Annotated in this window: 59 protein-coding genes and 1 tRNA gene (1 of these 60 cut by a window edge); 31 read left to right on the forward strand and 29 right to left on the reverse strand. The window is 49.9% G+C overall.

Features of this window, described 5'->3' with window-relative positions; genetic code table 11:
- Positions 1-939: 939 nt before the first annotated feature.
- The gene (locus tag PsB1_RS04960; protein ID WP_284359471.1) at positions 940-1593 is read right to left on the reverse strand and encodes a hypothetical protein; all 654 of its coding nucleotides are present in this window, start codon (positions 1591-1593) and stop codon (positions 940-942) included.
- Positions 1594-1770: 177 nt separating this feature from the next.
- On the opposite strand from PsB1_RS04960, the gene PsB1_RS04965 reads away from it, so the two are divergent.
- The 4 genes from PsB1_RS04965 to PsB1_RS04980 all read left to right on the forward strand — a co-directional run bounded on the left by PsB1_RS04965 (position 1771) and on the right by PsB1_RS04980 (position 3575).
- Positions 1771-1914 carry a hypothetical protein gene (locus PsB1_RS04965; protein ID WP_284359472.1) on the forward strand — a complete coding sequence of 48 codons (144 nt, stop codon included), beginning with the start codon at positions 1771-1773 and terminating at the stop codon, positions 1912-1914.
- A 241-nt stretch (positions 1915-2155) separates the two neighbouring features.
- Positions 2156-2455 carry a hypothetical protein gene (locus PsB1_RS04970; protein WP_284359474.1) on the forward strand — a complete coding sequence of 100 codons (300 nt, stop codon included), beginning with the start codon at positions 2156-2158 and terminating at the stop codon, positions 2453-2455.
- Between the two features lie 674 nt (positions 2456-3129).
- Entirely contained in the window at positions 3130-3363 is a 234-nt protein-coding gene (locus PsB1_RS04975; protein WP_284359475.1) for a hypothetical protein, read from the forward strand.
- A 65-nt stretch (positions 3364-3428) separates the two neighbouring features.
- The gene (locus PsB1_RS04980; protein WP_284359476.1) at positions 3429-3575 is read left to right on the forward strand and encodes a hypothetical protein; all 147 of its coding nucleotides are present in this window, start codon (positions 3429-3431) and stop codon (positions 3573-3575) included.
- A 160-nt stretch (positions 3576-3735) separates the two neighbouring features.
- Here the strand turns inward: PsB1_RS04980 and PsB1_RS04985 are convergent, their stop codons facing one another.
- From PsB1_RS04985 to PsB1_RS04995, 3 genes are all read right to left on the reverse strand, one after another.
- On the reverse strand, positions 3736-4209 hold the full coding sequence (locus PsB1_RS04985) for a hypothetical protein (RefSeq protein ID WP_284359478.1): 474 nt from the start codon (positions 4207-4209) through the stop codon (positions 3736-3738).
- 137 nt (positions 4210-4346) lie between these two features.
- Positions 4347-4901 (reverse strand): DUF3833 domain-containing protein, encoded by a 555-nt coding sequence (locus tag PsB1_RS04990; RefSeq protein WP_284359479.1) that lies wholly within the window; start codon positions 4899-4901, stop codon positions 4347-4349.
- Between the two features lie 82 nt (positions 4902-4983).
- Positions 4984-5682 (reverse strand): pirin family protein, encoded by a 699-nt coding sequence (locus tag PsB1_RS04995; protein ID WP_284359480.1) that lies wholly within the window; start codon positions 5680-5682, stop codon positions 4984-4986.
- A 189-nt stretch (positions 5683-5871) separates the two neighbouring features.
- Here PsB1_RS04995 and PsB1_RS05000 point away from each other — a divergent pair, with 189 nt between their 5' ends.
- A complete protein-coding gene (locus PsB1_RS05000; protein WP_284359481.1) occupies positions 5872-8247 on the forward strand; it encodes a TonB-dependent receptor in 2376 nt (791 codons plus the stop codon).
- 28 nt (positions 8248-8275) lie between these two features.
- On the opposite strand, the gene PsB1_RS05005 is transcribed toward PsB1_RS05000, so the two are convergent.
- The 4 genes from PsB1_RS05005 to PsB1_RS05020 all read right to left on the reverse strand — a co-directional run bounded on the left by PsB1_RS05005 (position 8276) and on the right by PsB1_RS05020 (position 13222).
- The gene (locus PsB1_RS05005) at positions 8276-9106 is read right to left on the reverse strand and encodes an META domain-containing protein (RefSeq protein WP_284359483.1); all 831 of its coding nucleotides are present in this window, start codon (positions 9104-9106) and stop codon (positions 8276-8278) included.
- Complete coding sequence (locus tag PsB1_RS05010) at positions 9091-10026, reverse strand: SDR family NAD(P)-dependent oxidoreductase (protein WP_284359484.1); 936 nt, start codon at positions 10024-10026, stop codon at positions 9091-9093. Before PsB1_RS05010 ends, PsB1_RS05005 begins: the two co-directional genes overlap by 16 nt.
- A gap of 24 nt (positions 10027-10050) precedes the next feature.
- Positions 10051-11319, reverse strand: a complete 1269-nt coding sequence (locus tag PsB1_RS05015; protein WP_284359485.1) for an MFS transporter — start codon at positions 11317-11319, stop codon at positions 10051-10053.
- A 91-nt stretch (positions 11320-11410) separates the two neighbouring features.
- Entirely contained in the window at positions 11411-13222 is a 1812-nt protein-coding gene (locus tag PsB1_RS05020; protein ID WP_284359486.1) for an aminopeptidase P family protein, read from the reverse strand.
- A gap of 167 nt (positions 13223-13389) precedes the next feature.
- On the opposite strand from PsB1_RS05020, the gene PsB1_RS05025 reads away from it, so the two are divergent.
- Positions 13390-14538, forward strand: coding sequence for a hypothetical protein (locus tag PsB1_RS05025; RefSeq protein ID WP_284359487.1), 1149 nt, complete (start codon positions 13390-13392; stop codon positions 14536-14538).
- On the opposite strand, the gene PsB1_RS05030 is transcribed toward PsB1_RS05025, so the two are convergent.
- On the reverse strand, positions 14523-15383 hold the full coding sequence (locus PsB1_RS05030) for a 50S ribosomal protein L11 methyltransferase (protein ID WP_284359488.1): 861 nt from the start codon (positions 15381-15383) through the stop codon (positions 14523-14525). The two genes, PsB1_RS05025 and PsB1_RS05030, sit on opposite strands and share 16 nt — an antisense overlap.
- A 130-nt stretch (positions 15384-15513) precedes the next feature.
- On the opposite strand from PsB1_RS05030, the gene serS reads away from it, so the two are divergent.
- Positions 15514-16800, forward strand: coding sequence for a serine--tRNA ligase (gene serS, locus PsB1_RS05035; protein WP_284359489.1), 1287 nt, complete (start codon positions 15514-15516; stop codon positions 16798-16800).
- On the opposite strand, the gene PsB1_RS05040 is transcribed toward serS, so the two are convergent.
- Positions 16788-17210 (reverse strand): DUF1801 domain-containing protein, encoded by a 423-nt coding sequence (locus tag PsB1_RS05040; RefSeq protein WP_284359490.1) that lies wholly within the window; start codon positions 17208-17210, stop codon positions 16788-16790. The two genes, serS and PsB1_RS05040, sit on opposite strands and share 13 nt — an antisense overlap.
- Before the next feature lie 85 nt (positions 17211-17295).
- Here PsB1_RS05040 and PsB1_RS05045 point away from each other — a divergent pair, with 85 nt between their 5' ends.
- The 4 genes from PsB1_RS05045 to PsB1_RS05060 all read left to right on the forward strand — a co-directional run bounded on the left by PsB1_RS05045 (position 17296) and on the right by PsB1_RS05060 (position 20602).
- The gene (locus PsB1_RS05045) at positions 17296-17709 is read left to right on the forward strand and encodes a hypothetical protein (protein WP_284359491.1); all 414 of its coding nucleotides are present in this window, start codon (positions 17296-17298) and stop codon (positions 17707-17709) included.
- A gap of 100 nt (positions 17710-17809) precedes the next feature.
- A complete protein-coding gene (locus PsB1_RS05050; protein ID WP_284359492.1) occupies positions 17810-19096 on the forward strand; it encodes a cytochrome P450 in 1287 nt (428 codons plus the stop codon).
- A gap of 2 nt (positions 19097-19098) precedes the next feature.
- Entirely contained in the window at positions 19099-19728 is a 630-nt protein-coding gene (locus PsB1_RS05055) for a hypothetical protein (protein ID WP_284359493.1), read from the forward strand.
- Between the two features lie 7 nt (positions 19729-19735).
- Entirely contained in the window at positions 19736-20602 is an 867-nt protein-coding gene (locus tag PsB1_RS05060) for an S-methyl-5'-thioadenosine phosphorylase (RefSeq protein WP_284359494.1), read from the forward strand.
- Between the two features lie 20 nt (positions 20603-20622).
- On the opposite strand, the gene PsB1_RS05065 is transcribed toward PsB1_RS05060, so the two are convergent.
- From PsB1_RS05065 to PsB1_RS05075, 3 genes are read right to left on the reverse strand one after another with little or no spacing between them, the layout of a single operon-like run.
- Complete coding sequence (locus PsB1_RS05065; RefSeq protein ID WP_284359497.1) at positions 20623-21399, reverse strand: NUDIX hydrolase; 777 nt, start codon at positions 21397-21399, stop codon at positions 20623-20625.
- Positions 21399-22367 (reverse strand): homoserine kinase, encoded by a 969-nt coding sequence (thrB, locus tag PsB1_RS05070; RefSeq protein WP_284359499.1) that lies wholly within the window; start codon positions 22365-22367, stop codon positions 21399-21401. Before thrB ends, PsB1_RS05065 begins: the two co-directional genes overlap by 1 nt.
- A gap of 6 nt (positions 22368-22373) precedes the next feature.
- Entirely contained in the window at positions 22374-22688 is a 315-nt protein-coding gene (locus PsB1_RS05075; protein WP_284359501.1) for a hypothetical protein, read from the reverse strand.
- 225 nt (positions 22689-22913) lie between these two features.
- Between PsB1_RS05075 and PsB1_RS05080 the strand changes: the two genes are divergently transcribed.
- Positions 22914-23195 carry an SEL1-like repeat protein gene (locus tag PsB1_RS05080; protein ID WP_284359502.1) on the forward strand — a complete coding sequence of 94 codons (282 nt, stop codon included), beginning with the start codon at positions 22914-22916 and terminating at the stop codon, positions 23193-23195.
- A 162-nt stretch (positions 23196-23357) separates the two neighbouring features.
- Positions 23358-23448 (forward strand) — tRNA-Ser (locus PsB1_RS05085).
- A 167-nt stretch (positions 23449-23615) separates the two neighbouring features.
- On the opposite strand, the gene PsB1_RS05090 is transcribed toward PsB1_RS05085, so the two are convergent.
- Positions 23616-24704 (reverse strand): DUF2793 domain-containing protein, encoded by a 1089-nt coding sequence (locus PsB1_RS05090; protein WP_284359506.1) that lies wholly within the window; start codon positions 24702-24704, stop codon positions 23616-23618.
- A 517-nt stretch (positions 24705-25221) separates the two neighbouring features.
- On the opposite strand from PsB1_RS05090, the gene PsB1_RS05095 reads away from it, so the two are divergent.
- The 4 genes from PsB1_RS05095 (at position 25222) to PsB1_RS05110 (ending at position 27814) form a co-directional block, all read left to right on the forward strand.
- The gene (locus PsB1_RS05095) at positions 25222-25773 is read left to right on the forward strand and encodes a YbhB/YbcL family Raf kinase inhibitor-like protein (protein ID WP_284359507.1); all 552 of its coding nucleotides are present in this window, start codon (positions 25222-25224) and stop codon (positions 25771-25773) included.
- A 397-nt stretch (positions 25774-26170) separates the two neighbouring features.
- Positions 26171-26650, forward strand: coding sequence for a hypothetical protein (locus PsB1_RS05100; protein ID WP_284359509.1), 480 nt, complete (start codon positions 26171-26173; stop codon positions 26648-26650).
- 5 nt (positions 26651-26655) lie between these two features.
- Positions 26656-27219: a hypothetical protein gene (locus tag PsB1_RS05105; protein ID WP_284359510.1), complete on the forward strand. Its 564-nt coding sequence runs from the start codon at positions 26656-26658 to the stop codon at positions 27217-27219.
- 289 nt (positions 27220-27508) lie between these two features.
- On the forward strand, positions 27509-27814 hold the full coding sequence (locus PsB1_RS05110) for a PRC-barrel domain-containing protein (RefSeq protein ID WP_284359695.1): 306 nt from the start codon (positions 27509-27511) through the stop codon (positions 27812-27814).
- Positions 27815-27993: 179 nt separating this feature from the next.
- On the opposite strand, the gene PsB1_RS05115 is transcribed toward PsB1_RS05110, so the two are convergent.
- Positions 27994-29364 (reverse strand): globin-coupled sensor protein, encoded by a 1371-nt coding sequence (locus tag PsB1_RS05115; protein ID WP_284359511.1) that lies wholly within the window; start codon positions 29362-29364, stop codon positions 27994-27996.
- Between the two features lie 477 nt (positions 29365-29841).
- Here PsB1_RS05115 and PsB1_RS05120 point away from each other — a divergent pair, with 477 nt between their 5' ends.
- Complete coding sequence (locus tag PsB1_RS05120; protein ID WP_284359512.1) at positions 29842-30477, forward strand: isochorismatase family protein; 636 nt, start codon at positions 29842-29844, stop codon at positions 30475-30477.
- An 84-nt stretch (positions 30478-30561) separates the two neighbouring features.
- On the opposite strand, the gene PsB1_RS05125 is transcribed toward PsB1_RS05120, so the two are convergent.
- The 6 genes from PsB1_RS05125 to PsB1_RS05150 form a co-directional block, all read right to left on the reverse strand.
- Positions 30562-31773: a CaiB/BaiF CoA transferase family protein gene (locus PsB1_RS05125; RefSeq protein WP_284359513.1), complete on the reverse strand. Its 1212-nt coding sequence runs from the start codon at positions 31771-31773 to the stop codon at positions 30562-30564.
- Positions 31770-33656: a hydantoinase B/oxoprolinase family protein gene (locus PsB1_RS05130; protein WP_284359515.1), complete on the reverse strand. Its 1887-nt coding sequence runs from the start codon at positions 33654-33656 to the stop codon at positions 31770-31772. Before PsB1_RS05130 ends, PsB1_RS05125 begins: the two co-directional genes overlap by 4 nt.
- A gap of 44 nt (positions 33657-33700) precedes the next feature.
- The gene (locus tag PsB1_RS05135) at positions 33701-35752 is read right to left on the reverse strand and encodes a hydantoinase/oxoprolinase family protein (protein ID WP_284359517.1); all 2052 of its coding nucleotides are present in this window, start codon (positions 35750-35752) and stop codon (positions 33701-33703) included.
- Between the two features lie 17 nt (positions 35753-35769).
- The gene (locus PsB1_RS05140; RefSeq protein WP_284359518.1) at positions 35770-36681 is read right to left on the reverse strand and encodes a hydroxymethylglutaryl-CoA lyase; all 912 of its coding nucleotides are present in this window, start codon (positions 36679-36681) and stop codon (positions 35770-35772) included.
- A 213-nt stretch (positions 36682-36894) separates the two neighbouring features.
- Positions 36895-39216 carry a TonB-dependent receptor gene (locus tag PsB1_RS05145; RefSeq protein ID WP_284359520.1) on the reverse strand — a complete coding sequence of 774 codons (2322 nt, stop codon included), beginning with the start codon at positions 39214-39216 and terminating at the stop codon, positions 36895-36897.
- A gap of 758 nt (positions 39217-39974) precedes the next feature.
- Entirely contained in the window at positions 39975-40643 is a 669-nt protein-coding gene (locus PsB1_RS05150) for a GntR family transcriptional regulator (protein WP_284359522.1), read from the reverse strand.
- A 324-nt stretch (positions 40644-40967) separates the two neighbouring features.
- Here PsB1_RS05150 and PsB1_RS05155 point away from each other — a divergent pair, with 324 nt between their 5' ends.
- The 3 genes from PsB1_RS05155 to PsB1_RS05165 all read left to right on the forward strand — a co-directional run bounded on the left by PsB1_RS05155 (position 40968) and on the right by PsB1_RS05165 (position 42643).
- Positions 40968-41519 (forward strand): cytochrome b, encoded by a 552-nt coding sequence (locus PsB1_RS05155; protein WP_284359523.1) that lies wholly within the window; start codon positions 40968-40970, stop codon positions 41517-41519.
- 351 nt (positions 41520-41870) lie between these two features.
- Complete coding sequence (locus PsB1_RS05160) at positions 41871-42029, forward strand: hypothetical protein (RefSeq protein ID WP_284359524.1); 159 nt, start codon at positions 41871-41873, stop codon at positions 42027-42029.
- Positions 42030-42109: 80 nt separating this feature from the next.
- On the forward strand, positions 42110-42643 hold the full coding sequence (locus PsB1_RS05165; RefSeq protein ID WP_284359526.1) for a COG4705 family protein: 534 nt from the start codon (positions 42110-42112) through the stop codon (positions 42641-42643).
- Here PsB1_RS05165 and PsB1_RS05170 read toward each other — a convergent pair.
- Genes PsB1_RS05170 through grxC form a run of 3 tightly spaced genes read right to left on the reverse strand, consistent with a single transcriptional unit; the run spans position 42640 to position 44185 of the window.
- Positions 42640-43113: a DUF1178 family protein gene (locus tag PsB1_RS05170; RefSeq protein ID WP_284359527.1), complete on the reverse strand. Its 474-nt coding sequence runs from the start codon at positions 43111-43113 to the stop codon at positions 42640-42642. The two genes, PsB1_RS05165 and PsB1_RS05170, sit on opposite strands and share 4 nt — an antisense overlap.
- Positions 43110-43931 carry a carbon-nitrogen hydrolase family protein gene (locus PsB1_RS05175; RefSeq protein ID WP_284359696.1) on the reverse strand — a complete coding sequence of 274 codons (822 nt, stop codon included), beginning with the start codon at positions 43929-43931 and terminating at the stop codon, positions 43110-43112. Before PsB1_RS05175 ends, PsB1_RS05170 begins: the two co-directional genes overlap by 4 nt.
- Positions 43931-44185: a glutaredoxin 3 gene (grxC, locus tag PsB1_RS05180; protein WP_284359529.1), complete on the reverse strand. Its 255-nt coding sequence runs from the start codon at positions 44183-44185 to the stop codon at positions 43931-43933. The genes PsB1_RS05175 and grxC overlap by 1 nt, the downstream gene beginning before the upstream one ends.
- 71 nt (positions 44186-44256) lie before the next feature.
- Here grxC and PsB1_RS05185 point away from each other — a divergent pair, with 71 nt between their 5' ends.
- Complete coding sequence (locus PsB1_RS05185) at positions 44257-44793, forward strand: DUF1003 domain-containing protein (protein ID WP_284359531.1); 537 nt, start codon at positions 44257-44259, stop codon at positions 44791-44793.
- Between the two features lie 10 nt (positions 44794-44803).
- Entirely contained in the window at positions 44804-45376 is a 573-nt protein-coding gene (gene rsmD, locus PsB1_RS05190) for a 16S rRNA (guanine(966)-N(2))-methyltransferase RsmD (protein ID WP_284359533.1), read from the forward strand.
- On the opposite strand, the gene PsB1_RS05195 is transcribed toward rsmD, so the two are convergent.
- Positions 45373-46116 carry a DnaJ C-terminal domain-containing protein gene (locus PsB1_RS05195; protein ID WP_284359535.1) on the reverse strand — a complete coding sequence of 248 codons (744 nt, stop codon included), beginning with the start codon at positions 46114-46116 and terminating at the stop codon, positions 45373-45375. The two genes, rsmD and PsB1_RS05195, sit on opposite strands and share 4 nt — an antisense overlap.
- A gap of 132 nt (positions 46117-46248) precedes the next feature.
- Here PsB1_RS05195 and pdxH point away from each other — a divergent pair, with 132 nt between their 5' ends.
- The 5 genes from pdxH to PsB1_RS05220 all read left to right on the forward strand — a co-directional run bounded on the left by pdxH (position 46249) and on the right by PsB1_RS05220 (position 51064).
- Positions 46249-46917: a pyridoxamine 5'-phosphate oxidase gene (gene pdxH / locus PsB1_RS05200; RefSeq protein WP_284359536.1), complete on the forward strand. Its 669-nt coding sequence runs from the start codon at positions 46249-46251 to the stop codon at positions 46915-46917.
- 39 nt (positions 46918-46956) lie between these two features.
- Positions 46957-47817, forward strand: coding sequence for an SDR family oxidoreductase (locus PsB1_RS05205; RefSeq protein ID WP_284359538.1), 861 nt, complete (start codon positions 46957-46959; stop codon positions 47815-47817).
- Between the two features lie 151 nt (positions 47818-47968).
- Positions 47969-49603: a long-chain-fatty-acid--CoA ligase gene (locus PsB1_RS05210; RefSeq protein WP_284359697.1), complete on the forward strand. Its 1635-nt coding sequence runs from the start codon at positions 47969-47971 to the stop codon at positions 49601-49603.
- A 114-nt stretch (positions 49604-49717) separates the two neighbouring features.
- The gene (locus PsB1_RS05215) at positions 49718-50530 is read left to right on the forward strand and encodes a DUF1499 domain-containing protein (RefSeq protein ID WP_284359540.1); all 813 of its coding nucleotides are present in this window, start codon (positions 49718-49720) and stop codon (positions 50528-50530) included.
- Positions 50531-50656: 126 nt separating this feature from the next.
- Positions 50657-51064, forward strand: coding sequence for a hypothetical protein (locus PsB1_RS05220; RefSeq protein ID WP_284359542.1), 408 nt, complete (start codon positions 50657-50659; stop codon positions 51062-51064).
- A gap of 60 nt (positions 51065-51124) precedes the next feature.
- Here PsB1_RS05220 and PsB1_RS05225 read toward each other — a convergent pair whose 3' ends face one another.
- The 3 genes from PsB1_RS05225 to PsB1_RS05235 form a co-directional block, all read right to left on the reverse strand.
- Positions 51125-52024, reverse strand: coding sequence for an MBL fold metallo-hydrolase (locus tag PsB1_RS05225; protein WP_284359543.1), 900 nt, complete (start codon positions 52022-52024; stop codon positions 51125-51127).
- A gap of 230 nt (positions 52025-52254) precedes the next feature.
- Entirely contained in the window at positions 52255-52494 is a 240-nt protein-coding gene (locus PsB1_RS05230) for a hypothetical protein (RefSeq protein ID WP_284359545.1), read from the reverse strand.
- Positions 52495-53142: 648 nt separating this feature from the next.
- Positions 53143-53568 (reverse strand): protein tyrosine phosphatase family protein, encoded by a 426-nt coding sequence (locus tag PsB1_RS05235; RefSeq protein ID WP_284359546.1) that lies wholly within the window; start codon positions 53566-53568, stop codon positions 53143-53145.
- Positions 53569-53783: 215 nt separating this feature from the next.
- Between PsB1_RS05235 and PsB1_RS05240 the strand changes: the two genes are divergently transcribed.
- Both PsB1_RS05240 and PsB1_RS05245 read left to right on the forward strand, forming a co-directional pair.
- Entirely contained in the window at positions 53784-54713 is a 930-nt protein-coding gene (locus PsB1_RS05240) for an ABC transporter permease (RefSeq protein WP_284359548.1), read from the forward strand.
- Entirely contained in the window at positions 54710-55612 is a 903-nt protein-coding gene (locus tag PsB1_RS05245; RefSeq protein WP_284359549.1) for an ABC transporter permease, read from the forward strand. The genes PsB1_RS05240 and PsB1_RS05245 overlap by 4 nt, the downstream gene beginning before the upstream one ends.
- Before the next feature lie 17 nt (positions 55613-55629).
- Here the strand turns inward: PsB1_RS05245 and PsB1_RS05250 are convergent, their stop codons facing one another.
- On the reverse strand, positions 55630-56154 hold the full coding sequence (locus tag PsB1_RS05250) for a hypothetical protein (protein ID WP_284359551.1): 525 nt from the start codon (positions 56152-56154) through the stop codon (positions 55630-55632).
- 162 nt (positions 56155-56316) lie between these two features.
- Between PsB1_RS05250 and PsB1_RS05255 the strand changes: the two genes are divergently transcribed.
- Positions 56317-56326, forward strand: partial view of a peptide ABC transporter substrate-binding protein gene (locus PsB1_RS05255; protein ID WP_284359554.1) — the 5' end (the start) only. Its footprint extends 1637 nt past the window's final position; 10 of the gene's 1647 nt are visible here — the first part of the coding sequence; the start codon lies at positions 56317-56319; the stop codon falls past the right edge of the window.

A 56326-nucleotide genomic window follows, 5' to 3' on the forward strand; every position in this document is an offset into this window, starting at 1 on the left:
AGGTTGCACATTATTGGGTGTAACCAAGGCTGTGGCAGGGCCAGCAAGCAAAAGACCAGTTCCAATCGCCGCCAAAGCAACTGAATTAGCAAATTGTTTCCGTAAACTAATCATAATAATACCCCCTTAGTGATGATAGCCGGTCAAGATTACATAGCTGGATCGCTTGAAAATCATTTGGACATTTTATGTTTATGTCCATTATGTGTCGGTTGCATATGTAACCAATAATTCTAAGAATTTTATTTTGTCAAGCGCTTGTTGCGCCTATGATACTTTGAACACCACCCATGATCGATCCTTGCAAAATATCAGATTTATAATGACTTTTCCCATATCAGCTAAGAATAATACTTTTCCCATCTTTATGACACTTTGGCCTCGCTCGTGTCCTTTAGACTGACGTCACCGGCTGAGATTGCCAAAAATGAGTTGGATATTCCTAATTGCACACCAATTGCACACCAATTGTGCGCCGATTGCGTCATGAAGGCATCCCTTATTCTAATATCTACACCAGTCCTGCAAGAGAGTGTCGATAATCATTCGCTTGCGATAGGTCGTGCCAGAGGTGGGGGTGCGTAGACTTAGGGTCATCGGGCAGGCTTTAGGTCAAGGACTTGGAACGGTTCAAGGGCGCGCTTTGCTTGCCTTGAAGCCGTGCCCGATGATGCCTGCGCAGGATTGGGTGTCAAGAGGTGCAATCGGCTATGCCGACGCGCCAAGCGCGCCTCTTGACACCCCAGCCTGCGCGCAAAAAATCGAATACGGCCTTTGTGCAGGCAGAGCATGGCGTAAAGGCTGTCCTAGGCGAGATCACCATGAATGATCACCCCCCCTTGGGGGTGTCCATGTCTGCGGCTCGGGGGGGGGACGCGCCAACGTATCACTTGGCCCGAAATATCGGTGTCAAACGTTACACTGCGGGGCCGCCCGTCATTATCTGTTCATTAGCCAAGCTTTGGGGTCAGTTCCAAGACGAAGCTCAAGCCTATAATTCATTGTGTTAACTGGCGGGGGATTATCGGTAAGCCATTGATTTGGAGCAATATAGATAGCAAAGGTAACCGCTCCTCTGCCACCTTGTGAAAGCGGAAGTGCACCCGCAGAAGAACAAAGGCTGCGAGTACTCATATCAAAAATTGGATTGATGAGGGCCGTTACTTTATCGAGTGGAACTGTTTCGCTGTGGAGTAAATCCAGATACTCCAGAGTGCCGCACTTTAATGGCGGATTTGGAAGAACGCGTGGCTTAAAGCCAGCAGCATCCAGCCAAGCCTGGATACGCTTACCCTCCCGAATGGCATCGTTGAAGCTAATCTCGCCATTGTTTAAATAGAATATGACGTTATTGCCCCGATCATAGCTATAGTCAGGCGGTGTAACATCCAAAATATTAAAGATCGTATTGGTGCGAATGACATCTTGAAAACGGATACTGGCATTGGTTTCCCCATCCCGAATGACAACAGTATCAAAATCTGGTCCTTGATAGCCCCCGGTCTCGTTAAATAATTCCTTTGCAGGTTTTTCACCATTAATTAGATAACTGACTTCATTATTCTTTACCGTAAACTCAAGTTCTTGTTTCATTAGGGTGGTTCCAATATCGCAACTACATAAGCACCAAGCAGCAGCTATGATCAAGATCTTAGCGCGTTGGCAAATCCATAAGTCGACCTTTGAACAATGCTCCTAAACTATTGGCGTATTTAGTGATGTTACCACTTGGCGCAGAACTCGATAAGATGTTTTATCGGCTTGCCCCTCTTGGCTGCCACCCTTTGGAAAAAGGCGCGCAGCGGGCCTGTCGGAGATTTTGGTGGCTATCAAGCCATTAAGCGCGATCCCAAAACGGGTGTGTATGAAGTGGCAACCGAAAGCCGCAAGGATGGTGTGGCCTTGGCTTATTAGGGGGGGGACGAAAACTTGGAAAAGGGCGGTCCATGGGACTGGATAATGCTAGGTAAAGCGTCAATGATCTTAAATGACTTGGAAGGGAGGGGTTTGCTGCTCATTAAAACGTGACTTCTAACGTTTGTTTCACAACTTGAATTATTCCTCTAAGCTATGTCAATTTAATTTTTGTCCATTAGGGAAGCTTGAGGCATTGGGACCGTCAAGCAATATAGTTTCCGGACAAGGAGATTGGATCATGCGTACATTGACAGTAGAAGAAGCTGATTTTGTAAGTGGTGGCTGGTTGCATGTGATGCCAGGTGAATCGTGGGGTGACCCACAAAGTCTAAGTGCTGCATCCAACGCCAATTGTGCCGGAACGGCGGGACTTACTGGCGTTACAGCTGGAATGGGAGTCGCCGCTATTGCGATAGCAACTACGCCAGTTGGGATGGCTGTTGCGACGGTTGGGACATTTCTTGGGCTATTTTTTGGCTCGGTGGCCACGGCCGGTGCCTGTATGCCTGAACCCAAAAGCGAGAAAAAAGCCAAATAGGACAATATGACAATATGAGAAATTGAATTTTTTTGTTTTTTTACCTTCTGCAAAACTCGGTCGGGAAGCGAAAAGCAAATTTGAACCTAGGGTTGTCTATGAGTTTAATGCATCTAATTCATGGGCAACCCAAATTCAGTACTTTATATCATCTTGGTTCAAAACCATTAAGTGATGCAAAAGAGAAAAGTTTACAGAAACACGGTATTTGAATCTTCAACAATCAAACCGGGAACAAGTTAATGCAATTTAATGGATCAGTTGACTTGATGGATTGGGTGACCAATTATTCTGTGTATCTGGCCATTTTTTTAAGCGCCGTCCAGGTCATTTTCGGTGGCTATATAGCAGGCAGCAATAAAGTAAAATTGAAGGTAAAGGTATTTTATAGTGTATTGCTAATTCTATATGGCATTTTAGTGTTTGTACTCCTCTTTGAACTGAAATTTTGGCTATGTTTTTTTATGTTCGTTGTTCTATATTTGACTTTGTATTTGGTCTGGAGGCCCAACAAACAATCAGAGATTTGAGCGGTTCAACAGGACAGTAACAGGAAATAACCTAGATTAAAGTCCGCAATTTAATGAATGTGTGACGTTGCTGTTTTAGCGATGCTCGTCAAAGTTCCGCCCACAATTATTGAAGTTTACGTGTCCATCAGACCCCCACTATTCATGAGTACATTGACAGTAGAAGAGCTGGAATATCTGAGTGGGAGTCTGGGGCCTGTGGCCATTGTTGCGGTTAGGGCTGGCGCTGGCGCAGTGCTAGGTGCCGCGGCAGCGGCTGTTAACGAGGCTAATGAAGACGGCCAATCTTTTTCTGATGCAGGCAAAATAGCCGGAGCAGCAGGTATGGGTGCTGTAGCTGGTGCTGTCGGTGGCTTGTTTAAGGTCAAAGGTTGGTAGCACTATTTGGTTACCGGTCAAACAGGTTGCCATTGTTTAGCCCCCAACCATCCCTAGGAAGGAAAATGATCTTAATTGCCCTAGCCTGCTGCCTGGCCGATGTCGTGACGACCTATATTGGCATGAAGTTGATCGGCCATGGCGTCGAAAGCAATGGATGGGTCGTTAAATTGGCAAGGCGGTTTGGCTTGCCCTGGGCGTGTGGCTTATAGCTCTGTCTTGAAGGATTGATCGTCTATCTTAGTTCTTTGTTTGGGTTTGAAGCTGCGACTGCTGCGGTTTTTGGCACGGCAGCCGCTTGGAACACCTTCGTCATTCTTCGGTTTCAGTGCCGCAAAGACAAAAAAACCTAGATGTTGTTGCGCGTAGCCCTCAACCCGGCACCGCTTTGGCGAGTTTTCTGGCAAAGCTTGAAATGGCGCGATCGGTGTCAGACCATGTCCAGCTTCCTTGCGCCCAAGCTATATCGCCGTTCCATGTATGATCGGCTTGGCCGATCAGATTGCCCGCACCATCATAGGCCTTACCCGAGATATCAGCGCCGCCAATGCCAAAGCTTTGCATCGATAAGCCAGGGCGATCCCCCATTTGTTTTTGAGTAGGACGATTGGCGGTTAGGTCGTTGATGACAACCTCAACGCGGGCTGCCCTTGTGCCGAGTTTGTCTTTTAAGTTGCGGTCTATCAAGTCAAAAATGACAGACTTTTCGCGAACACCATAAGTCTCTGTCATCTTTTTTTCCGCCTTCTCGCTATATGAAACACTGACTTGCAAAGGGTCCGCCGCAGCCACTGAGCCCAAGCATAAGCCTAAGACTAAGATAACTATGGATAATAGTTTCATCATATACTCTCCTCTTGAAAAGCTTGCTGAAGATGATTGTAGCATGTAGGCACCCGTTGATTAAGTTGAAATGACCATTTGACCATCCTTTTATCAGCACTTTAAATCAGAGACGTTAGGGTGCCAGGTCGGATCAATATTTAGATCTTGGGTCTTTGAAACACGATGGTGGCTTCGCCAAACACTATCCCGAATTTTTTGACTTTAGCGCGATTGATCAAAACCCCATCGCTTTGCAGCCACATGCGATCATCAAAGGTCACCACAACAGGGCGATTGTCGATTTTAAGTTCAACATCATAGACCCACGCCAATTGATTACCCTGCACAAGGCCACGGGCGACTCCGCGCACATCGCCTGCACGACCTTCATAAGTAGTCGGGCCCGTTTTCTTGATCTTCCAGACGCGGCTTTCTTTAGCGCCGTCGGCATAGTCAAATTGTTCGTCAAGGGTCAGGACAGAGCCATCCCATTGACCGGTGATGTCCACCTTAAACTGACGGATCAAGGTGCCGCTACGGTCCTGAAATACGCCCCAAGCAGTGGTTTTACCCTGGAAATAATCTTCCAGCACAAGGTTTTGCGGGGCCTTTGCGGTGGGCGGCGAGGCGGTGGTGGCGCAGCCCGCCAAGCCAAAACTAAGGGCAGCGAACGATGCGCCAATGGCGGTTGCTTTACTAAGGGCTTTGAACATGAGTGATCCCCTTTCAAAGACGATACGCGCAAGACCGGGTAGCGGTTCATGGCCATCACAGTCACACGCGATCCATTTTAGCTTAAGGTGCGTCAACCAACACCAATTCGGCGTCCACCACCGCTTGGATCGTCAAGATCGGCTCATCCTTAATGGCCGCCCCATCGCGTTCATAAAGATCAATCCCATTGAGCGTGACAACACCCTTTGCCGCCGCAAGATAGGCGTGCCGGCCAGCGTCAAGCGCGTAGGAGACTGTTTCACCCGCACGCAAGCTTGCTCCCATTACCCGGGCCTTTTGGCGAATGGGCAGGGCTTGGCTATCCTCGCTAAAGCCCGAAGCCAACGTCACAAACTGGCCAGAGCGGTCGCCTTTTGGAAACTTTGCAGCCCCCCACGAAGGTGGCGCACCCTGGGCCTCTGGCAAAATCCAGATCTGATACAATTGGGTCTTAGTGGTTTCCTTATTGTATTCGGCGTGGGTGATGCCATTGCCGGCACTCATTACTTGGACGTCACCAGCTTCTGTGCGCCCAACATTGCCCAGACTATCTTGGTGCGTGATGGCCCCTTCGCGCACATAAGTGATGATTTCCATATCTGCATGGCTATGGGGATCAAAGCCGGTGCCGGGCTCAATCTCATCATCATTCCAGACCCGGATGGTGCCCCACTGGGTGCGCTTTAAGTCGTGGTACTGGCCGAAGGAAAAATGATAGCGGGCATTAAGCCAGTCGTTTTTAAACCGGCCAAGGCTGTTGAATTCGCGTTTTTCGATCATGTTTTGCCTCTTAGCCCTATAGATAGGTGCGCGATCTAAACGCACAATGGGCATGCCAGTTCACTTTTACCAGTGTGTCGCCACACTGTCATCGAAAGGAGAAAATACCGACACAAATCGCTGAAGTTTCTGTCACCATACCATGATAGCGCCTCGATCAATTCAAACACATCCAAGGTGCATCCTCCCATGCTTCAAAATAAATCCACGGCTACCAAGCTGCTCCTTCGCTCAACGGCACTCGCAGGCTTTCTCGTCGCCGCTGCGACCCCTGCTCTGGCGCAATCTATTAACCCAACACGTGAGCTCGAGGTCCAAAGTGACGTGATTATTGTTACAGCCCAAAAGCGCGAGCAGCGGCTGTTGGACGTTCCTTTGGCGATCACCGCTTATAGTGGGTCAACGCTGGATCGCTTGGGGATCGAGCAATTTGACGATTTGGCGCTTTATGTACCGGGCCTAGAAATCCAAGAGCAAAGCCCCAATAATCCGGGCTTTGTGATCCGCGGTATTACATCTGACGACGGCTCAGCGACGGCGGAGGCGCGAGTTTCTGTCTTTCAAGATGGCATAGCGATCTCGCGGTCGCGGGGATCCTATGTTGAGCTGCACGACATGGAACGGATCGAAGTGGTTAAAGGACCGCAATCGACCTTGTTTGGTCGTGGCGCACTCATTGGCGCCATCAGCTTAATCCAGCGCAAAGCCGACCCTATAGGAGGTATCTACGGCGATGCGAGCGTTGGGTTTGGGGATTTGAATTATCGCGTCGCTCGCCTTGCAGTAAACTTGCCGATAGTGAAAGATACGCTGGCCGTGCGGCTGTCAGGCATCGTGAAGCAACGCGATGGCTATGTCAAAAATGCATCGGGCGGACCAGCTTTTATGAGCCAGGATGTGAGCGCTTGGCGGGCGTCGGCCGCTTGGGCGGTCAATGATCGATTGCGCTTTGACCTCATTTATAACTGGCAACAAGATCAACCAACTGGAACCTCGTTTAAGTCCAGAGCCTATGCCCCTCCAGGTGGCGATACGCTGCCATGGACGGCAGCGGGCTTGTCTAAATTTACCGATCCGCTCGGCAGTCAGTTTGAAGGTGGGCGCGACCTAGGATTGGATCGGACCGTGCAAGGCGCGACGTTGCTTTCGGCCTATGATTTAGATGACCATTGGACCTTAAACAGCATTACGGGCTGGCGCTCGTTTGAATCGCTGGAGGTATTTGATCCCGACGGCTTGGCCTCTCAGGTGCTTCTATTTGCAGAAGATGCTCAAGGTGATCAGTTCAGCCAAGAGTTTCGCCTCAACTTCGATGATGGCGGGCGATTAACTGGTTTTGGCGGCCTTGGGTATTTTGAAGAGAGCGGCTTCCAGCGTGTGCCATTGCAATATGACGAACGCGGGACCTTGGCGCTCTTTGCTGCTTTGACAAGTGGTCGTCCGGTTACGGCGCTATTCTCGCCTGCCACTTTCCCAAATTTCCCATCCAATGCAGTTTTGGGTGCAATATTGACCACACCGACCCGACTACCATTTAAACCGATCCATCAAGAAGAATTCCAAAACTGGGGCAAAACCCGGGCTGTCGATTTGTTTGCGGACATGACCTATAGCGTCAATGAACGCTTGGAAGTCTCCGCCGGTGTGCGCGCCACCAATGAGGCCAAGACCTCAAGCTATCGCGGCCGCTTGATTAACGGGCCTTCAACAATTACGGGCGGCGGCTTGTTTGCTAACCTGACCCCTGGGACAGAACCTGCTTCTAATGATGATAGTTATGACGGTTTCACCTGGCGCGCTGTGGCGCGCTATGATTTGAACAAGGACTGGAATAGCTATTTGAGTGTGGCACGCGGGCGGCGCAGTGAAGTGCTCAATTATAATACGGGTCGGCGCGCCTTTGAGACCATCCCGGCAGAGATCGCTACGTCAGCAGAATGGGGCCTGAAAGGGGTCGCCTTTGATGGGCGGATGCAGCTTGAGGCGGCTCTCTTCCATTATATCTACGAAAACTTCCAAACTTCAGTCCGCGATGGCGTTGCTATCCGACCCATCAATGCTGGCAACGCTACCACGACTGGTTTTGAAGCGACTGTCCAAGTCGATTTGATCAAAAAGCATTTGCGCGGGCTGATCACTTTCAGTCAGGCCAAGGGACGCTTTGATGATACCGATAGCGAAGGACGCCCGCAGGTATTTGCTGGCAATAGCTTCCGACTGTCACCCGACCAAACCGGCTCACTGGCTTTGATCGCCGATTTTGACGGGTCTTGGGGCGCAATCTCGGTCACGCCGAGCTACACCTTCCAAAGCAAAGTCTATTTCGACAATGACAATCGCGCCGACAAATCCCAAGACGGCTACGGCCTCTTTAACCTGCGAGCCCGCTATACTTTGCCCAACAAACTGGCCGGATCAGAATGGGCTTTTGAAGTATTTGGGAATAATTTGGCGGATGAAAACTATATCATTGACGCGGGTAATACGGGCGATGTGTTTGGTATCCCGACCTTTATTGCCGGGCCGCCGCGTACTGTTGGCGCCCAAGTTGTGGTGCGCTTCTAGGGCTCGAAGGACAGTGGGGCCATCAGGATTATCGAGCGATCGCAAAGACCAATACTGTTCCCCCTTGCGAGGCGCTTAAGGTCATAGTTGAATCACTTAATGCCATCACATCCACACGGGCGAGGGCTTGGAGATATGTTGTCTCCAACTCCATAGGGTCACCAGTGATTGCAATACAGGCACGTTGCGAGATGGTTAAAACAATTATTTTGGACTTGCCTGCCTGGCGGGTATGGAAACCGCTAAAGTGATTGCATCCAGAATATCCAGAAAGGGTGTTTTGTTGAAAGGCCAAAGTAGGTTTTGGACTATCCTTGCTGATCTCAACACCATTCATACGCGTGAGGACCCAGGTGTGCCCATAAAGGCTAAGTCCCTGATCAGCACGCGGGCTAGTTACGGTTAAGCGCATCAAAATCTTATTATGATTGCCTAGCAGGCGCACCTCGTCCCCCAAGGCTTCAAGACGGCGGGTGGCTTTGAGGGATGATAAGGTCAGGTTATCGAGCTTTGCCAACTGGCCCAAACAGTTTGCTTCTACGTTTGTTGCAACATTCAAGCGCGTGGTACCATTGGCACCGTGAATCAGCCTACCTGAAAAAGCCCGGCAGCCCGAAAATCCAGCAATCCGATTTTGATCCAAAAAGCTGATGCGGGGCCTCTGGGCTTGTTGGAACCTGCTCAGCTCTGCGCCATCAAGCTGTTGAGCGACGAATTCACCATCTAGGCTAAGGACCGGGGCAGGTGCACCTTTAGGAGGGGCGTTGACTTCTTGTGCTTGCGTTCCCCCCCCCCATAGGCTGATAGCAAGGCTTGCCGCTATCATGCGATGCAAAACGCCAATTAAATTGGGTCCCATGTAAAAACACCATTTGTGGCTTCTAAACCGGTGAACCCACCTGCCAAAGCGGGCATACCATGCTCGATCAGTGTTTCTGGTGTCCATCCATCAATCCTCGAAACCGAGCGAACAGGCCGTGGTTGGTCAAAGATGACCAACTCATTGCCGCGCACGCCAAATATCTGGCCACTGATATGGCTGGCTTGGGATGAACACAAGCTGACTGCAACAATTGCAACTTGGTCGGCACGCATTTTGGTGCGAAAGCGCTCTACCCGTTGGGCGCTGGCATCATCCTTAACCGGTATCGTGGCAATCATGCGCGTCCAAGCAAAAGGCGCGATCACATTGGCGCGCACATTTTTCAGGGCCCCTTCCATTGCGATAATCCGCGAAAGGCCCACAACCCCCATTTTTGCCGCCGCATAATTGGCTTGCCCGATATTGCCAATGAGCCCAGAGGTAGAGGAAAAGAGCACATAGGCCCCATCCTGCTGCTCCCGAAACAATTCAATACTGGCGCGCGTCACATTAAAAGCTCCGCGCACATGCACATCGATCACTATGTCCCAATCGGCTTCAGACATTTTATGAAACATGCCGTCACGCACTATACCAGCCGGGTTGATGATGGCATCCAGGCCGCCAAAACAATCCTTGGCCTGTTCAATCATGCCTTGGACGCTTTTGAAATCAGTGACGGAGTCTGTATTGACCACAGCCTCACCCCCTAAAGCCTTGATCTCATCAACGACGCTTTGGGCAGGCCCAATTGAACCTTCATCGCCACCTGTGACCGAGCCCCCCAGATCATTGACAACAAGCTTGGCTCCGACTCTTGCTGCGTGCAAAGAACATGCGCGGCCAATGCCATTGCCGCCACCCGTAATCAAAATGACTTTGCCGTCGAGTATGCCCATGACATTTCTTTCTATCATTGTGTCTGCTTAACCTATTCAAGATCAGGGGTTTATTTTTTGACCCTCTGGCGCTGCATCCTCAAACCGATCGGCTATGGCTAAGGGCTTAAAGAGGCGCATCCAAGCGCCAGCGATCAAGATGGCTCCAATTCCCCCGGCAACTACCGCTGTAACAGGGCCCAATAAGCGCGCCGCGACCCCGGATTGAAACTCACCCATCTCGTTGGATGCGGAGATAAAGACATAGCTGATCGCTGAAACCCTGCCGCGCATCGCATCAGGGGTTGCCAATTGCACCAAGCTTGAGCGGACATAAACTGAAATCATGTCGGCCGCGCCAGCAATCACCAAACAAGCTACCGATAACCATAAGTTAATAGATAGGCCAAAACCCAAGGTTGCAAAACCAAATACAAACACCGCCCCAAACATCCAACGACCGACTTGGCGCTTAATGGGCACAATGGCAAGGATTATGGAGACAAGGCCTGCCCCCACCGCACTGGCAGAGCGTAAAACCCCCAAAGCTGTTGGACCCGCTTGTAATATATCGCGGGCAAAAACCGGCAACAGTGCGGTAGCACCAGCCAGTAAAACAACCGCCAAATCAAGACTGAGAGCGCCCAACACAATCTTATTGTCGCGTACATAAAGCAGTCCTTCTTTGATCATCGCCAAAGTACGGCCACTATCTAGTTTTTCCTGGGCTGGGGCTTTGGTCAAAAAGGCTAATAGCCATCCCCCACAAAAGAGTGCGAAGGAGACGCTATAAGGTATTGCAGGCCCAAAATGGAATAAGAGGCCGCCCAAGGCTGGCCCGATGATGGAACCCCCTTGGAAGCTTAATGACATAAGCGCGATGGCTTGAGGTAATGCGTCGCGTGGGACGAGATTTGAGACCATGGCAGAACTGGCTGCTGGTAAAAACGCATTCAACATGCCGGTCACAATCGCAACACCAAAAATTGCCATAATCATGGAAGCAGGCGCGTAATGCGATGCTATCACCAGCGCAGCCGCAATCCCAACCTTTAGCGCTATACAGCCCAAAATGATCAAGCGGCGGTCAAATCTATCTGCTGCCTGCCCCCCTAGCAGGGACAAAATCAATAGAGGCAGAAACTGTGAGAGGCCAATCAGGCCCAGAAGAAATGCGCCTTGCTCGATGCTGTCGCCGCGGGCGCGGGCCATGTCATAGACTTGCCAGCCCATCGCGGTGATCTGGATTTGTGTACCCAATGTCCACAACACTCGTGCCGACCAATATCGGGCGAAGGAGGGATGCGCGAAGGGGGCAAAGGTTGTTCTCACGCCGTTGTGATGGGGCAGTGAAAGGTCTGGGTCAATGCAAGCCCTGCATTTGAAACATCATGAATTGCGACTGCGCGCAGAGATGTGATGATTAAAGGGGTGCCGTTGCAGCCTCAAGCCAAGCCCGAACATCCTTGTCTAGTTGGGGGCCAATTTCAGCAAGAACCCGCGCGTGATACTGATTGAGCCAAGTAAGCTCTTGTGGACTTAACATCGACACTTCGATCAGCCGTCGATCGATCGGGGCTAAGGTTAAGGTTTCAAAGCCGAGCATGGGCCGTTCCCCACCGGCAATTGGCGCAGCATTGGTTACAAATTGCAAGTTTTCAACGCGAATGCCATAGCCATCAATTTTGTAAAAGCCAGGCTCATTGGAAACAATCATTCCCGGCTCAAGTGCCACATGATTGGGGATTTTTGCAATCCGGTGTGGCCCTTCATGCACGCCCAAATAAGCGCCAACGCCATGACCAGTCCCGTGATCATAATCAAACCCACCTTCCCACAAGGATAGCCGTGCCAAGGCATCTAATGCCGATCCGGTGGTGCCTGGGGGGAAACGCACGCGAGACAAAGCGATATGGCCTTTGAGGACACGGGTAAAGCGATCCTTCATTTCAGCACTGGGAACACCCACAGCAATCGTACGCGTGACATCGGTGGTGCCATCCAGATATTGCCCCCCTGAATCCAATAAAAATAAATTATCTTGATCCACAGGGCGATTGCTTTCAACCGTTACCCGATAATGTGGGAAAGCACCATTGGGGCCTGCCCCGGAAATAGAGTCAAAGGAAAGATCCTGCAAAGCACCAGTCGCGATCCGGAATCCTTCAATAGCTTTACAGACATCAATCTCGGTGAGATGGCCTTTAGGGGCTTGATGATCAAACCAATGCAAGAAATTCGCTAAAGCCACACCATCGCGTGTATGGGCGCGCTTGGCACCCGCAATCTCAACAGGGTTTTTAAGCGCGCGTGGTAAGATCGTTGGATCAGCGCCGCGCACGACTTGAGCACCGGCTGCATCAAGAATATCAAACACATGAGCAGAGGTTATGGCGGGATCAACTAAGACCCGTTTGCCCTTGGTGCCTTGTAAGGTGTAGGCAAAGACTTCTTCATCATAGAGAGAAACCTCATTGCCCAAGAAGCCGCGCAGCGCTGGGGTTACTTTTTCCGGCTTTACAAACAATTGAGCTGTACCGTCTTGCAGCAATACCGCGCTGCCCAGCACAAGAGGTGTTCGGGTCACATCTTTGCCGCGAATGTTAAATAGCCAAGCTAAGGCAGCGGGTGAAGTTAACACACAGAGTTCAAGACCGTCACTGGCCATTTTTTCACCGATGCGCGAACGTTTGGAAGCGCTGGTTTCGCCAGAAAAAGCCAGAGGATAGGGTATGATTTCCGTAGTGGGCTCCTTTGGGCGATCTTGCCACGCCCGATCGATGGGATTGACTGAAAGCGCAATCAATTCAACGCCTGCTTGGCTCGCGGATGTTTTTAATCGCGACAAAGCATCTGGGGCGATCAAGCGCGGGTCATAGCCAATTTTAGTCCCTTCTGATGCTTCTGCTCGAAGCCAATAGGCTGGGCCTTGTTCAATTAGGTCACGTTGAAGAAACAATTCAGCGGCGGTTTGATTGCGTGCTTGTTGAGAATAGCGCCCGTCAGTAAACAAAAAAGCTTGATCTTTTAGAATAATGGCTGCACCTGCAGAACCTGTAAAGCCTGTAGCCCAAGCTAAGCGTTCGCCACAATCTGGCAAATACTCATTTTGCCACTCATCCTCATGGGGGACAAAAATGCCATCAAGTCCTAAATGCTCTAACTGAGCTCGGATCAGGGGAAGGGCTTTGCGACCTTGGTCAGCACCTCCGCGTACATCATATGTTTGATACATCCTATCAATTTAGGTATAAGATGGTACCGACGCAAGCCAACCCAAGGAGCTTGTGAGCGGTTAGGGACATTGATTGACTTTCCCGCCAATCTAAACAAATTGGAAATGACTATTCCATAAAAAAATAGATTAACTCAGACATTGATACAGGTGATTAATTGACAACGATGCGCGGCCTACGAAATCTTGAGTTTTTGTATCGGACCGCCTCCACCAGTCGCGTATTGAATCTCAACCAAGTCTATCAAGAAAGTCGAGAAGAAAAAGATTATGACAGGCTGCCTTTCTTCTCTGACCCCCTATTAAATCGCGCCATCTATATCAAACATCGGTTGCGTGCTGATGAAGCCTATTTAATGCCACACACCAATCTTGTGGCGACTAAAATTATTTTCCCATTTGACTCCAATACATTAAAGGCTGGTGGTCAGTCTATTTTCATCGGGCAAACCGGCTATCAGCACACATTGTGGGATATGGTGGGCGGAGAGAGTGCGCATGGCGAAGATGACATGATGCGCTTATCGATCATCGATCAATTGCCCTCTTTGGATCCGTTTTTGCTGAAAGAGACCATGAGTCGTCATGGCTTTGAGGTTGCAGATTGTTATTTTGCGATGTCACCAGCAGATATAGAGCGTATCAGGACTTTTGCAGGCGAACAGATCCGTCAGCTGATTTCACTGGCGTTGAGTGGAAGTGATGCTGAAATGTCGACAAGTATAAAGCGTATGGTGGATGCAATCCTGACCAAGGACAATGAAGGACGTTTGGATCCTTTACGTGTGACATTGGGACTTGATGGCCACCAATTTGAAGAAAGCATTTTCAGCTGGAAAGGCTTTTTATATTATAAATGGCAATTCAGCAGTAATATGAGCAAGCTCAATAAGATGGCTTCGGCGATCGATCGGGTGACCATGGATGGGGTGCTTGATCGCCAATTGGCAGCAGCCATCAAAACACAAAAAATCGAGTTAAAAAAAGCCATCAGCAAAGCAGCTCGAAGCTGCGTTGCGATCCTTACCCTTTATGATGACGCATTTAAGGACTTGGTTGAGCATGGGAATGCGGCGGCATTTCGCAAATTTCTTCTGGAAGCTCCGCTATTATTCGTCAAATTAGGGTATAGCATGGGGGTTATGTCCCATATTACGAGCTTCTGGGATTTTCGTTTCCCAAATCCCACACGGCTTTACATGCAAGCTTCCGAATATCTCGATTTGCTCACAGAGTTCCTTGTCAGTTTAACCGAAACAAATTCCGATGAACTCATGCAAAGATTGCCGTCTCCCCACACTCAGTTCAATGGCTGAACATAGGTCAAAGTGGACCAATTTTCCTTACGATAGCGATGTTCGAGGATAAGTCCACGTCCATGATAGGCGCGGCGAATGGCAGGCTCTTGATAGGTCAAAAGCCCCGATACAACCAATCGCCCACCCGGCTTGAGCATGACTGCCAAATCAGGCGATAGACGAACCAGCGGCTTCATCAAAATATTGGCAAAAATCAAATCAAACGGGCCTTGCGAGCGGATTAAAGCGCGTCGAACCCCATTGGCCACATAGGTTCTTATTTTTGATCCTACCCGATTTCGTTTGGCATTAAGGCCCGCAATATAATTGGCGCGGGGATCAATTTCGGTTCCAACAACCACTTGGCTTCCCGTTTTTGCCGCTGCAATGGCCAAGATGGCCGAACCCGTCCCGACATCAAGTACGCGCTTTGGACTTTTCCCGCGCACCAAGAGACGATCCAAGGCCAGAAGGCAGCCCGACGTGGTGCCATGGTGTCCGGTTCCAAAGGCTTCGCCTGCATCAATGATGATTTCGATTCTACCATTTTTGGCTTTGCCTGCGTCATGACTTCCCACCACCAGAAACCGTCCTGCGGGAACGGGGGGAAGACCTTCCAATGACATCTTAACCCAGTCCGCATCTTCTAGCGGCGCAATGCGCGCATCTAAATCAGGCTCTGCGATAGCTAAGGCCCCAACGCCCGCCTGCGCGCCCTCCAAGCTATAGGCATAGGCTTCGAGTTTGAATTGACGTCGTTCCAACTCCCACCACCCAACCGCACCAAAGCCGCCAAGCGTATCAAGGAGTTTTGATGCCGTCTCAATTGTGGCGCGTGGCCCGGTGGCGAGGATGAGATACATCGCGGCGGGATAAAACCCGATGGCCTTTTTGTCGAGTTACTCCGGCAGTTGCTTGCGCGCCTGCGCGCGCACTCTTTCAGCAGACCACAACGCGCGCTATCAGGGCCGCAGATTAACCCAGAGCGCCGCTATGCACGACCTTAAAGCCCTTCGTGAGAATCCAACTGAATATGACGCGGGCTGGGCCCTGCGCGGCCTGGATGCGCAAACCCCAGCGATCTTGGCTTTGGATGGTCAATTGCGTGCTGCCATGACCAAGCGCATGGCAGCCGAAGCGCTTCGTAATGCGGCGTCTAAAGCTATTGGTGCGGCTAAAGCTCAAAAGAATGAGGCAGAAGCAACTAGGCTTATGGCAGAGGTTGCCCAAGCCAAAGCCGATATGGAGACCGCGAGCCAAATTGAGGAGCAGGCGCAAGCTCAGTTGGACGGCATTGTCCATGCGCTTCCAAATTTACCAGCCACAGATGTGCCGCACGGCGAAGATGAAACCCACAATGTCGTGCAAAAAGAATGGGGCCAGCGGCGTCAGTTTCAGTTTGTTCCAAAAGATCATGTAGCGCTCGGTGAAGCTTTGGGCGGCATGGATTTTGAGGGTGCGACGCGACTTTCAGGTGCGCGCTTTGTGGTTCTCAAGGGGCAGTTGGCGCGTTTAGAGCGCGCCTTGGGCCAGTTTATGCTGGACCATCATGTCGAAAAAAACGGCTATCAAGAAATCAATGCCCCAGTTTTGGTTCGCGCACCTGCACTGTTTGGCACTAGCCAATTGCCTAAGTTTGAAGAGGATTTATTCAAAACCACCAATGGGCATTATTTGATTCCAACCTCAGAAGTGTCTTTGACCAATCTGGTGGGTCAGCAAATCTTAGACGAAGAGGCCTTACCTATTCGCATGACAGCTTTGTCCCCCTGCTTTCGCTCCGAGGCAGGCAGTGCTGGGCGCGACACCCGCGGCATGATCCGCCAGCACCAATTCTGGAAAGTAGAGCTTGTATCCATTGTCACGCCTGAAACCTCCCGGACCGAACATGAGCGGATGACAACCTGTGCAGAGGGCATTCTTGAAGCGCTGAATTTGCCCTATCGGCGGATGCTCTTATGCACTGGCGACATGGGATTTTCTTCGAAACGGACCTATGATTTAGAAGTATGGCTGCCTGGGCAAAATGATGGTGCAGGTGCCTATCGTGAAATCTCTTCTTGCTCTAATTGCGGTGACTTCCAAGCCCGCCGTATGGATGCGCGCACCCGTGCTAAAGGGGATAAAGCAACGCGGTTTGTGCACACACTCAATGGTTCTGGCCTTGCAGTTGGGCGCACATTGGTGGCTGTGTTGGAGAATTATCAAGAAGAAGATGGTCGCATCATGGTTCCAGAAGTGTTACGGCCCTATATGGGGGGCATTACTCAAATAGGATAGGTTTGCGCCATATAGCGCCAACTGGCGGAAATTAGATCTTCAAGAATTTGCAGATCAATATCGCTCAACTTGTTGATATAAAGGCAGCCTTTGCCTTTCGTGTGCTTTCCTAGGCGCAAAAGCAGGGCTTCACTGTCCACACCCTCAAGCTTGACATAACAAACCAGTTTTGCCTTTCGCGGAGAGAATGCAACCCGCGGTGCCGAGCCTGAATGACCGCTTTCATAGCGATAATGGTAAGACCCAAACCCAAGGATGGACGACCCCCAAAGTGTGGCGGGCTGTCCTGTGACTTTGGTAAAAAGTTTAGTTAATTCAATTCCATCATCGCGCCGCGTCGACGGCTCGATCTGCTCTAAAAAGCTATCAACCGAAGCGGGTTCAGGTTTGGTCTTGTTCGCTTTGGCCATGCCGCCCATTCCCTTATCGAAATTCCATTATCCAACACTATTCAGATCGGCTAAACAAGGTCATCAAGAATTTGAGGTAAAACCCATGTATGATGCATCATATTATGTTTCGACCATCACATTAGTTTTGGGCGTAGGCCTTGGCATAAAAGGCATGTTTGATCCCATGTGGGCTGCGCAATTGGTTCGCTTGCAGCCCGCAAACGACCAAGCGGAGGGATTTGGGGAGTTTCGCTCGACCTTTGGCGGCATGTTCCTTGGGTTGCACCTTGGAGCCCTCACTTTTCTTGTGTTCTGGGGAGGCATGGCGGGTGTTGCGGCTTGTAGCATCCTAGCGGCTGGTTGGTTGTTCACAGCGTTAGGGCGTACCATCTCTTATTGCTTTGACACCCATACCAAGCATGTGCATGTGCTACGCTCCATAGCTATTGAGATCGGTGCAGGTTTGGCCATTGCAGCTTGGCCTATTTCTTATTCTTTGAAAAACGCACCATTTTAAACATTCCAAATTGGAAGGTCAGCGATCGATGAAAGGCCGAACAGCTTAAATGTGATCCTAAGTTAGATGCTCCGCTAGATCCAGTCAGGGATTTTGTTACATGTCGCCCATTCCTTTTTTACCCGAAGAGTTATCTCGGGCTATCGTTAGCCCTAAAACCTATGCGGATCAGCGCGCTTTAGACCAAATCTTGGCCCAGATTCGGGCAAATTATCCTTTAGCTAAAACACAATTAGATGAGTTTCTGCCGTTTTGGTTTGTGTCCAAGCATGCTGATATCTTGGAAATCAGCCGCCAGAATGACCTATTTTTGAGTGGGGAATTACCTACCACCCTCACCACTAAGTCGGTAGAGGCCAAGGTTCGCAAGCAAACGGGTGGATCGCCGCATTTGATCCGGACATTGGTACAAATGGATGCCCCTGAACATCCAAAATTTAGGGTGATGACCCAAGCTTGGTTTATGCCACAGAATTTGCGGAAGCTGGAAGATCAAATTCGCATAATTGCCCGCTATTATATCGATAAAATGGCGGAATTGAACGGCCGCTGTGATTTTCTAGCCGATATTGCGCTTTTTTTTCCGTTGCGTGTGATCATGGAAATTTTGGGTGTACCTGAAGCCGATGAACCGCGCATGTTAAAGCTGACCCAAGAATTATTTGGTGCACAAGATCCTGAGATGAACCGATCGGGTGGCAAAATTGTTGATGAACAAAAAGCCTTGGCCGACATCCAAGCTGTGCTGATGGACTTCTTTATGTACTTCAATCAAATCACGCAGGCACGCCGCGCTAATCCAAACGAAGATGTCGCAACTGTGATTGCCAATGCTAAAATAGATGGCGAACCCATTGGGGCCTTTGAAGCGGTTAGCTATTATACCATCATTGCAACAGCGGGTCATGATACCACCTCATCCTCAACCGCGGCAGGCCTATTTGGCTTGATTGAGAACCCAGATCAATTGGCTGCCGTCAAGGCTGACCCGACCATGATTACGGGCTTAGTTGATGAATCGATTCGGTGGGCTACACCCGTTAAACATTTTATGCGTTCTGCGACCCAAGACTATGAACTACGCGGGCAAACGATCAAGAAGGGCGATTGGCTAATGTTGTCCTACCCTTCTGGCAATCGCGATGAAGAAGTGTTTGTTGAGCCGTATCGCTTTAATTTAAATCGCACACCGAACCAGCATTTATCCTTTGGCTATGGCGCACATTTGTGCCTTGGTCAGCACTTGGCTAAAATGGAAATGCGGATATTCTGGGAAGAATTATTGCCGCGCCTTAAATGGGTCAAATTTGACGGCATACCCAAATTGACGGAAGCCAATTTTGTGGGCGGACTAAAGAATATGCCGATTATCTATGAGATGAACTAGTGATGCGATTTGCAGCTTTTACCTTTTTGCTGATAACCTTACTTGGATGGCCTATTGCCAGTTTTGCGCAATCCCAAGAGACGCCCAAGATCCCTGAAATCACCGTCAATTTGGGTCGGGCGATAACTGACCCTGGCGTCTCAGCTCCTTTAAACAAGCTTGAGCTGGATGTGCCCCAAAGTATTGTGCCTCATGCTGCCCAACCTGTGGCACCTGCGCCAGTGCTTGAACTAACTCAGCCAGGTCAACCCTTAACAAAAGCCCAAATTGCCAAAGAAATTGCGCCAAATTTTGATGTTGCAAAGGATTATGTACGTTTGGTGAAATGCTATGGAACCGCTGATTTCTTGGGGGCCATTACACGCATTCAGGCCAGTCGTCCGGGCGCACCCCCACAAGTCATTGGCGTTGCTCGAGAGATTATGGCATTAAGGGACGCTATGCAACCTATGGTTTTAGCGGTTTCAACGGTGCGTGGCGAACCGCGCTTTCGCGCCGATTATGATGGTGTTGCCCGTGCAGGCCAGCGGGATTTAGCAGCTTCCAAAAACCCTAATGCGACCATGCAAGGCCGCCTTGCCCTTTTAGAATCTTGTCGCCGTGATGTCATGCGGTGGCGCGCTCGAAGATAGGTACAAGATGTCTGATTGGGTTTTAGGGGTTATTGGCGGATCAGGGCTTTATGATATTCCGGGCCTGAATGGGGTTTGGCGCGCAATTGAAAGCCCATGGGGGCAAGCATCTGACCAAATCTTTGATGGCGAACTTGACGGACAGCGTGTGGTCTTTTTGCCAAGGCACGGTCGTGGGCATGCAATCGCGCCTTCTGATATCAATGGGCGGGCCAATATCGACGTGCTTAAGCGGGCAGGGGTCACCGATGTCTTGTCCATATCGGCGGTGGGATCACTAAAGGCCGAACTGCCACCGGGTCACTTTGTTGTGGTTGATCAATACATCGACCGCACCTTTGCCCGTGCCAAAAGTTTTTTTGGTAAAGGCCTTGTCGCGCATGTTTCGGTTGCACACCCCACTTGTCCGCGTTTGCGTGCGCTTGCAGGCGAAGCCGCACGCCGAATTGGGGCGCAAGTCACCGAAGGTGGGACATATGTTGTCATGGAGGGGCCACAATTTTCGACTTTGGCCGAAAGCCAGCTTTATCGCTCTTGGGGTTGTAGTGTGATCGGCATGACCAATATGCCAGAGGCCAAACTCGCCCGTGAAGCAGAGCTACCTTATGCTTCCATATGTATGGTCACCGATTATGATTGTTGGAATGAAGGTCATGGCGCGGTTGAAGTGTCGGCCATTATAGAAGTTATGCACGCCAACTCAGCCAAGGCAAAGCATTTAGTTGCAGAGCTTGCTAGGGCTATAAAGACTATCCCGCGTACGCCATCCCCGATTGATACCTGTTTGGATTTTGCAGTGATTACAGAGCCAGAAGCGCGTGACTTGGAGCTTGTTAAAAAACTGTCAGCCATTGCTGGGCGGGTATTAAACTAGGCCGGGAACACGTGTTGCACCTATCCCCGTAAAGCACTTTCCAGCCGCTCTTGCGTCACCGGATAGCCCAAGTCGTCCCTGATTTTGAGAACGCCATCTTCAATGATCGGCTGCACAATGCCTTGTGGGCGGGCGGCTGCATCGGTGAGTGCCCGGTCAGTCGTGGGAGAAAGTGCTAAAAGCTCAAGATTACGTACAGTTGGAAAAATGATCTTGCGCTTACCTTCAGCCAATTCCTGTAAGGCTGCCTTTGGCTTAATCCAAAGAAGTTCAACAGCTTCAGTTCCGTCTTGGCAGCCTATTTGGTCGGCAGGCACGCGGGCTAGATAAAAACGGGTATCAAAACGTTTATGAAGCGCGGGCGGGGGGATCCAGCGTGCAAAAGGGGTGAGATTGTTGCCCGTCAGCCTTAAGCCTTGGTCGCGAACCAAGGGCAAAAATAAGCTCGCATCGCGGTCAATTTTGTGGCGCATCAGCTTTAAGTCTTGCACCTTGGGGCCGATCAAAGCGCCATCTAAGTGCGCCAATAAAACGCCGGTCTCCTCAAACGTCTCGCGGATAGCAGCGATGCGGGCTGCCCGCTCATCTGGGGATAAGCCATCCAATCCGTCGGCATGATCTAACCAGCCTTCCTCAAAATCTGCCACTTCTACCTTGCCCCCGGGCCACACCAATGCTCCGCCCGCAAAACCGATATTGGCGTGACGCTCCACCATCAACACTTCCAAGCCATCTGCGACATCGCGCACCAAAAGTAAGGTTGATGCCGGATATAAAGGATCTTGAGCCCCGGTCATTATTCTGGTGCGCCATAATCAGCGGCACTGCGCGCATTGCGATGGAACGCCAGTCTAGCTGCATAATCGCGTGGGTCTTTTTTGCGCACCAATGCCCCGTCCATCGGTGTCACCCAATCCACCAGACGGGTCAAAAAGAAGCGTAATGCCGCTCCGCGCGCCAAGAGGGGTAAAGCGTTGCGCTCAGACTGGCTCAAGGGGCGAACGGTTTCATAGCCCATGATCAAGGCACGCCCTTTAACTAAGTCAAACTCGCGCCCATTGGCTTCAAAACACCAAGCATTGAGCATCACCGCCAAATCGTAGGCTAAGAAGTCTTCACAAGCGAAATAAAAGTCGATCAGTCCGTTAACGCGATCACCTAAGAATAAGACATTGTCGGGGAATAGATCAGCATGAATGATTCCACGCGGCAAATCCCTAGGCCAATTGGCCGCAAACTCTTTCAAGTCCTGATCAATAGAAGGGGCAATACCGGGCTCCAAGTCTTCGGAATGAGCCGCCCGCCCGGCCCATAATTCCGACCAATTGTGTGGCCCTAAATCATTGGGGCGCTTTTGTGGGTAGTCTGCCAAAGCAAGATGAAGCTGTGCCAAGGCGGCGCCCGCCGCGCGGGTTTGCGATGAGGGTGGGTGTTGGGAAGAAACTCCGTCCAGGAAAGTGCATAAAGATGTCGGTTTCCCCCGGATCATTTGAACCATTTCCCCATCTTGGGTCCGGATAGGCCGTGCCGCAGGCAAACCAGCATTCGCCGCAGTCTCAGTCAGGCCCAAGTAAAAAGGCAAGTCGTCTAACACCACAGACTTCTCATAAATCGTCAATATGAAGCGGCCTTGACGGACTTCAATCAGAAAATTAGAGTTTTGAATCCCCTCAGCAATGCCCTTGAAATTACGTAACCCATCAAGGCCCCATGCATTCAATAAAGTGGCAAGTTCTTCATCAGTGGGTTCAGTATAAACAGCCATATTCAGCTATCGCACCTTTGACGCCAGTCTGACAATCCAGCCTCCAGCCTGTACAGGCATAGCGCGTTTCGCATTTCCCACACGGATAGCGTCGCGCAGCAGACGACCCACCGGCTGAAACAAGGGTTGCGGGGTCTCTCCTGTTGGCGGGTCAAATCGAAACCAAAGTCGCTTCTCTTCCGCCCCTTGATGGGCAAACAAGGCAGCCTCAACCAGAGCCAGCGCTTCCATCACGCCTTTACCGTTTAGATCAATCATATGGGCGACATCGATATTTTGGGTGGTTAGGGCGCTTGCATCTTCAGTTTCAAAAAAAGGCACTGTTCCACCTCAAGCCAGAATTCATAACCAAAAAGTTAAGACCAAGTTGTACAATCAAGATATTGTTTACGCAAAAGGTAGCAAAATTCACTTTCTAGCAAGGTTTTAGGAAGATTCAGTTTACCATCTCCCCTCACAGTAGCATTCTGAGCGTTCAAGAGCTCAGGGCGTGTTTATAAATGATTGGTTCAGAATGTAGCCAACACGGGTAAAGGAAGAGTACACATGGCTTATGATATGAGCGATACTTCGCAGGTCAAAAGGACCACAGAAGCTGGGACCATGGATCCCAATGCCAATTTGTTTGCGCTGGGCCTTTCCTACGCAACAGGGGTTGGTGCCGATTTGGATTATGTTGAAGCGCACAAATGGTTTAACATTGCCGCCATGCGCGGCGATGATGAAGCTAAACTTCGGCGTCAGGAATTGACTGCGATGATGACGCAATCACAAATCTCCGCGGCTCAACGTGCGGCACGTGAATGGTTGCAACGCACCGCCAACTAATTAGGCTTAGCCTACCCGTTGCGGCAGAACCTCTCGTGTCCAATAGGCCCGGTTTTCAGTCTTGATCAACGTAGCCCGATATTGCAAGAATCAGGGTGTGCAGCGCCACTGAACTCCTGCTCTTGCTCTGCGCCTATGCCTCAGGCTATCACTCCGCGGTGCGGAGACGTGGCCGAGAGGCTGAAGGCACTCGTTTGCTAAATGAGCGTGCTCCAAAAGGGCACCGAGGGTTCGAATCCCTCCGTCTCCGCCATTATTTTCATATAGAAACAAGGTATTAACTGGATCAGAGTGTGACTATTGCCAATTAAGGAGCCAATTCTGGGCAAATTGAAGGCTTTCTAATTCAAAGAATTATCCAATTCTTCATGATTGTTGGCTCAAAATCACGTTGATTAATGCTGCTAGACAAACCTTGATCTACACAGCACCATTTGTTGTTGTCCAGCGCCAAGTTGCGCCATCACTCCATGCAATGCCGCCGGGCGAGCCATCTATATGGATCAATGCCCCTTTCCCAGCAAAACCAGCATTAGGCAATGAGTTTTGAACATATGTGTTAAGTTTTATTGGGTTTGCTAATATGATACGCCCACCCGGCGATGCACTTATGTAGATTGAGTGATTAACCCCCGGAATATTATTACCTATTTCCATACGAAAACTAATATTTGTTGGATTTGTTAATCGATCAACGTCCCATGTAAAGCCTAAGCGAGGATATTGTGGTACATTGTTAACCACGATAGGCTTTGGTGTTAAATGCAAGCCGCGCCAAAACGCATCGACCCTATCGCTCTGGTAGCTGCCAAGGGGGCCAATCTCAAAGAATTCATCGTCGGACTTTGTTAAAGTAACTCTATCATTAATATGGTTTAGGATTAATGCGTTTATCAGTTTGAGTGTATTGCCGTCATATCCAATTGATAATCCTTCTTTCCATGCCCCGCCGGGGGTAGCCAGTTCAATTTTATACGTATCACTATCGACATAGCCTGATCGAACCTTAGCTCCGTTGAGGGTTTCATGCAGGATCAACGAGCTTTTGTTGGCATTAAGCCTATTAAGACTTGCATATACCGAACCAGCATATGTGCCTGTTTCTCCTGCCTGAAGGCTTAATCCCCGACCAATGGCTTTTATTGACCAATCAGATGTATCCGACCCACCAATTGCCAACAGGCCTAGGCTGGTTCTCAGTGGAACCCAGTCGTTGGACAAACGAAGTAGAACCAAATTTTCTTCCACAACGGTGAGTATTGTCCCAGCTGGGCAAATAACATATTGCCATACCCCAGCATCGAATGTCGCAATTGATCCAATTGGAAAACCATTCCAAGCCCCCGTTCCCGCTGCGTTGAGCAGAAAACAATCACCATTCTCTGTGGAATTGGCTGGGGGTGAGCTGCGCCTTGATAACACACAAGCTCCCAATAAGGTGTCTATCTTTTTTAGGGCAGAATTGAGCGTTACATGTTTGTCAGCCTGACTTGCAACCAGCCACTCCATCTTTGTTCTTGGGGAAGTTTCCATGTTAGTCACAGTCTCCTTTGCCTAGCTCTTCAGTTTAGCAAAGAGATGTCAGAAGGGGGATTAATGTTAGTCCTATCCCTGTAATAGTGGCGTGGCTCTAGGATGATTAATCCTTGGTTGCCTGAACGAATGATGGTGTTTAAGATCAGTTTGGCGCTCAAGCTTGGCTGGCTTAGTAAGATGGATGGCGGAAAAATCAGTCGCATAAGCCAAACTGATATCGTCTGGCGGCGCGATCGTAAAAGGAAAATCATTGCCAGCCCTGTCTGGTTAATGGCAATTCCTAGGCACCTTGTCCAAGTTGAGTGAAGTTTTGGGTCTAATCAAGCATCAATAATTGCATGACCCACTCATGATGAGTGGAAGAAGTATTTTGGGTTAGATCCAAACAGATACCCCATTAAGGTAAGTTTCTAGAAATGAAAGCATCTGTCATCATCATTGCATCCTTGCTTGGGATACTCAATATGAGCTAACAGGAAAGGGAGTAGACATGCTTTTGAAACACATCTCCATAGTTACAACATTTGCCGTCGCTGCTGTTGCCAGCTCCGCTTGGGCAGAAGAGTTTAGGCTCTCAAGCACTTCCATTGCCGAAGGGGCAAAACTTAGCCCAACTCAAGTCTTTGAGGGATTTGGCTGCCATGGTGGCAATCAGTCGCCGCAATTGACGTGGACGAACGCACCTGTGGGAACCAAAAGTTATGCCATAACCGCTTATGACCCTGATGCGCCAACGGGTTCGGGTTGGTGGCATTGGAATGTTGTGAACATTCCGGCCAGTGTGACAGAACTACCGACTGACGCCAGCAGAAAGGGCGCGTTGCCGAAAGGCGCGATGGAAATCCGCAACGACTATGGCGTGTCTGGGTTCGGCGGTGCATGCCCCCCACCGGGCGAAATGCACCGCTATATCTTCACCGTACACGCGCTTGGCATTGACAAGCTCGATCTACCTAAGGAGGCAAGCAATGCTTTGGCTGGCTTTATGATCCGCGCGAACTCAATCGGCAAGGCCAGCATTACCGCCGTCTATAACCGCTAAACAAATTGAAGAACATTAACTACAGCTTGTGCGGTGCATTCTTGCATTGAATGCACCGCCCTATTGCGAAGGCGCTAACCTTTTTGGCAAGGCCAAGCGAGCGTTGACTTGACGGTCTACCATTCTTTGGGTTCAATCAGAGACTGTAAGAGTTTAAGTTATGCGTTCTTAGGATCACTACAAATAGGGGGATAGAAGGAAGCGTTTAATAGTCTGGATCCTTGCGGCCCTAGCGTCTTTGTCGACGGTAAGTGTCGCTGCTGCCAAGTCATTTGTTGATTCGACGTTGGGCGATGTAAAGGCTGAGGAGCGAGTCGTTGTGCCAAACCCACAGCCAGTCCAGCTGCTATTCCAGTTCAAGACGGCAGGCAACTTGAACGCACAGGCAACGAAATTTTTGAAAGAGCAAGTCTCAGCCCAAATCCGCACGAGCGGGGCTTTCTCTGAAGTCTCCGAAGCGCCCGTGAACGGTGGGGCGGTTATGCAGGTCTCGATCGACAATCTGATCGCGCAAGGGGCTGTCGGCCAAGGAATTAGCGCAGGGCTGACCTTTGGTCTGGCTGGTCAATTGGTGGCAGACAATTACGAAGCCAAACTTGAATATGTTTCAGGGCCTACCGCCACAGCTGTAACCACCACAACTCGGCACCGGCTTTTGACGGTTATCGGCCTTCATGCGGACCCCGAGAATGCTGTTCGGGTTCGAAATGCTAACGAAGGGATCAAAATGATCGTGCGCCAGATTCTCGACCGATTAGTAACAGACCTGACCCGGGATCCGAGGTTCGGCGCGTCTGCTCCAGCTGCGCCCTCAAGTGATCCAGCGCCGCTGACGCCGGCAGAGACAACAGAACCTGCGCTCGCACCCGCAGAGTGATCAAAATGAAAAGACTTCTAACTCAGGTGGCTCTAGTAGTGACGCTTGCGGTGGCAGGATGTGCTACGCCTGCAGCTCAACTGCCACCGACGCTTGATACTTTGCAGGCCTTTCGAACCGCGACTTTTCCATCGATGTCACTGGGAACATTTGAACTGGCACCAGGCCTGCCACCAGGGATGGATCGTGGATTGATGGTTCGCGCTGAGTCCTTGCGGCCTCCAAACGGTCTCTCGTTTGCTCAGTTTCTCAAAGACACAATGGAAGTGGAAATGACAGCCGCGGGCCGATTCGACCCCGCGTCCTCAGTCGTGATCTCTGGCCAACTTACAGTCAGCGAAGTCACTACGATGTCTACGCCAAATGGCGCACTGGGTGCCCGTTTTCGTGTGCACCGCAATGGTGTCGAAGTCTTTAACAAGGAATTGGTCGTGCGCGACAGCTGGGAGTTTCAATTCATCGGCGCAATTGCGATACCCGAGGCGCAAGCGCGCTATACCGCACTTTATTCCAAGTTGGTGCGATCTTTAGTGAACGACGCGGATTTTCGATTGGCTGTCTCTCCTTAATAGAAGGAACTACGCGCCCTCGTCGTTCGTAAGGCCCATCGGCCATTCAAGTTAGGAGCACATACCTCTCGTGGGTATTGTGAAGGTACTGATGGTTGGCCTGTGGGCTCCAAGCAGGGAGTCTGCACTTGAAAGTGTCCACAGACCCGTGCCCCATGCACAAGCTCACCGCCTCCGCTTGGAACCCAAACACCCCCCAAGCGTTTGATTGGTTCCCCCAGATTGATTGGAACCCATCATGACTGAAGAGAATATAGATGAAATTGTCTAACAGACCGATGCGCTCCGGATTTCCAGCACTAAGGTTGTAGGTGTGGGCGTTTATCGGCCGTCGGGTGAGCGGATTGGTACGATCAAGCATAGCATGATCAATAAGCGCACTGGCCAAGTAGCTTATGCTGTGATGAATTTCGGCGGCTTCATGGGCATGGGCGAGGATGGTTATCTGATTGCTTGGAGTCTTTTGACCTTTCGCGAATTGCCAGATGGCTATGTTGTTGACCTATTAGATAAAGGATTGGCCAATGGCCCTGATCACACACTAGACCTATCGGATGCTAAAGTGCACACATGGTCCGATGGCGCGGCGAGTTAGGGGGCGAACATGGGCGAAGAACCCCCTATTGTCAAAACGGGCGACGAAGCGCGTTAAGGTGTTCGCGTTAAAGGCATGACCATTGTTTAGGCCTTGTCCCTGCTTGCTGCCATCGTTTTGGTTGCCGTCATTGCCATGCTGGCTGCACCCTAACCCCGACGGGTTAGGTGTAGACCCGGTTAGGCGGCCCGAACGCGTTGTAAGAAGTCCCTCACTTCTTGTTTCATCCTGTCGGCTTGTTGGCCAAGTTCACGTGCAGCGCCAAGGCTTTGGTTTGCGGCGGCACCTGTCTCATTGGCACCTTGTTGAACCATTTGGATCGCGTTACTGACCTCTGCCGTAGCGCCGGCAACATCGGTGGTATTGCGGCTGATTTCCCGCACGGCAGCCATTTGTTGTTCAACTGCGGCTGCAATGGAAGACGAGATCTCGTTGATGGCATTGATCGTGCCGCTGATGTCAGCAATGTCCCCAACAGCACGTTCAGTGACTTCTTGCACGCCTGTAATTTGTGCCGAGATTTCATCTGTGGCTCGCGCTGTTTGGCTCGCTAGATTTTTCACTTCAGAAGCAACAACAGCAAAGCCACGTCCAGCCTCTCCAGCTCTTGCAGCTTCAATGGTGGCATTGAGTGCTAATAGATTTGTTTGACCCGCAATCTGAGATATCAAGCCAACAACTTGACCGATCCGCGAGGCCGCCTCTGACAGAGCTGCTACGGTTGCGTTGGTGGCCATGGCTTTGGCCTCAGCATCACGGGCAACATTTGCAGCTTGGGATACTTGTTGAGCGATCTCACTGATTGAAGATGCCATCTCTTCGGCAGCGGCTGCTACGGTTTGGACATTGCCAGCCGACTGCTCGGCTGTATTGGCCACAGCGGATGAATGACCAGATGTTAAGCTGGCAGTGTTGGCGAGTGTTTCAGAGGTTGCCTCCAACTCTGTTGCAGCCGATGCGACGGTTTCCACGACTTGAGATACGGAGAGTTCAAACGAATTGGCCAGTTCGTCGAGTGCAGTTTTGCGCGACTTTTCAGCGCTTTCCATATAGACTTCGACCGCAAAATCGAGGTCTAGTAAAACGGCTTGCATCACGGCTTTGGCAAAGCGCGTTGCGGGTTTGTCTGGGTTAGTTGCACCCAAAAACCTACCCCCTTTGACACCCTTACCCCCTAAGGCTAGGCGAGCAGTGGCTTCTTCTGCGATCCGTGCAGATAAGAGCGAATAGCCTCCGATGAACCAAGTAGGTGCTAGGCCAAGCCGCGCATGAATGCCCCAAATTTTGCGGACAGATGCTTCGTAGTCAGCAGCAAAATCTGCTTTGGCGATCAGCATCCAATGATCGAGCTGTTTCTCGCGGACATGGGCAATAACTGAGCCGTTGAATACTGCGCTAACATCGGGCCAACCGTTCATATGGTTATAAAATTCGTCCAGCAACCCCGGCATGATCTCAGGGAGCAAGGGTATTAATTCTCGTAAAGTCGAGCGCGTATGTTGATCGATATTTTGAAACCGAATTCGTTCATTGATACTCACGCTTTCCATAGAATTCTCCCACGCCACACACTTGCGCAACCAATCAATGACAGTTACCCCCTAATGAAGATTTAAAAAGATCAGAAATTCTCAAATTATACTGCAAAATAGATTGATTTTGTACCTGAGATGCAACCTTCAGACAAAAATGTCTTAAATGATTATAGATTTTTTATTATGCAAATATATGAATCTATGAGATTTGTTTATTTTTTGTCTTGGATTGATGTGGACAAGATAATTGTTGCCTCAATAGACAATTTTGGTCTGTGATTGTGTGATTAAGATGCAGAGGTGTGATGCCAAGGCCATGTTGGGGTAGCTAGCGAAAAATGCGACAGTTGCGAAAGGTGCTAGCACAATTGCAAGAACCGTGTCTATTTTACGTTGAAAAGACGCAATCACTGATCTTTCCTTCCACAAGTTCTGTGGATGACAGCATGCGCAGAATGTATTAAGATCACTTTTTAGTCACTAGGGCAATCGATGACTGAATCAAGTCTAGATCTAGATTATAACCAAGCAGGGTTTGGTGGTCGATTGGCATGGGGTGAAAGACCAGCCCTTGTTTTAGTGGACCCAGTATTGGCTTATATCAACCCTGAAAGCCCGCTTTATGCTGGGCAAAGTGCCCAAGATGCCCTAACCGCGATGATCACTTTGCGCAGCCTTGCACATAGGCTTGCAATTCCTGTCGTACTCACCGGTGTCAGATTTCAAAGAGGTGGGATAGATGGTGGGCTGTTTTTTAAAAAAGTGCCAGCATTAAAATTGTTTGAAACCGACAGTCCAATGGCTGCTTTTCCAGAAGCCTTATCACCAGCCCCAAGCGATATCATAATTATGAAAAATTATGCATCAGCTTTTTTTGCTACGTCGCTGGCTTCAACTTTGAATGCGCTAAAGGTCGATAGTGTGTTCATTGGCGGTTTCTCAACTTCGGGTTGTGTTCGTGCAACCGCTCTTGACGCCATGCAGTGTGGATTTGCACCCTTTGTGGTCAGACAAGCCTGCGCAGATCGCGACCCGCGCCCACACGAGGCCAATTTGTTTGATCTTCAAGCCAAATATGCTGAAGTTATCGAATTGGACGTGGCTTTGGCTCAGTTGCAATCGCGCTGATGGCATCAAGCCATGCTAATGTACCACACGCGCCAGAGCATATGCCTAATACAATCATGTTCACCTTGGATTGAGGCACATCCCTTAGATCGCATTGACCGCTTTTAGAGCTTCAATTTTAGTATCATCATAGCCCAATATGTTTTGGAGCACTTCTAGCGTGTGTGCACCCATATCAGGCCCCGTCCATCTTACATTGCCTGGTGTTTCGGATAATTTGGGGAATACATTTTGCATTTTAAACCCCCCTAAGACTGGATGTTCGACCTCAATGATAGCTTGACGCGCGGCAAAATGTTCGTCTTGCAGCATCTCAGGTGCACGATAGATCCGCCCGCACGGTACGCCCCCTTGTTCGCAAATGTCTTCTAAGGATTGGGATGTTTGGGTTCGCGTCCAAGCAGAAATTAGCTCATCCAGCTCACCTTGGTGCTCCCCCCGGGCAATATGGGTTGCATAACGGGGGTCATGGGCGAGTTCAGGTCGGCCCATAAGTTCAGCCAAACGGCACCAGACCGTATCTTGATTGGCTGCAATGATTAACATTCCATCGCTGGCAGGATAGATGTTGGATGGTGCAATTTTAGGCAAAATTGAACCCGCTCTCTCCCGAATATAATTGCCAAATTGAAAGTCTGGGATCAGGCTTTCCATCATGGCAAAGCAACTTTCATAAATGGCCGCATCAACCATTTGCCCACGCCCTGTTTTCCGACGATGCTCTAAGGCAGCCAGCGCACCAATGGTCGCGAAGGTTGCTGCCAATGTGTCACCAATGGAGATTCCAGCCCGTGACGGCATACGGTCAGCTTCACCCATCACATAACGTAATCCGCCCATAGCTTCGCCAACACTGGCATAACCAGCCTTATGGCTAGACGGGCCGGTCTGACCATAGCCAGAAACGCGGATCATGATGATACCGGGATTAATCGCCGATAAAGTATCGTAGCCAATGCCCCATTTTTCCATGGTACCGGGTCGAAAATTCTCAAGGACAAAATCGGCATCTGCCACCAGATCTTTAAGTATCTGCTGGCCTTCAGGTTTACGCATATTCGCGACAATGCACTTTTTATTCCGAGCAACAATGGGAAACCAAAGGCCTTGTCCCTTTGGCTTGATTGGACCCCAATCCCGCATCGGGTCACCTTGATCTGGGGGTTCAATTTTAATGACTTCGGCCCCTAGATCGCCCAAGAGCTGACCACAGAAAGGCCCTGCCAGTAACACACCCAATTCAATCACACGCAAACCCTTGAGTGGGCCAGTGGCTTCGGGACTACTCTTGCTCATTGTGCGGCGATCTTATCACGATTACGCGCCCGCCAAACAGGCTGAACAGGGGCAGGAAGGCCTGTATCTGCCAAACAGCTGACACGAAGTTGATCCAATCCTGGGCCAAACTCAAAGACCTGTAGCGGTCTACGCTTTGATTTCAATGTTTGCCGCAATTGATGAGTTGCAGCTTGATCAACGCTGCCTTCATGATCACATATTACACCATAGGCGCGCGCGCCATCTACGGAGATGAGACCACCACGCACTTCAAGCCCAACAAGTTCTGGGTCACGCTCAAGTGCATCTCCCCAACCACCGCCCCCCCAAGTGACATAATGCAATTCATCCCCTTTCTCGACGATAACGCGATCCATTTTGGATCCCAGTGGGATGTTTTGACCATTAGCCTTAACCAACCTTTTCCAAGATCTTGCACCTGGTTGTCCACCATTGACGCCCCAAGGGGGAACAAACCAGCGATCATCATGGATTGAAATGGTGCCGTTTTCTAAGAAATGATAGACCATATTAATGCCATTACCACCTCGATTCAGGCCTGCACCACCTGAATCAATAGCGCATTCATACTTCTCAATGCGCAAGGGGAAGTAGCGCTCCAAAAATTCATTGGGTACATTGGTGAAGCCTGGCCATAAGGAGTGGCCATCCGCACCATCTCCTAAGAAACGACCAGGAATACCGCCGAAACCGATTTGGAACAATTGAAACCACTCCCCATCGGGATGAAAACCAGAATACATTAAATGCGGGCTGGAAGAAAAACCCGCTGCGCATAAAAAGTCAGGTTGTTTTTGGCCCAATAGGGCACCCAGGACATCAAAGATACGCCCCAGCGCATGGGTGCGACAGGACAAAGCGGCCGGGAATTTGGGTTTCAGCAAAGAACCTTCTGGAATTCGTACATCAACTAGATCATAAAAACCGTCATTGAACAAAATTTGGGGGTCAAAGACCATGATCATATAGATGCCGAAAAACATCTTGAACATGTTTTCATTGAGATAAAAATTAATGCTCGAATCCGATTGGGGATCTGTTCCTTCAAAATCCAAAATGACACGATCGCCTTCCCGCCACATGCTGCATTTGATTTTGAATGGCCCAGCACCCTTGCCATCATCGCAAATGTAATCTTCAAAAAAGACAGGCTCCTCTCCAATAGCCTGGCCGATCAGAAATTGCATTGCACGCCGATTGCGGTCCAAAAGATGGTTCATAGCAGAATTGACTTGATCGTCACCAAAGCGCTCGCACATTTCAATTAATCGCCGTGCAGCTACCCGGCAAGCTGCTACAATCGCAATGAGATCAGCACGATACCACTCAGGCATTCGACTTTGGTGGGTTGCAATTCTCAAAATATCCTCTTGCAAAACTCCCTTTCGATAGAGTTTAACGGGTGGGAGGCGCATACCTTCCTCAAAGATAGATGAAGCATCCGTTGGTAAGGATCCTGGTACTTTACCCCCGACATCGGTCATGTGACCAAACATCGCCCCCCAAGCTACCAGGCGGCCATCATGATGGATTGGCATAATCACAAGTTGGTCTGAGGTATGGCTAATCGCCCCATCGCATGAATAGGGGTCGTTCAATAAGATGACATCGCCTTCTTCAATTTCGCCATCATATCTGGTCAAAAAACCTTGCAAGAACGAGCCAAATTGGCCGACTACCATTCGGCCCTTTGGGTCTGCAATCATAGGAAAAGCATCGCCTTGCTCCCGGATACCAGGTGACAGAGCCGTGCGAAATAACGTCGCATCCATTTCGACACGCGCATTACGTAAAGCATTTTCAATTATATCCAGCGAAACAGGATCAACTGGAGTTGGGATGAAGGGGCGAGGTTTGGTTTCAAGGATGGTTGCGGGCATGGCAGGTTCCTCATATGGTCTGCGTTAAGAGAAGGCTTTTGATGCTAAGCGGGATTGATCAAAATATTGCCAAGTTTATCGACTTTAGCAACGCAACCAGGCAAAACGAGAGCGGTGGAATCCATTTCAGTAATGATAGCTGGGCCCGTCAATTGATCGCCAGCTCTAAGCTTCGCGCGATCATAGATCGCCCCATCCTGCCAACCCCCATCAACCCACATTTTATGATCGGCGACCCGGGCGGCACTTGGATCTCCATTTCCCTGTGCAATCGGTGCTGTAGGCAGTTCAAGGGCTTTACCCAGTGCGACACAGCGCAAATTCACTAATTCATGTTCGGTTTCCATATTGAAAGTGAATAGCCTGCGATGTTCCTCATCAAAGGCAGAAGCCAATTTTTGAATGCCCCCGGATTTGAAATCAGCCAAAACAACTGGCATGGGCACTTCAAAGCCTTGGCCATAATAGCGAACATCAATCTCAAACTTAAGGCTGATTTCCCCCTGTGGAATACCATCTGTTTCTAAAGCAGATTTGGCTTGATCGGCCATTTCAGACAAAGTCCGATACACTTCTGCATCGCTGGTTTGCGATCGTCGTTTGGAGAAACTTCGTGCTGTCTCGGCACGAGAGCGGGTTGTTGCATCCCCGGCCGCGCATAAGACTCCTGGGCTGATTGGGACAATAACAGGCCATGAACCCATTAATTTGGCAACTGCATTTGAATGCAAAGACCCAGCACCACCAAAACCCATCAAGGCAAATTCGCGCGGATCATATCCTTGTTGCACAGAGATCATACGCAGAGCACCAAACATATTTTCATTGACAATATCAATAATTCCACGAGCAGCTTCCATTAAATCAACGCCCATCGCATCGGCTATTTTCTGGACAGCAGCAATGGCCGCGGCCTTATCCAATTTCATCCGCCCGCCCAGCAATACTTCGGGTAGATAGCCAAGAACTAAATTTGCGTCTGACACCGTTGCTTCGCTTCCACCCCGACCATAACAGGCAGGTCCTGGCATTGCACCAGCCGACTGAGGTCCAACCCTCAGGGCTTTAGTCAGTTCTGGTACATGGGCGATTGAACCCCCACCAGCACCAACTGTGCGGACATCTAAGGAAGAAGCGCGAACCGACAGATGAGCAACTTCGGTAGTGCGTTGTAGGCGCGGCTCTCCATGTTCGATCAGTGCAACATCTGTGGAAGTTCCTCCCACGTCCAAAGTCAAAATATTTTTGAAGCCAGCATTTCTGGCCACAAAAATTGCACCCGCAACGCCCCCTGCAGGCCCTGACATTAACAAATTGACTGGCTTCAACTCAGCTGCCTGCGCACTCATTAATCCACCATCCGAGCGCAGCAGTGACACATGGCCATGCATCCCCATTTTTGACAATTCTGTCTTGAGGTTGCGTACATATTTGCCCACAACCGGGCGCATAGCTGAGTTGGCGACCGTTGTCAGCGTTCGCTCATATTCATACATTTCTGGTAATATTTCATGGCTTAAGGAAATAGGCATCTGTGTACCAAACACTTCAACCGCTATTTCTCCGACACGTTTTTCGTGGGTGCCGTTGAGATAAGAATTCATCAAACAGATGGTTAATGCATGGACACCGCGGGCCTTGAGCTTGGCAAGTTCAGCACGGATATTCGCCTCGTCTAGGGGACGAACTTCTTGGCCTTGGGCGTCTATACGGCCCCTGATCTCAACTGTGTTTTCCAAAAGTGCCATCGGCGTTGGCTTGGGCCAGATGATCCAAGCGGCCAACCCACCTGGTACATAAGAGCGCGCAACCTGCATGATGTGGCGATAGCCCTCGGTCACGATTAATCCAACAACCCCGCCCTTACCCTCTAACACAGCATTGGTCGCCACCGTGGTCCCATGCAAAAACACATGGATATCGCTTGGGGAAATTCCGGCCGCTTCACAGATTTGCTTTGTCCCCTCAACCACTGCAATCGAAGGATCATGAGGCGTTGACGGAGTTTTACCCCGCCAAGTCTGCCCGTTGGCTTCATGAAACAATAGAAAGTCTGTAAATGTTCCCCCCACATCAACGCCTAGACGATAGGTCATGCATTCCTCCTCAAATGTTATGCTGTTAACGGCTCTTGCGCTGGAAAGTTTCCAGCACGACTGACCATGGCAGGTAAGGTTCGTTTCATGATGTGGGTTAACCATGTGCTGGCATCGATCAATCGATCTAAATCAAGGCCGCTGATTATCCCAGAGCGGGTTAGTAGATAAACCAAGTCCTCTGTCGGGATATTTCCTGTGGCTTTGGGCGCAAATGGACAACCGCCTAAACCACCTAAGCTTGAATCCAAAGTGGTAACACCCGCTTCATAGGCAGCCCAAGCATTGGCCAAGCCTGTATTACGCGTATTATGAAAATGTGCACGCAAAGGAATGTCGCCAATGACTTTCCGCACAGCCGATAAGAGGGCAGTTACTTGGGCCGGCACACCAACCCCGATCGTGTCGGCTAGTGCGATTTCACACGGGCCAGATTCAGCAAGTTCTTCTGCCATTGAAACCACGCGAGCGGGATCAACTTTGCCTTCAAAAGGGCACCCAAAGGCCGCAGAAATCGTCACTTGCCCGCTGCGCCCATGGGCTTTTGCCATGTTGATAATGGATTTGGAGATAGCGACGCTATCGTTAGAAGTCTGCCCTTGGTTTCGCATCGCGAAAGTATCGCTGGCCACAGCAACAGCGCCCAATTGATGCACTTTGGTTTGTAACGCACGCTCCGCCCCACGTTCATTGAGGACAAGACCAATATAGACAATATCATGGGTATCAGGCAGGCTCTCCATCACGGCCTCCGCATCGGCCATTTGCGGCACCCGCCGTGGATTGACAAAACTGGCCGTTTCAAGCCGTTTTACCCCTGCAGCTATCATACGCTCAATCAGCGCAATTTTGACGGAGGTTGGCACAAGTTCAGGTTCGTTTTGCAAACCGTCCCGCGCACCTACCTCAACAATTTCTATCGGCCTCATGGTCACAAGTCTCTTTTCAAGCTGTTTCTTGCAAATTCCATGTTGGTAACCATGATTGGTCGCCAATATCCAAGTATGGGGATCACGTTTGACTTCATCATGTGGACCGATTTCCTTATCAGCAAAAATGCCGGAAAAACAGGCCTCTGATCAAAATTTAGAGGGCACGATTTGCCTTAATAGCAGCACGTGCCCTAAAAAAGATGAGTTGGTTTAGAATTTAAAGCTCAGCTCAGCACCGATGGTCCGCGGTGTTCCTTTGGTTACGAAGTTAAAGGTCAAACCTGCCGGTGGGGGTACATTGAGAACAACAGCGTCCACATTGTATTTTTTGTCGAAAAGATTGCGTGACCACAAACTTGCAGTCCAATTATCACCTGAGATTGCAATTCTCGCATTCACTAAATCCAACTGAGGCCGTTCTGTGCCCTTGGTATTTTCGGTATCAAACCACATTTTGCCAGTCTGATTCCATTCTAACCGCGTAACCAAATCAAGATTGGATGAAATGGAACGATCATATTGCACCCCCAAAACTAAGGAATGATCGGGTGTGAAGGGGAAATCCTTACCAATCGAGGCCGGAACTTCATCGTTTTTGCCAATTTTGGAGTTCAAAATCCCAGCACCACCAAAAAACTTCCAATTGTCATCTAAGAGGAAGTTAAAATCAAACTCCCCACCAGTAATCTCATTCTCCTGAACGATGGATATCACGCGTGCCAGTGAGAAGGGGAAAAATTGGAAAAAATGTGCGTTCTCCACTTTGGTCGAGAAAAGTGCACCGTTCAGACTTAACCTACGGTCCAAAAGAATGGATTTAAATCCAAGTTCAAACGATTTCGAAGTCTCTTTTGGAAAATCATCACGCACAGTGGTGTTGGTTTTACCATCGATGGTCAAGATTGCATTTCGGCTTCCTAACGCATTGAAGCCGCCTGATCGGAACCCTTCACCATAAGTACCATAGAGGCTGATGGCGTCATTAGCTTTGTATCGAAACGAGATGCGAGGCTGAACTTGGTCAAAATTATTTTTTCTCTTAACTCCGATCAGCGCAACCGGACCTGTGACCGTATTAGTATTTTCCCGCTCTTCTTTATCATAACGTAAGGCTAAAGATGCTTCTAACTTTGGTGTTATGTCGTAAGCAGCTTGACCAAATATAGCCCAAGCAGAATTATCATTGTTGCCACCTGTACCTTGGGTACCGGCCGCACCATTGACCAAAACAGGGGCTTGTCGGATACTGGTGCCAAATCCAACATCTCCCGTCAGCAATAAGATGTCACGTTGGAACGAGATGACATAAGCGCCGACAATATAGCGAAACCGTGCCTGCCCATCTGATGTAAAGCGGATTTCAGCGCTGGTGTCTTCTTGATTGCGCTCTTGATATTGGGAGCCATCGCGATCTGTTGGACCATAACCTTCATAAAGGGCAGGATTGGTAAAAAAGTCAGTAGGGGATGGATTAACTGGGCTTGGCGGCCCTAATAAGCCAAATAAGGCCAAGTCTGCGGCACCTTCCCCTCCCATATTTTCATCAAGAGCATTATGCGCCACAAAGGCAGACAAAACACCATCTGCCACGTCCCAAGTCATTTTTGCGGAGAGGTTCCAGCGGTCCTGCTTGTTGAAGGAGGCCAAATTGCCGGCAAAGGGTAACGAGGTGTCACCCGTATTGACGCCTTGGGTAAAGCCTGGAGTAAAGGACAATTGGTTATTGAACGCAAAGGCATAGCCATCGATGTGGCCCCATCCTGCTTGTAGGTCAAACTCAACGGACTCGCTGGCATCAATGATTAAGCGGCCGCGCAGCACTTGTTCTTGGAATGGATCTTCTTTCGTGTTGCGCGTGATATTATCAAAATAGCCTTTACGGTCACTGATATGAGCGGTGATCCGACCATAGACATTGCTTGCCAAGGGCCCCGAAATAAAACCGCCAAGCTTATATTCTTGGCCCTCTATCTCATAGCCTGCGTTGATTTGACCTTCAAACTGGTTGCGAGGCTTCATAGTATTAACCAAAATAGCCCCGCCAATTGCATTACGTCCGTAGATAGAGCCAATCGGCCCCTTAATCACTTCGATGCTTGCGATGTCGGAAAGCTCTTGATTGAATGCGTTTGGATTGGGTACCAAAACACCATCCAGCACGTAGGCAAAGGGCGGTTCTGTATCGCGGGGTTGGATCACTCCACGAATATGGACTTGCGATTCCCCCACATTGGTTGTTTGGATGAAAGAAACATTCGGCGTCAGAGCAATAAAGTCTGCCGGGCGATCAATCCCTGCATCTTTAATTTGAACAGCCGAGAAATTTTGTACGGCCAGAGGCACATCCTTGGCGCTTTCTTGGCGTTGGCGTGCACCGGTTACGACGATGACATCACGTTCCTTGGGAGGGGCTACAGAGGCATCGGGGGCAGTTTGCGCCTGTGCATTGGATACAATAGAACCCATAAGAGCAGCAGATACCAAAACAGTCGAGAAAGACAAAACCTGCTTGTAACTGGTCATTTTTATCATAAAATCCCCCATTAATTGCTATACCAAGTCCTTGATCACGCCGAGCTCACGCAAAGACATCTGATCGCGTGATATGAATAAGGTTGATTTTGGATACAATAGAAGAAAATCCTAATTGTCAATCTACTCTGCCAACAACCCGTTTGCCCCAAGGTTGGGCAATATATGGACATGACAAGGTCAGGATTGTGCTAAATTGTTTGGGTTGATCTACACACGCTTACGATCCAGTCTTGTTGTCTTGGTTGGGCGTTTAGTGCCGTGTTTTAACTTGGCATTGGAAGCTTGGTTGTACCAGTAACTTTTATATCATTGGCGGCAGGGTGGTTAGATCAAGCCCACCACTTCTTGCCATTGCGCTTCCCAAGCACCAATCGCCAAAGATTTGATAATCGAAAAAGGCTTTTGGAGAGACCTTGCCAACCCTAAAGCTTCTATGCATAGATCGTGGAGGAATCCGGCGAAACCCTATGGTTCATCAAGCATAGGCGATCAATGTCAGAAAGGGCAGACCGCGTCCTTGGCCTTTGGCGTAATCGCGCGTGCCTTGTACCGATTGATCCTTGCTTATAGGACTTAAGGCCATGGAGGACATAAGAACTTAAAGGACATATGCTTCGTGCGTTATAAGATGAAGGGGTGTTGTCACTGCGGACTAATGGCCTGCCACCACCTACAGTGCCAACACAAAATGGATGATTTTGGTAGACGATCCTGGGTAGAGGATGCTTTGGCCACTGTGGCAGGCTAAAGTAGAACTAGACAGTCGGTTTTGTGCTTTCTCGACTAATCGCATGCCAAGCAGCGAGAATATGGCTACGCATGACAGATGCGGCCCAGGCGCCATCGCGGGCACGAAAAGCTGAAACCAATTCAATATGGTGTCCGGCACTGCGGATCAGATCAGCCTTATCATAGCGCAGGATCGTGCGCACCGAGAGTGGGATATGGATGACATGTTCCAGCATGGTACTCAAGCGGATACTTTGCGCCGCTGCGACAATGATGGCGTGAAACTGACCATTGAGTTCACCAAATTTGGTTCGGCCTTCGTCGAGCTGATCAACATCAGTTAGAGGTGTAACCCCATAAAGCATTTCTTCAGCTAAGGAGGCCAAATGGTCTAATTCTTTGAGGCTGATCCGAGAAGCTGCGCGCTCTGCGGCTTTGGACTCAAGAAGGGCGCGCAATGAAAACACATCTTCCAATTCTTCTTGGCTCCATTTTGGAACCACTGCCCCCAAATGGGGTCGTCGCAGCAAAAGGCCTTCGGAGCTGAGCCGTCTTATGGCTTCGCGTACAGGGGTTCGGCTGACCCCGGCTGAAATAGCAATTTCAGCCTCAGACACATGTTCGCCAGCGGGCACGTCGCCATTGAGAATTTGGTTTTTAAGATAGAGATAGGCCTTTTGAGCTGCAGCAGACATATGAGTTCCTTAAACCGCTGACCTAGATGGCCATCCACGGCATTTATAAGTGCCTTTTTGATGTGTCTAGCATGTGTTAGAATTGCCTAGGTTTTGGGAGAAGGTCAAAGGTGAAATAGGTTTGGGCTTTTTGCCAGAACTTATGTGCCAGAACCCTTTTTTTGAGCCTAGTTATTGTGCTGAACTAGGTTAAAATTAAATCCACTCCAAGCGCCTGGGGAACAAACTTTGACGATATGCATTGATGACGATATGCATTGATTATACCTTTGTATACGCCACATTATGTGTCCCAACCAATATGGAAATCAATGAGGTTTCATCATGGCGCAATCCACATCTGATCTATCCTATCCCAAGAGTGCTGTCCTATTGCATTGGCTCATGCTTGCCCTGATCATTGGCGTTTATGCAACTATTGAGCTGCGCGAAAATTTTCCAAAGGGGAGTGAAATCCGGGAGGCCTTCAAGACATGGCATTTCATGCTGGGTCTTTCCATCTTGGCCTTGGTTTGTTTACGCATTGTATTGCGTTTGGGGATCTGGAAAGTGCCGCCGATCACACCCTCACCCCCAAACTGGCAAAATCGCTTGGGCGGTTTGGTGCATGTCGCGCTTTATGGCTTGATGATTGGGATGCCAATTGGAGGCTGGTTGATTTTAAGCGCTGCTGGCAAAACCATTCCATTCTGGGGCTTAAGCCTACCGCCAGTCATTGAGCCCAACAAATTCTTAGCTGGCCAAATCAAAGAAATCCATGAACTCGGCGGCACCTTGGGTTATGGCTTGATTGGATTGCATGCGCTTGCGGCTTTGTTCCATCATTATATTAGAAAAGACAATACGTTAATTCGTATGTTGCCAGGGCGGGGTTGAACCATTCCTCTTCCCTCGCTTAGGGCCTAGGCCTCATCTTCGGCGCAGTGGTGTCAGGATAGGCAGTTGGTGGAGGTTGTGATACCTTCATTCTAAGCGGTGATAAGGTGACTTGTATCGCTTTGGTTACGCTGCAGCGAACTCGTTGTTAGGCCGCCTTTGCTGGGAAAGTCAGTGGTTTGATGCCGACGTGATATCGGTGGCGGTGACTTGGGTTATATAGCCGTTGAAGTATTGGAAGATGGCGGTGTGGGCTTGTAGCAGGTGGGCCAATTGGTCGCGCTAGATTCAGCGCTTCTTCACCCAATGCCCGTTAGCCTTAGTCGCTTAAGCCGGATTGAAACGCACATCATGACAGATTTAAAGGGCAGTCAGCTCGAGCGATTCTCAAAAGTTGCTGAGGTTACAATCGCATTTTGGGTCATGAAGATTGCAGCGACCACTTCGGGTGAGACAGGTTTGGACCTTATTTCGATGACCCTGCACGTGGCTATGTTGGCAGTAGCTTAATCCAATTATTGGTTTTGCAGTCGTGCTGATGCTCCAAATGCGCGCCAAACGTTTTTAGCCATGGCTATATTGGTTGGTTGATGGCGACTAGGACCGCAGGGACCACCATTTCAGACATGCTCGACCGCAGTTTTGGTCTGGGATATGGCCTTGGGACGGCTTTGATCGCGACGACTATGATAGCAGTCCTTGTGACTTGGCGTGCCACAACCGGAAGCTTGCGGGTGGATCATATCAGTGGTGGCCGCGCCGAGAGCTTTTATTTGGTGTCAATTTTGGTTTCCAACACGTTGGGAACGGCGGTGGGTGATTTTTTAGCCGATAGTTCTGGCCTTGGCTTTTTGTGGAGCAATGCTTTGATCAGTTCAGGGTTGCTCTTGATTGGAATTGACTATTTTTTAACACGCATTTCACGCACACTTTTGTTTTGGTTCGCTTTTGTCCTAACCCGACGCTTTGGCGCGACCATGGGTGACTTTTTGACCAAAACCCAAGACCTTGGCGGTTTGGGCTTCGGCACGATGGGTTCGTCGGCGGTGCTTTTGGTCATATTGATTGGGATGATTTTTCTGACCTATGGCCGAGCACAATCGAAACCTAACCAAGTAACTTAATGAAAGCCACGAATGGGCTTGGGGTTAGCGAGAGCTGGAATAGGGGCAATAGAAATCCCATCCTCCAGCAATTCCCGGGCTTCTTCTTGGGTGGCGAGGCCATAGATCAAGCGCTTATCTTCCTCGCCTTCATGCATGGCACGCACGTCGCTGGCAAAGGTGTCGCCGACATAATCATAGTTTTTCTCAATATGCTCTTTCCAGCTTTGAAAGAAAGCGCGCATGGGCTCTGGCAACGTTAAGCTCTCTTCAGCCATCGCCACGGGGACATAGGTCTCCTCTGTCAGCGTCTCACGCTCTTTGCGCGATGACACAACAGCAGGTGCCATTGGGGCTTTTTCAACCTGTATTGAGCCACAAATCGGGCATTCGACCAATCCAGCTGCGAGCTGGTTCTCATAGCCCGCGATGGAATCAAACCACGCTTCCCAGCTATGGGCGTGGTTACACGCTAATGCATATTTAATCATGGTTTTTGGTAAGCGCGATCATGGGTTAGGCACGGGATTTTGGTGCGCGCACTGGTGACGCGTTCAAGATCAAGGTCCGCCAAAAGGACGCCCGGTTCATCATGGGCAAGTTCAGCGATAATCTCGCCCCAAGGGTTCACGATCAAGCTATGACCATAAGTTGCCCGGCCATCTTCATGATTGCCACCTTGAGCTGGGGCCAAAATATAGGCACCTGTTTCAATCGCGCGCGCACGCAATAAAGTGTGCCAATGGGCTTTCCCGGTTGGTGCGGTAAAAGCCGCTGGCACGACAATCATGTGCGCACCGGCCTTTGCGAGATCGCGAAACAAGTGGGGAAAGCGCAGATCATAACAAATCGTCAGCCCTAAAGTGCCCAAGGGCGTATCCACCACAACTGCTTTGTCGCCGGGCTCATAGGCATGGCTTTCGCGGGTTTCCTGACCCGCACCCAAATTCACGTCAAACAAATGGATTTTGTCATAAGTCGCGCGTAGATCACCTTCAGGGCCAAATAGATGGCTGCGATTGGCGGCCTTGCCGCTGCGCCGCTTTAAGAGGGCAGAACCAATCAGAAGATGGACATTATGGGCTTTGGCTTGCGACCCATACCAGGCGAGGGCTTCAGCTTCATCCTCAAACAAAGCCTCTTCTTCAAAGCGCGTGCGATCGCGCTGCAGGATGTTAGTGCCCTCGGGCGTCACAATCAGCTTTGCACCCGCTTTGGCAGCACGGTTCAATAAGGGCTCAAGCTGCGCTCGCGCGACACTCAAGCGCGCAGGCGTACGCAATTGAAGAACGGCAACTTTTACCAAAATTAGGCCGCCAATAAGGGGTCAACGCCACCCTTGGCCTCCAAAGCCATCAAATCATCGCAGCCGCCCACATAGGTATCGCCGATAAAGATTTGGGGAAACGTATTTCTGCCGGTGAGCTCATTCATTTTAGCACGAACATCAGGTTTTGTAGCGGCCTCAATATTGGTGATAGTGGCACCCTTTTTTTCCAGAAGTGCTATGGCCCGCTCACAATAGGGACAATAAAATTTGGTATAGATGGTTACGTTCGCCATGGTTTGGCCCTTAAATTGGAGTTGCTAGCCTTTTCATATAGAGATGATTGTCGCGATTTGGAGCCCCTGTCATGACCGAAATAAGCACTTCAGAACCATTGGCAACCGATCAAGCCCATGCTTTGGGCAAAATGTTGTTGGAAGATGGCGGCTTTGCCCGCTTAACCGCTAGGGATCAAGCACTGGTTTGCGCGATTGCGCACCGGGTTCACACCACCCAAGACGCGAACGAAGCCTTTGAAAGTCAAGTCACTTTTGGGGAACGTTTGGCGGACCGCGTTGCAGAGATTGGCGGTTCTTGGGGGTTTGTATCTGGCTTTGGTGTGTTTTTGGTTGTTTGGGCGCTCTTGAACCTAGTCATTTTACAGGGTCAAGCCCGTTTTGACCCTTATCCCTTCATCTTTTTGAACTTGATCCTCTCCATGTTGGCGGCGATCCAGGCGCCCATCATCATGATGGCGCAAAACCGGCAGGCAGAAAAAGACAGGCTGACCACGCGCATGGACTATGAAGTCAATGTCAAATCAGAGCATGAAATCGCTCTCTTGCGGCTTCACTTGAGCCAGCTACACGAAAAGCTGGATCGGCACTTGGCCAAAGCACCTTAAAGGATCATACATGCGCATCGTTTCGGGACGCTGGAAAGGCAAGGCTCTTGTATCCCCAAAAGGGTCCGGTACCCGTCCTACTTCGGACAAAGCCCGCCAAGCGATTTTCAACATTATAGAGCATGCGCCTTGGTCCAACGGTTTACAGGAAGCGCTTGTATTGGACGTTTTTGCTGGAACTGGCGCATTGGGCCTTGAAGCTTTATCGCGCGGCGCGCGCACTTGTTTATTCATAGATCATGACCCAAATGCACGGGCGGTCTTGGCTAGCAATATCGAAGCTTGCGCCGCACAAGGTATTAGCCGCGTCTGGAAGCGCGATGCGACATGTTTAGGGGTTATGCCAGCTTCTGCAAATGGCCCGTTTGACTTAGTATTCGTCGATCCACCTTATGGAAAAGGCTATGATGGTGCGGTTTTGCGGAGCCTGAGTGAGGGTTGGCTCAAGGCTGATAGCTTAATCGTTTTAGAACGGGGCCGCGCTGAACCCCGTTTGGAAACTTGTGGTTTTGATATCATTGATCATCGCGACTATGGCGCAGCGCACCTCGTGTTTTTGAAGCCTATGCGCCAAGCGATCTAAGCCACTTGGCTTGGATCTAGGCCTGGTTTTGGCACTACTTTGTTTTCTCTGCGAGGACGACGGGCGAGTGCTAATAGTCGCTCAAGTGCCCCAACCGCCCGATCGGTAATGGTCTCAATGACTTCAATATCAAGATAGAGGTCACCTGCAGGTCTGCCCTTGGCGGCTGGTAAGCCCCGCCCTGCAACCAATAGGCGATCACCGTCAAGGGTGGCCTTTGGTACATTGATGCGCAAGCGGCCGCTGGGGGTGTCCACATCCACAACGCCACCAGCTTTGGCTTGGACGGCTGAAAGAATGAGCGGGGTTACAATATTACCGCCCTCCACTTCATAACCATCGCAATTAGCCACGCGGATAACACAAGTAACTTCGGTTTTGCCGATACAGGCCCTCACACGATCGCCTGTTCTTGTCCCTGCGGGGATTCGAACAATGGCTTTACCAAGCGGACAAGATCCCTTGACTGACCCACCGCGCACAGCGATCCAGATCGAAATCTCAAGGTCAATTTCGGCCATTGTGTGCGGAGGGGGTGTTGTGTTTAGACGGATATCTGCAGAGGCTGCACCGCGCGTGATCGCGCGATAGGCTTCTCGCGCTTCCTCAAAGCGCTGCCTTGCCGCGGGGTCGCTATTGATATCAGGATGATAGGCTTTGGCCACAGCACGAAACGCTGCTTTGGCGGCACGCGGATCGGTGGACGGTGCTATTCCTAAGATGGCAAAGGGTGACGACATGGCAGAATCATGAGCCATCCACAGTTAACGGCCTGTAAACTCACTCGTAAAAAATGCTTCCATGGATATCCATCCTATCTTTGCCTTTGCGCGCAAGTTGGCGAAAGCGGATTGGTGCACTAGATTGCCACTATGACCGCGAATCGCTTAATTCCCCCAACTCCGTCAGAAGCTGACTATCAAGATAGCGCTGCTGAAAAGCCAAGCGATCTTGATGGGGCCAATGATCCGATTACGCTCTTTGCTTCTTGGCTGGGTGAAGCACGTCAAAGTGAACCCAATGACCCCAATGCCATGGCCTTGGCGACGGCTGATACTGATGGCCTGCCCGATGTGCGCATGGTTCTCCTAAAAGATTTTGATCACAACGGCTTTGTTTTTTTCACAAATCTCGAAAGCTATAAGGGCCAACAATTGGCGGCTAACCCCAAGGCTGCTTTATGTTTTCATTGGAAAAGTCTGCGCCGACAAGTAAGGGTTCGCGGGGTAATCGAGGCGGTCAGTGATGCGGAGGCCGATGCCTATTTTGCCTCTCGCGCACGCGATAGCCGCCTTGGCGCGTGGGCAAGTGCGCAATCGCGCCCCTTGGAGGATCGTTTTGCCTTAGAAAAAAGTGTGGCAAGCTACACGCTCAAATTTGGCGTCGGGCCCGTACCCCGGCCAAGTTTTTGGTCGGGTTTTAGAATCATACCATTGCGTATTGAGTTCTGGCGCGACCGTCCTTTTCGCCTTCATGATCGTTTAGAATTCATGCGCGATCAGGCAAGCTCAGCATGGACTACATCCAAGTTATATCCTTAGTTTTTCACAGTTTTTCTAAATAGATTGAAAGTATTAACCATGCGCAAAGACCTAAAGGCTTTTGTTGTCACAGGGGCATCAAGTGGGATCGGCCGCGCGATTGCTGATCGTTTGGTCGCGCAGGGACATTATGTATTCGCCTCCGTACGAAAGCCCGCCGACGCACAAGTGCTCAACGCCGCTTTTGGTGCAAATGGTCAAGCGGTTTTGTTTGATGTGTCGGACATGGCCGCCATTGAAGCGGCGGCAAAGCAGGTCGGCGAGGTGTTGGGCACCAAAACACTATCTGGCCTTGTGAACAATGCGGGCATTGCCCTGCCAGGGCCAGCCCTCCTTCAGCCCATGGCCGAAATAGAGCAGGTCATGAACATTAATTTCATGGGCGTGGTGCGCTGCTGTCGCGCTTTTGCACCGCTCTTGGGTGCTGATCCTGCCCGCACGGGCCCAAAAGGGCGCATTTTAAATATCACGTCGGTTTCAGGTAAATTCGGCTATCCCTTTACCGCAGCCTATGTTGCGGCCAAGCACGCGGTTGAGGGTTTTTCTGATAGTTTGCGTCGTGAACTCTTATTGGTTGGCATTGACGTTATTGTAGTGGGCCCCGGTGCTGTTAAAACCCCGATTTGGGAGAAGGGGGCAGAAGCCGGGGGGAGGCGATATGCCGAAACGATCTGGGGCAAGCCGCTGGAGCGATTGACCAAAAGCCTCGCAGCAATGGATGAAGAAGGCCTTGAAGCTGAGATTGTGGCCGATGTGGTCGAAAAAGCCTTAACCATACCCCATCCTAAAACCCGTTACGCGCCAGTGCCCAATAAGCTCGTCAATTGGTGGCTGGCGCGCTTATTGCCTGCACGCATAATTGATCGGATAATTGGGAAAAACCTGTCCTTATTGCCTTAGTTTCTAAGTCAGACGGCCATTTCAACATTCTTGTGATCCCATGAAGTCGATTGCCCAGTTGACGTGGGCAACCCATGGCTTAGGAGACATGTCAATCGCCATGCCACACAAAGCTGTATGGCTGATCAACTATATTTTTGGGGAGAAGATCATGCTTGGTTTGATGCAGAATTGGCCGCTAACGGTCGATAAAATTATGGACCACGCCGCGACAAATCATGGTCGCCGTGAAGTGGTGACGCGTTCGGTTGAAGGTCCAATCGTTCGAACAACCTATAGCGAGATCCATGCGCGCGCCAAGCAAGTTTCAAATGCTTTATTAGCCGAAGGCATCGCCCACGGCGACCGAGTGGCGACTTTGGCTTGGAATTCGGGTCGCCATCTGGAGGTTTGGTATGGGGCTATGGGCATCGGGGCCGTACTCCACACCCTTAATCCTCGCTTATTTCCCGAACAATTGGTCTATATCATCAACCATGCTGAAGATAAGTTGATCTTCACCGATTTAACCTTCCTGCCGCTGTTGGAAGCCCTCAAAGACAAGTTAGCCACAGTAGCCCGTTATGTGGTTTTGACCGACAAGGACCATATGCCAGAGTGCGGCCTCAAAGGGGTGATTGATTACGAAAGCTGGATCAGCGACCATAGTGCGCAAGCGAGCTGGGGTGGGTTTGATGAACATACTGCCGCCGGCTTGTGTTATACATCTGGCACCACCGGTAATCCCAAGGGCGTTTTATACTCCCACCGCTCTAATGTGTTGCACACCCTATTGACAATGCAGAAGGATGTCATGGGCCTTGGCGCACGCGATGTTATTTTGCCAGTTGTGCCGATGTTCCACGCCAATGCTTGGGGTGTTGCTTTATCTGCACCTGCTGCTGGTGCCAAAATGGTAATGCCTGGGGCCAAGATGGATGGGGCGTCAATCTATGAGCTGTTGGAAAGTGAGTATGTTACCTTCTCTGCAGCCGTTCCAACCGTGTGGATGATGTTGCTGCAATATTTGGAATCAACCAATTCGCGGCTCTCGACGCTCAAAAGGGTGGCCATAGGCGGATCGGCGGTACCAGAGCGTATCATGCGTCTGTTTGAAGAAAAATATGGGGTCGAAGTACTTCATGCCTGGGGTATGACCGAAACCTCCCCACTTGGTACCTTGGGGTCACTGGGTCCAGAAGCTGATGGCCTGTCCCATGAAGAACAAATCAAGCTCAAACTGAAGCAAGGTCGCCCGCCTTTTGGAGTCGAGATCAAAATTCTGCGCGATGGCATGCAAGCGCCACGTGACGGGCAAACTTTTGGCAATCTTGTGGTGCGCGGTGCAGCGATTGCAGCGAGCTATTTCAAAGGGGAGGGGGGGGATATCCTTGATCAGGACGGCTTCTTTGATACCGGCGATGTCGCGACCATTGATGAGCACGGCTTTATGCACATCACTGACCGCGCGAAAGACGTTATCAAGTCAGGTGGCGAATGGATCAGCTCCATCGATGTGGAAAATGTCGCAGTGGGTGCACCAGGGGTTGCCGTAGCGGCAGTGATTGGAAAGTATCATCCAAAATGGGATGAACGCCCCTTACTGATCCTTGAAATGGCCAAGGGTGCTTCATCGACCAAAGCAGATATATTTGCTTATTTGGATGGGAAAATCGCCAAATGGTGGATGCCCGATGATATTGTGTTCGTGGATGCGATCCCCTTGGGCGCGACCGGCAAAATCAATAAATTGGCATTGCGTGAAACATTTAAAGCTTATGAGTTACCCACTGCATTGGTATCCTAAGATCTGTTATCTGCCTAAATGGTCAAAAGGTTAGTTGTGCCCAAAGTTTAGATATGAACATGTGCTGATAAGTTCGTGATAGGTTGTACGCACCTATGAAGGAGATTAGGCAGAATGGAAACCTCCTCGCGCCTTTTAAAGGCTCGTGCCATCTTATTGTTGCTAGGGGTGGCATTAGCGATCTTTGTGCCCATCTGGATTGGGGTTGCAGCCTTGGGAACCAAATTTGGCCTGTGGCCATGGACGGTGGGACTCCTCAAAATGATCGGTAGCATCGGCGTGCCACTGATTGGCCTTTTATTCGTCATGACTTTCATCACCAGCTTTTTGGTGGTTTTCATTAAACCAAGAGCGGGCTTTAACGCGCTCTGCCTGATGTGGTTGGTGAGTATGGGAGCTATCAGCATGGCTTTCATAGCAATATCGACTGCGCGTGCAGTACCGCCCATCCACGATATCTCAACCGATCCTCGTGAGCCCTTAGCATTTTCAGCGACCATGATCACAGCACGGGGGTCAAACTCCAATCCGGTACTTGACCCAAAGGAGGCAACCGTCCCCTTTGACAAAAACAATCTAGGCCCATGGTCGGGCCGGACCTTGGCTGATATCCAAGCAGAAGCCTATCCCGCCATTAAACCGCTAATCTTAAAGGGTGTTAAACCGTCAGATGCCTATAGAAAGGTTGAGCGTGCCACCAAAGCTATGGGGTTGATCATCGTCAGTCAGGACCCGGCAACCATGCGACTTGAAGCAACGGCACAGTCTTTTTGGTTTGGATTTAAGGATGATGTTATCGTCAGCGTGCATGACATGGGTGATGGTGCACGAGTGGATATGCGCTCAATAAGTCGCGTGGGTGTGTCAGACCTTGGTGCCAATGCGAAGCGCGTTTCAACACTCCTAGCGGCGGTGAAAGGCACTTAAACCCTGCCAATTCAAGGCTATTTTGCGGCATTATTGACAATTTTGGAAGTTTGGTGGCAATCAAGTCTAATGCAAGCGCAATATCTTACATGCCAAACCGTATCCGTCCTTGGTGCGCTTTTGGCTATGAGCGCAAGCCCAAGTCTGGCTGGGATTGCAGATGTTGGCACAAAGGCCAAAGCGGCTGAGGTGCCAGCCAATGTGGTTGCGAAAAGCCCTCCCGCTCAAGATGAAGACCTAAGTAAATCCGTAGATGTCATCATTGTCTGGGGCTTTCGGGTTCGCTCAAAGCTTTATGAAGAACGCAACCCACCCTTACGCGAAGGCTATGAAACCCTTGTCAAAAAACCCGAATGTGTGAGTTCTGTCTGCGGTTATGTGGTGTTTTATGACGGGCAAAAATGGCGCTCTACTAATGTGTTGGCTGGGGATGAAGAGCGCCTGCGACAGCTGCAAAAGCAACTTGATTATGAACACCAGACTCTGGTCATTGTCCATCCCAATGGTCAAAATCGGACGGTTCCTGAGTTTTAGTCCAGATCTATAGATTGAACTTGTTCTAATAAGGTTTTTCAAGCGCCAAGCAAGCTTAGGTTAGACGAGCCTAAGATGGGTATCTATGGCAGGTTCACCCTCGCATCTGACCTTCCCGATTTTGATTAGGCGGCTAACATGGGCTAACACTGAATGGCTAGCGGCAGGCCAAAGATTTTGGTCAATCGTGGCATAGATGATAGGAACAATGTCACGAATACGGGCATGTCCAGCTTCCAAACAGGCCAAGATTTGTGCCTCTCTGTCTAATCGATGTTTACGATAAGCCGCAATGAACGGTGCAGGTTCCCTAATAGGTGGACCGTGGGTTGGCCAAATGGTCGTAAACTGACGAGCAGCAATTTTTTCGAGACTGTTGAGATAGTCGTCCATATCGCCATCTGGTGGGCTGATCACCGTCGTAGACCAACCCATAATATGGTCGCCAGAAAACAGGCAGTTTTCTTCCCTAAGCGCATAGCACATGTGCCCAGAAGTATGACCAGGGGTTGAAATGGCTTCCATCGACCAGCCATTTCCCTCAATCAAACTACCATCGTGGATAATAGTGTCGGGACGAAAGCCGCTGTCATCGCCTGCTTCAAGTTGGACTTCTGATTGACTGGGCAGTTCAATTGCGCCTGACGCGAAAACCGAACACCCAGCCCAACGCGCTAAGGGGTGAGCTAAAGGGCTATGATCCATATGGGAATGGGTAACGAGAACATGGCTGACGGTCTCGCCATGCAAGATTGACTTTAAGGCGTCAAAATGGTCCGTCATATCAGGCCCGGGGTCAAGCACGCACACATCCCCATGGCCGATGATGTAAACCCCGGTCCCCGTAAATGTGAACGGACCGGGATTATTGGCAATCACACGGCGAATAAGCGGGCTGACTTGCTCAACAATGCCATAGTCAAATTTGATGTCGCGAACAAAGGGAATGCTGACTGCCATTAACGACCTCCACCAGCTTGATGCTGGAGTTGAGTGACGGCATTTGTTAGGGCTAAGACAAGCAAATGCGTAATTTTGAGTTTCTCAGATGCAGGCAAAGCGATCGGTGGACCCATGTCAGTCCGATTTGAATCAACAGCATAGATCAAACCGTCACTTCGGTTGCCTAAGATGTTAAGACCACCCCAATCTAACTTCAATAGAGTGCAATACTTTGAAATTTTCGCAATTTAGGTGGGTGAGACAACCTCATCCAAACTGTGCAGCCAACACGCTTTAGTATCCATAAAGAAACGCACATCTTCCTGACGACGCTTGATATAAACAAAAGCGGGACGAACCCTGAGATATGGGGTTGATAAATCTGCTACCAAGCCATTGGGTGCATGATTATCAATAAGTTTTTTTATAGACTTTGCCTGGTTTGCGGACACATGGCAGCGCCATAATCGCTCCGTCATGAACGCCATTGGCTTCTACCTTCTCAACTGCACAACTATGTGTTTGGTTCGGATCCATTGTTAGGCATTGCCAAAAGCCGCTGCAAATGTGGCGGCAACGATTGATTTGCTTAAATCTCGGGCATCGAAATCCATTGTGGTTGACCATACTTGGGTAAAGCAACTTCATGGCATATGGCTAGGTCACTAAAATGCATCCACAAATCAGAACGTTCACCTGACCGAGCTGCTCGATCTCCTGCCCAACATAGGCTCGGCCATTGTAAGTACCACAGCCTAATGCGGTCAGGGGCGAAGCCAGTGGTGAGTTCTGTTTGTGGCCTTACCTTAGAAAAAACTACAAGTTAATAGCATCTCCAAATCGCGATTTCCCTAAAAAGCTTGCCCGTAAAAGAAAATCTTGCTCCTGTGTTCGGGCTGTGAACCCAGACCGTCTCCATATAAAATCACGCAACCCCATCAACAAAAGCATCATTTCAAAATGTCGGTTAGTGCATGAAATCACCACCCCTGCGCCTAAGAAGCATAAGGGTACCCCGCCATATCCTACCTAATGCGACATAAAGTTGGAAGGATTATAAGGTTGAATCGTGAAGCTGGTTACACAGCTGAGCGTCATTTACGGTAGCGGCTTAGAGACGTAAAATCAAGGGTTGATTAAGGTTTCAGTGCGCGCAAAACCGGAACTAAGCCATGCAAATCATAGCCAGCCCCGCCAGCGGCTTCAACCAAAGCATCCGGGTCGGCCCCACCACTTGCTTGGGCTAAGGCCCATAAATTGGTGGAGCGTGTACCGCTTCGGCAATAGGCTAAGACCGGGCCATTAGCCGCTTCGAGTGCGGTGCGCATGTGGGCAATCGATGAAGGATCGGCAGGCCCTGTGATCGGAATGTGGCTAAATCCCAAATCATGGCTTTTGCAGGCCGCAGCAATCACTTCTGCCGTCACTTGATTGCCGTCCTCATGATCGGGTCGATTGCAGATGATCGCTTTAAATCCGGCTTGGGCAGCATAAGCCACATCGTCCACACTGATTTGAGGTGCAGCAGAAAAATGGGCGGTGATGGGACGAAATGCAGTCATAATTACATCCTTATAAAGCAATGATCGTGATGGGTGTTGAGCTTCGGGCAGCCACAACAAAAGGCAAAATGAATGGAAAAGCAAGAGATTGGTTCTTCCAGTCATTGGTCAATCGACTGGCATGGTGCGTTGACAATGCGCGCACCTTACACGATTGCATTAGCTATGCACCTGCGTGTGTTTAGTTTAAGCTTGTTACGAGAAATGAACAACCAATGTTAGCCTATACAATGCGGCGGTTGTTGGTGGCGATCCCCACGATGCTGGTGATCATTACTGTTGCGTTTTTTATGATGCGCTTTGCCCCTGGCAGTCCTTTCGACTCTGAGCGCGCGCTATCTCCTGAAATTCGCGAGCAACTCAATCGATTTTACGGTTTTGATAAGCCTATTTTTCAGCAATTTGTCGACTATCTTGTCGGCTTGGGCCATTTACAACTTGGTCCCTCTTTAATCTATAAAGATCAAAGTGTAAGTGAGATCATAGCGTCAGGCTTTCCAGTATCTTTGTCGATCGGACTTTGCGCACTGGTTCTTGCAACCTGTGTTGGCGTACCTATGGGCTTATTTGCAGCGCTTAAACAAAATAGTGCCCCAGATTACTCCATCATGGCGCTGGCTATGGTAGGGATATGCGTGCCGTCCTTAGTGGTCGGGCCAATTTTGTCCCTGGTGTTTGGCGTTTATTTGGGATGGCTTCCAACGGCAGGGCTTAACTTGGGCAAAATGACATTTGAGACATTGTTATTGCCGGTTGTCACCCTATCCTTGGCCCAAATTGCCATTATTTCTCGCTTAGTTCGATCCAGCACCGTTGAAATACTGCGTTCCAACTTTGTTAGAACAGCCCGCGCAAAGGGTCTGTCAGAGTTTCAGGTCCTATCTAAACATGCGTTACGGGCAGCCCTTCTGCCTTTGGTCTCCTATCTAGGACCCGCATGCGCAGCCCTGATTACAGGCTCAGTGGTCGTCGAAACTGTGTTTCAACTGCCAGGTATTGGTAAGAATTTTGTGACCAGTGCCTTGCAGCGTGATTATCCAGTCGTGATGGCTGTTGTTATTCTTTATGCGGGTCTGATCATATTTCTTAATCTAATGGCTGATTTAGCCTATGGTTTGTTAGATCCAAAGGTAAAATACGAGTGACACTTTTGTCTACACCCCATGAGAATACAGCTATTCTTCATAAAGCTGTACAAGGTCGATCCCTGTGGGAAGATGCGCGACGTCGGCTCTTTCGTAACAAGGCAGCAGTCACAAGCATGTTTGTGCTGGGCTTTATGACCTTTATGGCCATTTTTGGCCCATTGTTTTGGCCTCATGATTATGAAACGATCTATAATGATCGTGTGATGATCGCGCCGACATTGGAGCATCTTCACATTTTTGGTACCGACCCGCAGGGCAGGGACCTTTTCGTGCGGCTGTTGTTTGGTTTGCGCATGTCCTTGTCTGTTGGCCTTGTAGCGACCGGAGTTTCGTTATTGATTGGCGTGATTTGGGGCGCGACGGCAGGCTATATAGGTGGCCAAGTTGATCAAATTATGATGCGCATTGTTGATGTGCTTTATGCATTACCCTTTATCTTTTTTGTCATCATTTTGATGGTTGTGTTCGGGCGCAACCTCATCTTGATCTTTGTGGCTATTGGTGCCGTTGAGTGGCTTACCATGGCTCGGATCGTGCGGGGCCAGACCATCTCATTGCGTAAAAGAGAGTTTGTTGAGGCCGCAGAGGCTGCAGGCGTGCGGCGTTCAAGCATTGTGCTCCGCCACATCGTCCCCAACGTCTTAGGCCCGGTCGTCGTATATGTAACCTTGACCATCCCCGCTGTGATCCTGACCGAGAGCTTTTTGAGTTTCTTGGGGCTTGGCGTGCAAGAACCGATGACCAGCTTGGGTAATCTGATCTCTATCGGTGCGCGCGAAATGGAGATTGCGCCGTGGCTTTTAATCTTTCCCGCCGTAACCATGATGATCACGCTGTTTTGTTTTAATTTCATCGGTGATGGGTTGCGTGATGCCATTGATCCGCGCGATCGCTAAAGTCTTGATGGGTGCGCCTAACTGAGGCGGCGAACGCGGTAGCCTTTGTTACGCCCTTCCACCGTTAAGATGAACGAACCTAAAGCTGCTGTTCGGATTTTGACATTGAAGGGCGTTTTTCTGGGCGCATTGAATGTATCGGCTTCGTTTAACTGCCAAGTTTGACCATTTTCCAACGTCAGCATGATTCTGCCCCCGACCTCGCGATAGGCAGAAACCACAAATACTTGCTCTTCAAGTGCTGCTTCTTCGGTCGCGGTCGATTTTTCAGACCCCGTCTTCACCTCTGGCGCACCAATAGCTGGAAAACCCAAGCGCGGTAATGATGGCAATGAAAACCCGAAGGCTTCACGGCGTACTTTCTGTATGCGCTGTTGATCGAAGGTAACAATCTCAGACTTCGCTTCTTTGGCTTGAATGCTCAAAACGGCCGCATCAAAACAGGCCAGCCGCGCAGAACTTTCCAATTTCTCGGTGCAGGCATAAATGGGAGCCAAGGGGGATTCGCTTTTTGACGGTTGAGCAAATCCATTTGAACCCATAGAAGCTAAGCCAAAAATCAAAAGACATGCGTTAAACTTGTTCAATTCAGTTCATCTCCGTAATTTGAAGTCAGCATAATCTTGGGCTTGGAACTTCGATAAGTTAGACCTTGCGCGGATCGCTACACACGATACTCTAGTCCGATGGAGAGAGACATTAAAATGAAAATCA

It is taken from the genome of Candidatus Phycosocius spiralis, from assembly GCF_030158815.1.
GTDB classification, from domain to species: Bacteria; Pseudomonadota; Alphaproteobacteria; order Caulobacterales; family Aquidulcibacteraceae; genus Aquidulcibacter; species Aquidulcibacter spiralis.

Coding starts and splice junctions, on each gene's coding strand:
- PsB1_RS05185 (WP_284359531.1), top strand. CDS start 44,257: ATGACCGAAATAAGCACTTCAGAACCATTGGCAACCGATCAAGCCCAT.
- PsB1_RS05130 (WP_284359515.1), bottom strand. CDS start 33,656: ATGCCCGCAACCATCCTTGAAACCAAACCTCGCCCCTTCATCCCAACT.
- PsB1_RS05050 (WP_284359492.1), top strand. CDS start 17,810: ATGTCGCCCATTCCTTTTTTACCCGAAGAGTTATCTCGGGCTATCGTT.
- PsB1_RS05055 (WP_284359493.1), top strand. CDS start 19,099: ATGCGATTTGCAGCTTTTACCTTTTTGCTGATAACCTTACTTGGATGG.
- PsB1_RS05195 (WP_284359535.1), bottom strand. CDS start 46,116: ATGTCGTCACCCTTTGCCATCTTAGGAATAGCACCGTCCACCGATCCG.
- PsB1_RS05105 (WP_284359510.1), top strand. CDS start 26,656: ATGAAAAGACTTCTAACTCAGGTGGCTCTAGTAGTGACGCTTGCGGTG.
- PsB1_RS05060 (WP_284359494.1), top strand. CDS start 19,736: ATGTCTGATTGGGTTTTAGGGGTTATTGGCGGATCAGGGCTTTATGAT.
- PsB1_RS04990 (WP_284359479.1), bottom strand. CDS start 4,901: ATGTTCAAAGCCCTTAGTAAAGCAACCGCCATTGGCGCATCGTTCGCT.
- PsB1_RS05215 (WP_284359540.1), top strand. CDS start 49,718: ATGGAAACCTCCTCGCGCCTTTTAAAGGCTCGTGCCATCTTATTGTTG.
- PsB1_RS05140 (WP_284359518.1), bottom strand. CDS start 36,681: ATGAGGCCGATAGAAATTGTTGAGGTAGGTGCGCGGGACGGTTTGCAA.
- pdxH (WP_284359536.1), top strand. CDS start 46,249: ATGACCGCGAATCGCTTAATTCCCCCAACTCCGTCAGAAGCTGACTAT.
- PsB1_RS04975 (WP_284359475.1), top strand. CDS start 3,130: ATGAGTACATTGACAGTAGAAGAGCTGGAATATCTGAGTGGGAGTCTG.
- PsB1_RS05145 (WP_284359520.1), bottom strand. CDS start 39,216: ATGATAAAAATGACCAGTTACAAGCAGGTTTTGTCTTTCTCGACTGTT.
- PsB1_RS05205 (WP_284359538.1), top strand. CDS start 46,957: ATGCGCAAAGACCTAAAGGCTTTTGTTGTCACAGGGGCATCAAGTGGG.
- PsB1_RS04960 (WP_284359471.1), bottom strand. CDS start 1,593: ATGAAACAAGAACTTGAGTTTACGGTAAAGAATAATGAAGTCAGTTAT.
- PsB1_RS05210 (WP_284359697.1), top strand. CDS start 47,969: ATGCTTGGTTTGATGCAGAATTGGCCGCTAACGGTCGATAAAATTATG.
- PsB1_RS05125 (WP_284359513.1), bottom strand. CDS start 31,773: ATGAGCAAGAGTAGTCCCGAAGCCACTGGCCCACTCAAGGGTTTGCGT.
- PsB1_RS05065 (WP_284359497.1), bottom strand. CDS start 21,399: ATGACCGGGGCTCAAGATCCTTTATATCCGGCATCAACCTTACTTTTG.
- PsB1_RS05020 (WP_284359486.1), bottom strand. CDS start 13,222: ATGTATCAAACATATGATGTACGCGGAGGTGCTGACCAAGGTCGCAAA.
- PsB1_RS05095 (WP_284359507.1), top strand. CDS start 25,222: ATGCTTTTGAAACACATCTCCATAGTTACAACATTTGCCGTCGCTGCT.
- PsB1_RS05240 (WP_284359548.1), top strand. CDS start 53,784: ATGTTAGCCTATACAATGCGGCGGTTGTTGGTGGCGATCCCCACGATG.
- PsB1_RS05155 (WP_284359523.1), top strand. CDS start 40,968: ATGGCGCAATCCACATCTGATCTATCCTATCCCAAGAGTGCTGTCCTA.
- PsB1_RS05165 (WP_284359526.1), top strand. CDS start 42,110: ATGGCGACTAGGACCGCAGGGACCACCATTTCAGACATGCTCGACCGC.
- PsB1_RS05025 (WP_284359487.1), top strand. CDS start 13,390: ATGCGCGGCCTACGAAATCTTGAGTTTTTGTATCGGACCGCCTCCACC.
- PsB1_RS05220 (WP_284359542.1), top strand. CDS start 50,657: ATGAGCGCAAGCCCAAGTCTGGCTGGGATTGCAGATGTTGGCACAAAG.
- PsB1_RS05005 (WP_284359483.1), bottom strand. CDS start 9,106: ATGGGACCCAATTTAATTGGCGTTTTGCATCGCATGATAGCGGCAAGC.
- thrB (WP_284359499.1), bottom strand. CDS start 22,367: ATGGCTGTTTATACTGAACCCACTGATGAAGAACTTGCCACTTTATTG.
- PsB1_RS05115 (WP_284359511.1), bottom strand. CDS start 29,364: ATGGAAAGCGTGAGTATCAATGAACGAATTCGGTTTCAAAATATCGAT.
- PsB1_RS05225 (WP_284359543.1), bottom strand. CDS start 52,024: ATGGCAGTCAGCATTCCCTTTGTTCGCGACATCAAATTTGACTATGGC.
- PsB1_RS05030 (WP_284359488.1), bottom strand. CDS start 15,383: ATGTATCTCATCCTCGCCACCGGGCCACGCGCCACAATTGAGACGGCA.
- PsB1_RS05170 (WP_284359527.1), bottom strand. CDS start 43,113: ATGATTAAATATGCATTAGCGTGTAACCACGCCCATAGCTGGGAAGCG.
- PsB1_RS05090 (WP_284359506.1), bottom strand. CDS start 24,704: ATGGAGTGGCTGGTTGCAAGTCAGGCTGACAAACATGTAACGCTCAAT.
- PsB1_RS05040 (WP_284359490.1), bottom strand. CDS start 17,210: ATGGCCAAAGCGAACAAGACCAAACCTGAACCCGCTTCGGTTGATAGC.
- PsB1_RS05230 (WP_284359545.1), bottom strand. CDS start 52,494: ATGGCGTTCATGACGGAGCGATTATGGCGCTGCCATGTGTCCGCAAAC.
- PsB1_RS05080 (WP_284359502.1), top strand. CDS start 22,914: ATGGCTTATGATATGAGCGATACTTCGCAGGTCAAAAGGACCACAGAA.
- PsB1_RS05010 (WP_284359484.1), bottom strand. CDS start 10,026: ATGATAGAAAGAAATGTCATGGGCATACTCGACGGCAAAGTCATTTTG.
- PsB1_RS05000 (WP_284359481.1), top strand. CDS start 5,872: ATGCTTCAAAATAAATCCACGGCTACCAAGCTGCTCCTTCGCTCAACG.
- PsB1_RS05150 (WP_284359522.1), bottom strand. CDS start 40,643: ATGTCTGCTGCAGCTCAAAAGGCCTATCTCTATCTTAAAAACCAAATT.
- PsB1_RS05135 (WP_284359517.1), bottom strand. CDS start 35,752: ATGACCTATCGTCTAGGCGTTGATGTGGGGGGAACATTTACAGACTTT.
- grxC (WP_284359529.1), bottom strand. CDS start 44,185: ATGGCGAACGTAACCATCTATACCAAATTTTATTGTCCCTATTGTGAG.
- PsB1_RS05235 (WP_284359546.1), bottom strand. CDS start 53,568: ATGACTGCATTTCGTCCCATCACCGCCCATTTTTCTGCTGCACCTCAA.
- PsB1_RS04985 (WP_284359478.1), bottom strand. CDS start 4,209: ATGATGAAACTATTATCCATAGTTATCTTAGTCTTAGGCTTATGCTTG.
- rsmD (WP_284359533.1), top strand. CDS start 44,804: ATGCGCATCGTTTCGGGACGCTGGAAAGGCAAGGCTCTTGTATCCCCA.
- PsB1_RS05045 (WP_284359491.1), top strand. CDS start 17,296: ATGTATGATGCATCATATTATGTTTCGACCATCACATTAGTTTTGGGC.
- PsB1_RS05160 (WP_284359524.1), top strand. CDS start 41,871: ATGACAGATTTAAAGGGCAGTCAGCTCGAGCGATTCTCAAAAGTTGCT.
- PsB1_RS05120 (WP_284359512.1), top strand. CDS start 29,842: ATGACTGAATCAAGTCTAGATCTAGATTATAACCAAGCAGGGTTTGGT.
- PsB1_RS04995 (WP_284359480.1), bottom strand. CDS start 5,682: ATGATCGAAAAACGCGAATTCAACAGCCTTGGCCGGTTTAAAAACGAC.
- PsB1_RS04970 (WP_284359474.1), top strand. CDS start 2,156: ATGCGTACATTGACAGTAGAAGAAGCTGATTTTGTAAGTGGTGGCTGG.
- serS (WP_284359489.1), top strand. CDS start 15,514: ATGCACGACCTTAAAGCCCTTCGTGAGAATCCAACTGAATATGACGCG.
- PsB1_RS05250 (WP_284359551.1), bottom strand. CDS start 56,154: ATGGGTTCAAATGGATTTGCTCAACCGTCAAAAAGCGAATCCCCCTTG.
- PsB1_RS04980 (WP_284359476.1), top strand. CDS start 3,429: ATGATCTTAATTGCCCTAGCCTGCTGCCTGGCCGATGTCGTGACGACC.